We start from the raw sequence: 57,330 nt of genomic DNA on the forward strand, positions 1-57,330 counted from the left end.
GTGTTGTACAATTGAACCATATGTTGATACAATTTTGACAGTTGCACCATCTGGAAGCCTTGAAAGTACCAATTTTTTTGAAAGTTCTTTTGCAAAATCCTCTGTCAACGTGGCAGTCGTACTTTCATTTGTTAAAACAGGCGGAAAATATACTTTTATATAACCAAAAGTAGGAGTAGCTTCAATTTGAGTGGCTACTCGAGACAATCTTTGCAAAACATACTTTACATTTACATCTAATGTCGTATCTTCTGGAATATACGCAAGGGTAATATTTTTTAGCGATGTTGCATCAATACCAGTAAAAGTGGCAGCTACATCGTATACAGTAATAGAATTAGTGGTTACCGTTGAAAAATCTAAAAACTGTATAAACATAGAAAACGAAAAGAAAGGTAAAAGCAAAAAAAGAAATATCACACGTTTCATTTTAAATATCTATCTCCTTTACTTGAAGTGCGTGTCTAAAGATAAATTCTTTCCTACTCTCAGTGTCACTACCCATAAGCATTTCAAAAAGTTCATCTGCTTCCTCTGCATCCTCAATCTGCACTTTCAAGAGCTTTCTATTTTCTGGATCCATTGTAGTCTCCCAAAGTTGCTGCGGGTTCATTTCACCAAGACCTTTGTACCTTTGTATCTCAATTTTTTTATCTTTTATACTTTCTTTAAAATCTTCTAATTCTTCATCACTGTAAAAATAGTACGATTTTCTTCCCATATTAACTCTATAAAGAGGTGGTTGTGCTATGTAAATTTTACCCTCATCAATTAACTTTCTCATATACCTGTAAAAAAGGGTTAAAAGTAAAGTCCTTATATGTGCACCATCAACATCTGCATCGGTCATTATAATTATCTTTCCATACCTAAGCTTTGAAGTATCAAAATCATCTCCTATTCCCGTTCCAAGTGCTGTTATTATATCCCTAATCTGTTCATTTTTTAATAACTTAAGCCAACCACTTTTCTCAACGTTCAAAATTTTTCCCCTTAACGGCAAAATAGCTTGAAAATTTCTATCCCTTGCCTGTTTTGCGGATCCTCCAGCAGAATCACCCTCAACTATAAACAACTCGGACTCTTCCATTTTCTTTGTTATACAATCTGCCAACTTTCCAGGCAATGAAGAACTTCCAAAAACACTTTTTCTTTTTATCATTTCCCTTGCATGCTTTGCCGCTTCTCTAGCTTTTTTTGCTTCCAAAGCCTTTTGAATTATTATCTTTAAAGTACTTTCTGAATTATCAAAATATTCCAAAAGTTTTTCCCTAACAACCTTTGCAACTGCTTCTTGTACCTCTTCATTTCCAAGTTTTGATTTAGTCTGTCCTTCAAATTCTGGAGTTTTAGACATCAACACACTAACAATAGCAACAATACCTTCGCGCACATCTTCCCCTCTTAAAGTATCTTTTTTCAACTGACCCGTTTTCTTTCCCAATTCATTCACAACACGTGTAAATGCGGTTTTAAAACCCGTAACATGTGTACCACCATCAACCGTTCTTATGTTATTTACAAATGAATAAATCTTTTCAAAATCTGATGCAGTATATTGAAAACATACATCAACCTTTATACCATTGTATTCCCCAGAAACCAAAATAGGTTCGTGCAAACTCTTTGCACCTTTACTTAAATAATTTACAAATTCTTTTAAACCACCTGTAAAGTGGTATGTTTTTTCTATATTTTCCCTTTCATCTTTAAAGACTATTGTAACTTGTGGATTTAAAAACGCAAGTTCCCTTAACCTTATTAAAATCGTATCAGAATCAAATTCTACAGTGGAAAAAATTTCTGAATCTGGTTTGAACCTCACAATTGTTCCTCTTTTTTCGGTATTACCAATTATTTTTACTTCAGTTAGTGGTACCCCTCTTTGATACTTTTGATAGTATATTTTACCTTCTCTATGCACTTCTACTTCCAGCCACTCTGATAATGCATTTACAACGGAAGCACCAACACCGTGTAATCCACCACTTACCTTGTAGGAATCCTTCGAAAATTTTCCACCCGCATGTAATGTGGTCATTACCACTTCTAGCGCACTTTTACCCGTTTCAGGGTGGATATCTACAGGAATTCCCCTACCGTTATCTTCTATTTCAACGCTACCATCTTCAAAGATAGTTACATAAATTGTATCACAATATCCTTGTAAGGCTTCATCTATACTGTTATCCACTATTTCATATACCAAATGATGAAGGCCTGCCTTTCCTGTTGAACCTATATACATTCCAGGTCTTTGCCTTACAGGTTCAAGACCTTTTAACACTTTTATATTCTGCGCATTATAATCCATTTTAATTCCTCCTCTTTTTTATTATTACCTTTTTCACATAATCTTCTCCTAACTTTTTATTCATGTTTTCACGTATTTTTTCCCTAAAAAATTGCAATTCAATAGCATACATCTCATCACATTCTATATAAAGATTTCCTCTGTTAAAGTAAGTTACCTTACAATGCTCATTAAAAGGTACACCAATCACTTCTTTAAAATGATCCCTTGAAATAGACGAAATATACAATTTTCTAAAAAGAGGACTTTTTTTGGAAAGCTCTTTAAAAACTTCCGCTAATTTTTTCATTAATATACTCCTCAAAAGACTTGGAAAGTTCTTTGGAAAGAGATGTCTCAAACTTATATTTTCCTAAGTAATTTACAGGCACAATCCCACCACTTGTATGAGTTAAAAAAAGCTCATCTGCAAAAAAAAGCTCTTTTAACTCTATCTTTGTTTCTCTTACCAAATATCCCATCTCTTTTAACATTTCTATTACATATTTTCTTGTAATCCCCTCTAATACTCCGCTTTCGATAGAAGGCGTATAGACCATACCATCTTTTACAAGAAAAATGTTTGAAAAACTTCCCTCACAAACAAAACCCTGACCATTTAATAAAATAACATCATAGTTTTCGCCTTTGCGCTTTCTTGCAAGATGTAAATCTGCTCTCCCCAAAGATTTAAAATTTGGGGGAATCGATATAGGATCCGCATGCCTAATTTTTGAAATATCTACTTTTACATCCAAAATTTTCTTTTTTTCAAAATACTCACCAATAGAATATAAAGTAACTCCGTTGTTTACAATTCCATATATCTTAATTCTATCAAATTCTAATTTATTCTCCACTTCACATAAAAATTGCTTGTATGAAACCTTTTCCCCCAAATAACTTAAAGAGCCTAAAAACCTTTCGTAATGCTCTTTAACTGCAAATGGCTTTCCATTATACACCCTCAAAGTCTCATACACAACTATCCCATTTAAAACTTTATTGACTAGAAAGCTTTCGGTCATATATTCTGGAAATCACTCCTCCATCTGTAACCGTCATAACAGTTACCTCTTCAAAATTTCCAAAAGTTCCCTTCGATGTTTCATGTAATACATAGTACTCATCATACCCCGTAAATATTTTATTTTTACAGCTTTCTATCAAAACCTTTGCCTGTCTTCCTATTAACCTTTTTCTATATTCCTTTGCCACTTTCTTACTTACTTTTTCAAGTTCAATAACTCTCTCTTTCTTTATATTTCCAGGTACCTTGTTATCCATCTTGGACGCCAGTGTATGTGGCCTATCAGAATATCTAAACGCATGAACTTTGGAAAACATTGAAAAATTAACCACATTCAGTGTATCTTCAAAGTCTTTTTGTGTTTCACCGGGAAATCCCACCATTATATCCGTAGTTATTGAAAAACTCTTATCCTCTTTTCTTAATTTTTCAACAAGATTTAAATAATACTCTCTGGTATAGTTCCTTCTCATCCTCTCTAAGACGTTATTACTTCCACTTTGAAGAGGAATGTGTAAATGATTACAAATTTTTTCTTCATTCACAATGAATTTTATCAATTCATCGTCTATATCTTCTGGATTTATAGAGCTTAACCTTATTCTAAAATCTCCCTTTATTTTTACAACGTTCGTTAGAAGTTTTAAAAGTGTGGTATCTTTATCTTTTCCATACTTTCCAAGATTTAATCCCGTGATCACAATCTCTTTATATTCTTTATTTACCATTCTCAATATCTCACTTACCACAAGTTCTATGGGTTTACTCCTTATCTTCGTACCTCGTGCATATCTAATTGCACAATAACTACAAACATTTGTACATCCATCTTGCACTTTTATGAAAGCACGTGTCCTTTCAGAAAGCGAAGAAAACACATATTCTTCTTCAAGATCATCTGCCTTCCAATAGGTTTTATCAACAAAAACACCAACATTTCCTATTAAACTTTCTATGTTTTTCTTTTCCTTATTTCCCACGATCAAATCTACTTCTTCATTAGCCAATTCATCTGCCGCAATTTGAGGATAGCAACCTGCAACAACAATTCTTGAACCTGGAAATTTTTTCTTTATACGCCTTATTTGTTGTTTTATCTTCCTTGTAGCCTCATTTGTCACAACACAGCTATTTATAACAAACACATCAGATTCCACTTCTCCACTCACCACTACATAACCTTCATTTTCAAGTTTCTCGGTCATAAGTTCAGATTCATATTGATTTAACTTACAGCCATACGTAATTATACTAACTCTCATCTTAATCCTCCCTACTAACTGCGTCCAAAATCCTCATTCTAGTAATAATACCAACTAATTTGTCGGAATCATCCACCACAGGAAGGATTTTCAAACTATGCCTTATCATTAAATCAGCTGCATGTAAAAGTGGTGTATCTTCTTTTATTACAATAGCAGGTTTTGTCATAACTTCCGATACAGATTTATTGGAAATTTTCTTTAAACTCCTCACAAACTGGTTTAAATCCGGTATAAAAGACGCGGTCTGTAACAACGAAAAATAACTAGGTAATGATGCCCTTATTATATCGTTTTCACTTATAAACCCAACAACTTTGTAGTCTTCATTAACCACAGGTACGCCTGTTATTTCTTGTCTTGAAAGTATTTTTAAAACTCTTGATACCGACTCATCTTCTAAAACCGCAGTTATATCTCTTATGTAAAATTCCCTTACCTTCATTCTACTCCACCCTTTCAATCTTAAACATTGTTAATGCCTTTTCTATATCTTCAAATTTTGGTGGAACTTTCGCTTTATACCATGTCTTTGCAAGTGCAGCTGCATATCCAAATCTTGCAATTTCGATAAGATCTTCTGTCTCAAAACATTTATACACCATAGCAGCCATATAGGTATCCCCAGTTCCCAATAAATGAGCATGGTCTATTTCAACAAGTGGTTTTATAAACCAAACTCCATCAGATGTCACAATAATATCGTAATCTATCTTGTACGAAAGAACCGCCATCTTTACACCGTACCTTATTAATTCTTTTCCACCATCAATATAATCCTGTTCGCTTTCTAATTCTTTACCAAAGAGCACTTTATCTTTCCTGAAATCTGGCCTAATTATACAAGGAGAATCTATCTTTATCGATTCCCTTGAAATTTCATCCCTTGTTTCCCAAAAAACTCTTTTTCCGTGTTTTTTTGCTATCTTTGTCAAATCACCATAGAATTGTACTGGTACTCCCTGAGGGATACTCCCAGAAATAACAACTGCATCAGAGGAAGGTACTATCAAGGTATACCTTCTTAAAAAATGATTTATATCCTCAATAGGTACCCTCGGACCTGCGGAATTTAGCTCAGTAAGCGTGTGATTCTCCTCATCCACAATCACTATGTTTTCCCTTGTTTCATTTTCAATATGTACAAAATTCGTTGTTATTAAATTTGAAATGTTCCGTAGCTCAGATAAAACTATGTCTCCTACATAGCCTCCAATAAAACCTGTAACAATAGATTTTACGCCAAATGACGATAAATCAATCGCAACATTTATGGATTTTCCACCAGGTGACATTCTTGAAAATTCAGGTTCTAATCTATGGAGTTTATTTACTGTAAAATTGTTAATATAAAACTCCCTGTCTAATGCAGGATTCAAACAAACGGCAAGGACTGACAAAAAAATCACCTCACAATTGTATAATCTTTTGGCTTTCCCTCAAATTCAATTTTACCATTTTTCATTGAAATTAACAAATCCGATAAAGGAAGGAAACGCTTAAAAAAGCGCGTGGCAATTATTAACGATTTTTCGTTTGAAACTACGTTTTGCTTTAAAATTTTAGAAACAACCTGCAAGTGATCATCATCTAAGTGGTCTAATATGCAATCTAAAATAACTATCTGAGAATTTTTCAGGTATGAGACAAAAAGAAGAGTTAATATCTTCTCCAAAACATAAAACGATGACAGGCGTGTCTCAAAACCGTTGGGAAGTGATTTTAAGATACCAAAATCATCCAATATTGAAAGATAACTATCAAAAGAAAGCAACTCCTCATCTGTAGCCAGTTCCAAAAATTCACCAAAAGTTAAATAATCTAACGCCTCAAAGAAGTTCGTGTCAATGTATAAAACCTTACTCCTCAAATCCTTTACATCATACTCAAAAAGGTCCTTTCCACATATATTTACACTTCCCACATACCTTATATCATTATACACTTCTTCATTTAATCGTGCAAAAGAGCGCAAAAGGGCAGATTTAGAAGAACCACGGGGTCCATAAAGTACCATGATTTCGCCTGTATTTAAAGAGAAATTAATGTTTTCAAAAAGCGGGATATTATTTGAATAGGCGGAAAAATTAATTACTTCAAGATTTTTCTTTTCCATTTTTTCCACCACTACTCACCATATCTTTCAATCTTTTTTCCAACTCCTTTTTCGCTTCCTTATTACCTGAGGAGGTTAATTTTATAAGCTCGATCTGTGATAATATCTTAACGTTCTTTGCCATACTACACCACCTCCGCTACAACATCTCACCTCTATTTTACACCTTTTTTATTAATTTTACTTTTAAGTGTTTTTACATTTTTTCAAAGAAAGTTACGGTTGAGTGTGAATTTTTTCTCTACCAAAACAAAAACAATCACAAATACTACATCTTTAAAATAGAATATTTATCCAAGATTAATACTTTAATATTTATTTATACTTACAAATTTTAAAATAAATGGGCACACAATGTGCCCATTTTACTTACTTAATTTGAATCCTTTTTACCTTAACATCGCCCAAAGCCTCTGTTTCAATCCGTTTTGTTCCAACTATACTTTTACTTAACACAGATATCAAATAATTCCCCGCTATTATATTTTCATCACTTGATAAAATGTCTCTATTTTCTATCCACTCTTTATCAAGCATATCATCCAGCCAAACGTTAAATTTTGCTGCATTGAGTTTATATGTATAAAGTACAATTTGACCTTTTAGGTTTTTTTGAATTTCGGCAAAGTTTTCCGGTAAATCCTTTTTTATTTTGAGGTTAATAGTTACCTTTTTTCCATCAAAAGTGTAGGTATAATCAAACATATTTGTATCAAGTACCACACTATTTATCTTTGAAATCTTTTTTTCTACCCCAACTTGCCTATTAGCCAATACAATATCAAAGCCATTTATCTTTCCACTAACGTATACATCCTTTCCATATGGGTCTTTTATTTCAACTAATGTTTGAATATTTACTACCTTATCTGTGGAATTACTCACACCTCTATTAAAAATACCACAACTACTTAAAATAACTAGCAACGCTATACCCAAAGTATATATTATTTTCTTCATAAATTTTCCCTCCCTTAATTTCCAGAATACTCTATATTAGTAGAAGGCGGTGTATATCCATACATAACCAAGAATACGTTTAAATCCATTTCATCTATTACTCCATCTTTTTCAGAAAATCCAGGAATATATCCCCTATTTGGTGGCATAAAATCAACACGCGGCCCTATATCATATGTGGGATCATATACACCATTTTTTTGATAATTATACAAAGCATTTCTAAACATTAGATAATCATCTATATCCACAACTCCATCTAAATTAAAATCTCCAGGTAGCGTTAAATATTTATTTGCAATAAATTTATTCTTTGAAAGTAATCCTCTTTCAACAGGGTTGTTTTTTAGTTGTGTATAAAGTTCTATGTTAAATAAATCAAAATACCTTGCTTGATTATTAAAGTAAAGATAAGTATTAGTTGCAAAATCCAACCACAAACTTATAGTAGCAACCCTCGTATCTTGTGAAACTCCACTCCTTGAAATTTCTTCAAAAACAAGCTTTAAATAATCATCTCTTGTAACACTTAAATCCGTATTTTCCACAAACGATGGATTTACATCAATAGAAGTTATTGTGGAAAGAGACATGGAAATTTCAGGACTTGTGAGTGTTGCATACAATGTACTTGACAAAGCTCCTTTTGCAGCATCTATTAATATAAACGCCCTTGCTTTGCTTTCCGCGTACATTGGCACAACAAAGGTTACAGTACCTGTAAGTTCCGTGTAGTAAATTTCAATATAAGTAGGCGCACGCTTGGTATCATCAACTCCTAAGTTTAAAGTATCAATAGATTTATAGTCAAAAGATTTATATCCCCACAAACTATTTGAATCCCATTGATATACCTTCCACTTATACGCAAAAGCAGTAGAAGGTATAGTAATACTGGTAAATGGTGTGTATGCATCTATCGTCTTTACCGTTTCGCCCTTTCCAAAATTTACCATTTCAGATGCAACGCTATCCGGTAAGTTGTACTTTATTAGTATAGCATACGTAGAATCTGCTAAAATATCTGCTTCTTTATCATCATATCCAAATAAAATAGTTGCTTGATTACTTTCAAGATAAGGAACATCCAATCCTGGTATCCCAGAATCAAATTGTCTAAATGCAAACGTTGCATCCACAATTGGAGAACTAATAACATTATTTGTTACGTTGCTTATAAAAGAATCGTTAAAAAGCAAGGTTGTAGTAGTTTCTGTTGCAAATTTTATTAGTAATTTATCAAGACCAGCTCTTCCAGATGGTATTGGATCATTTACCGATTGATCTGTGTTATTCAAATTTGGATTAGTTGTGTATTGCACCGTTGTATGCGATGAAATATCACCACTATCAGATATTGAAACAACTGTCGCATCAAACAATATTCCATATTTACCATTTGTATCATTTAAATTCTCCTTAGAAAGCTCTATTCCAGAATACCAATCTTTTGCTTTTAAAGTGATACTAGTCCGGAATGTTGGTGCATCGGCATCAACAAAACCTGTTCTATACGAATTTTGACCTTCCATTGCCCAAAAACCATATGGTCCCTTTGCATCTACAGTATATGCATACACTTTATCATGGCTTGTTGTAAATGCTATGATATAAACTTCTTCATTTACAGAAGAAAGTGGAACCATTGCAGGAGAGCTTATAATTGAAAATGTTTCACTTACATCTTTTTCCCATTCTTTAGCAAAACTATAATCATCATAGCTCATTGAATAAACCACTATCTTACCAGAGCTTTCCGCATTAAGTAATGTAAAAATATAAATCTTATTTTCTGAAGATTTTTTAAACAAAAGAGGTGTAGTGGCAAATCTATATCCAGATCCAAAATCGTTGTAAATGGAATATGAGGCAACTTTAAACAAGTCATCAGAAACTCTTACTACATGAATTGTTCCAAGGTCATCAAAAACATAAACGTATCCTTTTGAGTCAACCAAAACACCAGCGGCCATACTGGAATTTCCCAATTTTATAAAATCTACATCTGAGTTTACCCCTTCAGGTGGAATCCTATACAATGTACCTCCACGACTTACAGCGTAAATAAAACCTTCACTATATGCCATTGGTGTTTCAAAATCTCCACCCAATTGAATCTTATTAACGTTTGCCGTTAAATTAAAAGAACTATCAAGCGCTATTTTGTAAAAATTACCACTTTTATCTAAAACAAACAATGCGTCTTTTTTTGGAGATAAAATAGGTGCTATTTCTACAGGTCCATCGGTTCCATAAAAATCATTTGTAGTGGTAAATGTATCAGTTCCCATATCGTAAACCAAGTGGTAGACTCCATGCCCTCCATCCAAACCTATTCCAACATATATGTGGATGTTACTTCCATCTGCAAATGCTACAGCTGCCCTTGATACATTACCGCTAATTTCTACTTTTTTACTTGTGGCATTTGTCCTTACATTAACATAGCTTTTTCCATTGTAATTTGAAGTAACATACACAATGTAATTATTATTGAGTATTATAGGATAACTTATATGTTTCCAACCAACTCCTCCATCTGGAGTTCCATAATTCCCCGTTATATTCCCCAATCTATTTATAACATAGTAATACGAATCTTTACTTAAAAAATGTATATCTCCCGTCTGCTTTACTGCAACACCACCACCTTGGACATATCCCGTAGGAGACAATTCGATATAATCATTTTCCCAAAGCGGTGATATATTAATAGCTAAAACAAAAACTGAAATAATAGAAAACAAAAAAACCCATTTTTTCATCTTACACACCTCCAAAATCAGTATCCTGTTATAACGGTAAATACATCTTCTCCTGTATATTCATTCCCTTCTTTATCCTTCACTCCTTTAACAAATAGGTAAAAATATCCATACCCAATAGACGTGTTAACTGTAAAAGTTGCCTGTTTTTCATCGTTTGAAATCTCACTTAAATTCATCTCCAAAACATCGTAAAAATCTGAATAGTGATCTTCTCTTATATACAACACAGGTGTAGAAGTCTTTGATATACCTCCTGGATCTTCAAAACACACGCTTATAGTGTTACTACCAATAGGTATCCTATTATTATCCGTCTTATCTAAAACCTTCCCATTAACGGTCATAGCTTTTAACTTAGGTGCGTTAGTGTCATTTACAGATACAAATATTTCATTTATACCTGCTCTTCCACTTTCATCTTCTGCATATACCGTTATATAGTGTCCACCTTCTTCTACTATCCACTCAACATACGTTTGATCTACCGTTTCAAAATATTTCTTACCGTCTATAAAGTATATAATTTTTCTAAAATTTATACTTTCAACCGGCACCACAGAAATTATCGTAGAATGTCCCGGGATAAGATTTGATTCATTGGAAATTGCTATCTCAAAATTTAAATAAGTATCCCCTATTAATATTCTTTTTCCTATCATAGATTTTTTACCTAACCAGTCAGTTGCCTTAACTATTAACGAGTGATCTCCTGTTTCTAATTTGTTTAACTGTACCGGGATATTTTTTAATTCTTTTTGATCCACACTATCTTGTAATTTTAACTCTCCATCCAAATAAACCTCATAACTTGAAAGCTTTACATCATCTGAGATATCGACATTTATTAAAATATTTGAATTTGTTGGGTAAGAGAATTTTGAATGTATTACAATTTGCGGTGCCTCATTATCAATAGGTAAAATATTTAAAGAAATTTTTGTGGAATCTTCAGCACCTATTAAATTATCGACTTTTATGAAAAACTCTTTATCACCGCTTTCATCGAACTTTCCCAAATTCAAAAATATCTCTCCAGGTTTTAGCATAGTTGAAATTTCTTTTTTTCCATATTTTGAAAGACCTTCTGTTTCTATATTCACCTCTGGATTTTTGGAATTTACGTCTAAATACAATATTACATCATCACCTACAAAAATCTTGCTTGGAATAACAGATATATTTTTTATCAATGGCTGTGATGGATCATAAACGTAAAGTTTTGGTTTATAATCCTCGTATTTTTTTCCATCCAAAAGAGATATAACACTTGCCTTTAGTGAATATTTTCCAGGCTTATCAAAGGAGACATTTATCGTTTCTGGAACTTTTCCAAAATTTTTTACTATCTTTCTATTGTACTCATCAACTATTTCCAAGGTTCCACTTTTTGCGCCGATCAAATCTCCACTCACGACTATCTGCGCTTCTTTTGAAGCCTCCACCACATCAGGTGCAATTATCTCTAATTTAAAACTATCATCATTTGTTGTACATGCCATAACAATAAAAAGTAAAACGGACAATAAAATTATTATTTTTTTCAAATTCCCACCTCCATACCTCTCACGTATTATTTTTCTATACATATTTTTTGTTACCCTAAAATTTAAATGAATGTTCTTCAACATTCCCCAAAAGTGCTATAGCAAGAATCATTCTAGTTACTAAAACTATTGCTATAAAAAAGCAACACAAGGAAAACCTGTGTTGCTTTTCATTTACAACAACTTACTAACAAATCATTTCAATGAAATTTCTAGACATTTCATAGGTAAATTAAACGTTTTAAAATATCACTTCTTTCATTAATCTGCATGCTTTTTTACGTTTTACTCCAATTCCGTTTCAAAATTCTGCAATAACAAGCACTGTATCTCTAAAAATTGAATTTGAAAATTTTTCTGGTATGTTTTTCAAATATCTATCAAGAAATACTAGATTCTTTACCTTAAAACCTGCCAAAGTTACGGTTTTCATCAAAGTAAAACCTGAAAACCAATATTTATGGTCAGTATTTACAATTTCCATATTGTTAAACCCTTGTATTATATTTTCCCATCTATAGGCATTCGGAGCAGATACAACAAGTTGAGTCGCTTTAAGTTTCTTAATAGCTTTTAGAAATTTTATTGGATTATGAAGATGTTCTATTACATCAAAAACAACTATACTATCCCAGTTTGTTTGTTTTATAATATCTGGTAATTCATAATAATTTTCAATATTAGCACAAATTATATTTTGAATTCCATACACATCTTTCAAATAACGCACTGCTTCACAATCAATATCAATCCCCCAAACTTCTCTAGCTACTTTGAGTATGAAATTATGAATCCACTGTTTAGATTTAATTTTCATACCAATTATATCCTTATGATCAGCAAATCCTATATGCAAAACTCTTTTATCTTTCAATCGAGATTCTATAAAATTTTTTAAATCTTTGTACTGAGGTGTAACATTGTAGTTTATTATTAGACCTTTGTCAAAATATTTTCCTTTAAGATATGGTTTAAGTTTTTCAAAATCTTCATATGCGGATAATTTATTATTAGATGTATCTAATCTTTCCTTTTTTGGGTTTTTGTTAAGTATTATTAATTTTTTTTCTCAAAACTCTCCTCGTCTGCTAAAATATCACTTAAAACTTTTTTACTGCATTTATTTGATCTTTAAATGTCCATTTTCTATTGGTAACATATTGCCTATAGTAAATAGAATTGTAGTTGTTTTCAGTAATTATTCTGCATGCTTCTTCTATATCATTAAATATCCAACGCTTCTCATAAAGCTCTTTTGCCCCAAAAAAATTGTGTATCACAGGTTTTATTCCTCTTGCCATTGCTTCCATAATATTATAGGGATGTCCTTCATGAATACTTGTAGAAAGTACATAGTTTTTATCTCTCCACCATTCTTCCATATCGTCTACCCACCCATAAAAGATTACATTATTCTTTAACCCCATTTCTTCAACCATATATTTTAAGTACAACTCGTATCTGCTATCTTGAAAATCTCCTGCAATATGAATTTTGTAATGTTTATCAATTTCTGTTAGCTTTTTAATCACCTGAAGTATCATAGCAGGATTTTTCTTATGACTTATATGTGCTACCCACGCTATGTTGTATCCTTTACTTCTTTCCATGAAAGGTATCTTTTCTAAATCGATTCCATTGTAAATTATTTTACTATCTATTTTTCCTGCAAGACTTGGAAATGTCATTTTCAAAATTTCTCGAATATGCGGAGCTACAAAAATTATTTTGTTCACGTTATTCCAATTTATTTTTAAAGGAAAATTGGTAAACACTTCGTAACTATGTAATCTCACGAGAACTTTTTTTCAACAATTCCTGGATAATTTGTTCCTATCACTGCTGCTTCGTTGGCCCACTCAAACCATACTATATCAGCCCAGTCTATACTTGCCTTTATTTCCTTATCGTTCCTCACTGCCCACCGTTGGATCCAATATTCATCTGATAAACCTTTGATCATATCATCTATGAAGTTATCAAGCCCCATTAAACATATTATCGCAAGTCTTTTTTGCTTCTCTGCTTTCTCTATCCGACTCTTTAATTTTTTCAGTTTCGCATTCAAAGCTTCTAAATTTTCTGCTGGAGCGTATGATAATGCTTCGTTTATATGCTCAGCTGCTTTGTCGAAAAAACCCTCAAACATGTAAGTTTCAGCCAGTATATCATGCACCATCCATTCCTTAGGTGAAACGTCGAGAAGTTTCAACGCATACTCTTTAGCCTTAGGGTATTTTTCAATTTGTAGAAACATTTCTGCAAGGTTAAAAAGCGCATCCAAATTTTGTGGGTCAAGCGATAATGCTTTTTTAAAGTTTAATATCGCTTTGTTTTTTCTGCTTGTACTGTAATAAGCAAGACCAAGTGCGTTATATTAATAAGGCGTTTTCGCTTTTCCATCAAGAAGTTCTATAATTTTTTTGTATTCTCCGTTTGCTAAAAATTTCTTAATATTCACTCTACCCCTCCCAACGTTATTGCACATTCAACATAACAACATACATTTTTTCTTTAAATCGAACCATATGACTATCTCTAATCTCTACAACACTCGCCGCTCTCTCCAGCCTCATTTCATTTTTTGTAATATGTTTGATTTATTAACAGCTGCTCATCTGGTACATCTTTTAAAACCTTTGCAGGAACACCTGCCACTATCTTTTTTGCAGGAACATTTTTTGTAACTACAGAACCAGCTGCTACAAGTGCATCTTCTTCGACAATCACACCTGGGAGTATTGTTGCATTAGCCCCTATTCTTGCTCCCTTTCTTATAATCGGCCCTTTAAAAAATTTCTTTCTTTTTTCCGTTCTACCAAGAAAATTATCATTTGTAAAAGTAACCTCCGGAGCTATAAAACAGTAATCTTCTACTACTGATAAAGCAGTAATATACGCCTCTGTTTCTATTTTTACATATTTTCCTATACGAGTTTTATTTTCAACGGTTACTCCTCGACCTATTATAGTCTTTTTACCTATTCTCACCTCTTCTCGTATACTAGCCAAATCCCCAACAAAAACAAAATCCTCAAGAATAGCTCCTTTATAAATAACACAGTTTGCACCCATCGTCACAAAGTTACCAATTTTTAACGGTTTTAGCTCCTTATCCTCAGTAGTGGCTGAAGTAGATGCTTTAAATGGCTTTTTTCCAAGAACTGTGTTATCTGATATCACAGATCCACTTCCAATAATAGTTCCAGAATGAATTACCACATTATGTCCTATAATAACATTATCACCTATCACAGCATCTTTTTCTATAACCACATTGTGGCCAAATGTCACATTTTTTCCAATAATTGCATCTTTGGATATGCACATCTTTTATTCCTCCTTTCTATTTATATTGTTTCATTATAACAAACCAAAATCCTATAAACTCGGATAAGTTGGCAAGATTAGAGAGGTTGGAGAGTGTTGGGACTTTTTTGTCATTCTGAGCGCGTATGCGCGAAGAATCTTATATTTTTACTAACTTTCTAACTTATCCAACACTATCCAATCTATCTAATCTCGCTAACACTCGCTATCTAAGATTCTTAACTTTGTTCAGAATGACAGAAAGAAAAAGATAAGATCCCTCGACTACGCTCGGGATGACATCTTGAGGAGTGAAGCAACGAAGGGGATGTCATCCTGAGGAACGAAGTGACGAAGGATCTTATACACTCGAAAAACCATCCAAGATTCTTTGCACGTATTGCTCAGAATGACAAAAAAACACTAACTTCGCTAATCTTGCCAACCTTTCCAACTCTCTTTTTTATTTCTCTATTTTTAAAAAAGATTAATCAAATCATTTAAACTAAACAATAGGATATTTCCACTAACCTTTGAAAAATTAACAACTTCATCTGTAAAACCATTTTTTGAAAAAAATACGTAAAATTTGTTTTTAAAATCAAACAAGACACTTTTGTCTATCATCTTTTTTACAATAGTCATATCAACCAAACCATTTTTCCATTTGCATTCTCCAAAAAGGATATTTTCTTTATCATAAGCAACTATATCTATTTCCTCTTTTTGCTTTTTTATAGGATTATTTCCCCACCATTTTCCTATTCTTTCAAAAACAAATGGTAATTTTCCATTTTTATTCATCTTTTTTAGATATTCAAAGGCTATATCCTCAAATACAACCCCCAAGTAATCATTTATAAACGGTTTAATCTTTTTTTCTAACACGGTATCCAACAATCCTTGCTCAATTAATTCCCTATTTTCAAAGACAAATCTGTACCAAAATCTGAAAAAATTGTCTTTAATTTTAAAAATGCTGCTTCTTCCAGTTTTGCCTATTGGTTCTGGTTTGATTTTTTCAACTATTTTCAAATTAATTAGCGTATCTATATATTTCGAAACCTTGGCATTATTAACTTTTATTTTTGTAGCAATTTCATTTAATTTTGTTCTTCCAGTCGCAAGTGCTTCTAAAATAGAATTGTACAACATTGGCTCTCTTAACTCTTCACGCAATAAAAATCTTGGCTCTTCGTATAAATAGGACAACTTATTTAAAATTTTTTGTTTTACATTTTCAAAAACATCCAAATTTTCATCAAAAGTTATTAGATATTGAGGTGTTCCACCTAAAATCCCATACACACTAACTTGACGTTTCAAATCATACTTTAGAAAGAACTTTTTACTATCAAAAAAATCAAATGTTGTGATTTCAAATTGTGCGGTTCTCCTACCATACAATGGACTTTCATATCCTAAAACCTCTTTTTCCATAAAACTAACATACGAACCACAGATAATCAAAAATAATTTAGTATTTTTTAAATGATGATCTATCAATTTTTGTAAAATCGATGGTATACTTTTGTTGGAATTCACAAGATATTGAAACTCATCTATTACCACAACCAGCCTTTTTTCCTTTGACCTTTCACCTAAAAAATTAAATGCCTCTTCCCATGTTCTAAAACTACTTAAACCATTTAAATGAAAATATGAAAAAACTTCTTTTGAAAACTTCTCTAAAGATATACTGTCTACAGATTCATCAGCTACATAAAAAATACAAGGTTTTTCCTTGCAAAACTCTAAAAGTAAAGTAGTTTTTCCAACTCGTCTTCGACCATATACAACAACAAATTGAAATTTATCATCTTTGTATAATTCATTCAAACTTTTCAGTTCTCTTTCTCTGCCTATGAACACATTGTCACCCCATCTATATACTTATAAGTTACTAACTTATAAGTAAGTAACTTGTGAGTTAGTAATATTACACCATAAAATAACATCAAAAATACAAATAAAAATTAAAACTCCTACTTTGTCATTCTGAGCATATGCGAAAGGTATGCCATCCTGAGGAACAAAGCGTCGAATGGGATGTCATCCTGAACGCATGTGAAGGATCTTATACATTCGAAAAATCATTCAAGATTCTTCGTCACTTCGTTCCTCAGAATGACAAAAAGCTCCAACTCTCTCCAACCTCTCCAACCTTGCTAATCTCGCTAATTCTTATAGGAATTGTCATTTGTTTTTTTGTCACAACTGTCACAATTTGTAGACAGTTGTCACATAAGTCACAATTTGTGCTATAATATCTTTGAACGGTAAATAAGTTTTTCAATGGCGGTGAGATAGTGAATGAAAATGAAATAAGAGAAATCCTTCAAGCGCTTTATGATACTCCCTTATCTTCAAAAAATCTGCTTGTTAATAGGGATGAAGAAATAAACTCCCTTAATGCCATATGTTTTTATCAACCAAAAGGGGTGTATGGTCTCTGCGGTGAGACTGGTGTGGGAAAAACAACAATACTGAACTTTATCGAACCTGGTGTGGGAAAAAGAGTTTACGTAAGGCTTACAGAAAAAGAAAGTAAAGAAATAATAATTGGTGATATGCTGTACAAACTTGCCAAAGAGATAGAAAAGCATGAAGAAAAAGGCAAGCTTTTAACTACTGCAAAAAAATCAATAGAGTTTATTATTGAGGAAAGAAGCGAGACCAGGTCTATAGGAGCAAGTGGGGGAATTTTTGTTAGTGGAAACTTCTCAAAAACTACTACTCACACAAGAAAATTTAATATCTATCATGCTTATGAGTTGTTAGATGATATTCTCAACTTATTAATTGAGAAATATAACAGAATAATATTACTTATAGACGAACTTGACAAAGAAAAAAAAGAAGAAGTACTAATAATTTTAGATTCATTAAAAAACATATTCGATAAACAGGGATTGATAGTAATACTATCTCTCCCATTTGCTATATATAGAGAATATGCAAAAGACAGATTAAGATGGAACGAATCTGGTAATCTGGAAAATATTTTAAAAGACACTTATTTTTTAGAACCTCTTAGCAATGAACAAATACAAGAAGTAATCTTAAAAAGGCTAAGAAAATATCCTGACTTTTTAGATAGCGATGCTTTATACGAAATAGCAAGATATAGTGATGGAAACCCAAGGGATGCTTTATGGATCTCTCAGCAAATAGTTTTAAACAACCTTCACAAGAAAAGAATAACAGGCAATATCGCTGTAAAAACCATTAAAAAAATCACAAAAAAATATTTTGAAAATTCATTACAACTTACAGACCTTCAAGAGGCAGTGCTAAACACCATAACCCAATATGGCAACAGAAATATAATTGTGAAAAAGCTGGAGGAAAAGGGTATAAAAAGACAAACAGCGTATACCTATATAAATCGTCTAAAAGAAAATGGATTAATCATTGAAAGGAATGGACAACTAAAAGTTTCCGGTAAAATATTTTATATAATATCCAAGTAGTATTCAAATAATCTGTCACAACTGTCACAATTTGTAGACAATTGTCACATAAGTCACAGATAAAATTCTTCACCCGCTTGCTACTCAAAAAGACAAAAAGCCTCTTAGATTCCTCACCCTTGCAGGTTCGGAATGACAAAAAAGGTGTTCACACCTTCAAGAATTAATAGTCCATCGGAAGTAATACTAAAACACTTTACAAAATAAAAATGTTCTCTCAATCAATATTAGCTAGACTATTACACCATTCCCATGTAATATTTTTATAGATTAAAGGAAAAACCTAAATTTTTTCTAATTCTTCTAAACAATAATGAACCTTATTTATCCTTTTTTTGTACATTTTTATTTTCCCTCTTTTATATATACATTTTTATCTTTACTTTTACATTTTTTCTCTTATATCAAGTAAAACAGTAACGGAGTCAAAAAAAATATCATCCGAAAGAAGCAGGCAGGCGAAAACTCTTAGATTCTTCAGCGGTTTGCACCTCAGAATGATAAAAGAACTACAACACCCTCCATCATACTCTTTCCCATTCAAAGTATGCTATATTCCTTTCTTCCTTGTCAAATTCTACTCCTATTATGTATATCTCTTTGCACTTTCCTTTATACTTTTCATGATATCTTTTTTCTTTTAGCTGCTCTAGTGCCCCATTTTTCTCTTTCCCTTCTATTACTTTAAATTCAAATATATAACATTTTTCTTCAAACCTTACAGTTAAATCTATCCTTCCTTTATTTGTTACATCTTCTGCTTTTACCTCTATCCCAAGCGCTGCAAAGTATGCATAGAACACGCTTGCATAAAATCCTTCGTATTTCTCTATATCATTTTTCCTGTACCAATCATTCGGTATCGATGCAAAAAATGCATGAAATATTTCTTTCATCTTTTCTATTTCTGACTTTATTAATGCTTCTGAAAGTTCTATCTCACTTTCTGCCTTTTTTTCCGGTTTTTTTGTTATGTAGTTTAGTATGTGATCCATAAACGATGTCCTTACTTCTATATTTGGATATGTAAGATAATATGTCCTTTTCCCAAATATATCTTTGTATCCTTTTATTGTTAAATATCCCGCTTGAAACAAAAGCGTTGTTATGTTCATGGTTTCTACATCAAAGCTTTCTATTATCTCTTCACCCGCCCTAAGATTCTCTATTTCCGGTAGATAGTATCTTTCTTTCATTAATAGCTTTATCAAAAATGTTGGCGTTCCCGTTTCAAACCAATATGGCCTGTATATCTTTTTATCCAAAAATAATAATACATCAAATGGATTGTATACCTTTTCCCCTAAAAAATTGTACCCATTGTACCACTTTTTCATCTCTTCTTTGTCTACCCCTTCTAATAACTCTTTAAATCCTTCTTCTAATTCTTTTTGCGTTATACCACATATGCTCGCATATTTTGGATCAAGTGTTATATCGTTTAAATTGTTTAACCCAGAAAATATCGATACTTTCGAAAATTTGGTTACTCCTGTTATAAATACAAATTTTATATATTCATCTGCATCTTTTATCACCGAATAAAAGTTTTTAAGGCTTTCTCTCATCTCTTTTGCTATCTCTTTCTCTTCTATGTTGTCTAATATCGGCTTGTCATATTCGTCTATCAATATCACTACTTTTTCTTTCTCTTTTTTGTATACCTTTTCTATTAGTTCTATAAATCTATTCTTTATACTTTTCTCCTCTAGTTTTATATCGTATCCTTCTGCGTGTTTCCTTAATATCATATCCTGTGTTTCTCTTAGTTCTTCCTCTGTTTTATGTACCCCTGCTCCAAAGGATATATAGATAACAGGATATTTTTTACTCCAATCCCAATTGTTCTCAAGGTATAACCCTTTAAATAGTTCCTTTTTTCCAAAAAATGCTTGCCTTAATGTGTCTAAAAATAAGCTCTTTCCAAACCTTCTTGGTCGTGAGAGAAAAAAATATCCCGATGTCTCTTCACTCAACATCTTTATAAATCTCGTCTTATCTACATAATAAAACTCTTTATCTTCTCTTAGTTTTGCAAAACTTTGTATCCCTATCGGTAATCTCTTCATATCTTCCACCACCTATTTGGTCTTTACGTATATATTCTAACACTTAATAGCAGTATAGATAAAATAGGATATTTGATAATAGATAGAGATGTAGTAAATATATTCTTTCAACTAATCTCAAAAAAATATTATCATCTTTTTTTTTTAACTTCTTTAATTTCTTTCTTCGATTATAAAGCTTCATATTACCTCATCTATAATTATATGGCAACTACCATAATGTTATATATAATAACGGTCAACAAACATATTAATTTTTGTAAACCTTATAGCACTATATTTTCTAATATAACTTCAAATATCTTCAAAGAATAAGTTTGATTTTAGAGTCATCAAACTTAAATAATACTTCTCAGGTTTATAAACAAAACTACTAACCATTGCCAGAGGAATCTTTCTCCGTCATTTTGAGGATGTAGGCTCCTTTGTTACTATGTTACTCAGAATGACAAAAAGAGGAAGTGTCATTCAAGATTCTTCAGCGCTTTACACCTTTCAAATGACAAAAAAATTTCAACACTTGCCAATCTCACTAATCTTTCTAAGCTTCTTTTTTCTTATAATCCTTATACAAAAGTATAACAAGAACAATTAAAAAAGCTATCATTACTGCAGGTACAACCCATAAAGTATCCAAAGCTAATTTAAGACTAACAAGTAAAATTGATACTGACATAAAAACTGACATCACCATAAAAATTTTAGTGCCATAATACCAGCCATATGGAAAAAAGTGTGCGCTCGTTATCATGGCAAGAAAAATTATCATTTCTTCGGGCCTTTTTATCATAGCCCATATCACTATTGGATAATATATAAGCTGTGCTATGTTTAAATAAAATCCCAAAATAGAAAGAGGATTATCGTCTATCTTCCATTGTGCCTTAAAGATTTTTGAAAAAAACATTGCAAGCGGAAATAACAAAGCCGTAGACCATAAAATCAATGAATTTTTTGTTTCTAATGAAAATGGGGATAACAATATAACAAGCATAACTCCCCAAACCACAGAAGCAGATAGTAAAAACGCTATTCCATTTTTACACTTTACAGATAACTCTTCCTTCCAAACCTTTAAACCCATCATCAATCCCCCCACCACTATTTGTTATATATTTCACACACAAAACAAAACATCACACACATTTTAACATACCGTTATAAGAACGTCAATTAAAGTTAGAATTCCCTAAAAAAAGAAGAAACAAGTATTATAAAAAGCGTATTCAATGGGATGTCATCTAAGATCCTTTGAGTATATGCACTCAAAATGATTAAAAAGTTCAATACTTACCAATCTTTCCAACTTTTTTTCATTATTTTCTGAACATATTCATTAACTATTATCATCTGGAATATTCCAATAAATCTAAATATAACTTTTCATTCTTGATATAATTTAGGTATTAAATAATGTTGTTTGTTTAAATACAGAAGAAATTATTCAAATCTTAAAAACTATACACAAAAAACAAATAGCGGTAAGCTTTCAGATTATTGGGATAACTTTAAACCACTTTCCATAGCTTTTTATGACAATTCATATGTATACATAATAGGTTTTGACAATCCTCCTAAAAACTTTATAGAAGAACAAGGGATTTTCATAGGAAAATGGATAGAATGAAAACTTTGTAGGAAATACTGCTATCAATTTCAACGGAAAATATATGGGAATATGGAATATCTCAACAATGGATAAGCTCGAAACATTTCCATTTTTTTATTCGAAAATAGTACACGAACTCTTCCATGGTTTTCAATTTCTAAATAAAGATAAAAGATTTGCAAATGAATTTCTTGCCTTTCAATATCCATTCACCTTGGAAAACATTGCCCTGAAAATCTTAGAAAGAAAATACCTTTTAAAAAGTGTTTTTGAAACAAATAAACAATTAAAAACAGAATATGTGAAAAAATTCATATCCTTTAGAGAAAAAAGACGACACTTAATAAATAATTTCCTAGATTACGAGCTTTGATTAGAAAGTACAGAGGGAACTGCAACGTATGTAGAATATAGAGCATTATTAGATGAAAGCAAGTTTCCAAAAAGCTTCTTAATTTCATTGTTTGGTGAAGATTTAATAAAAATTAAAGATTTAAAAAACTTTAGAGCCAGTTGTTACTCAACAGGCATGTATATCTCACTCCTCCTTGATCAAATAACTCCCAATTGGAAAACAAACTATACAACTTTCAAAAAATAATATCTTTATAACTTTTTGCTTGATATTGTAAAATATCAACCATCTGACTTAAAAGATTTACTTGCATATGAACAAACTAAAAAACTAGCGCAAATACTAATACAAAAACGTTAAAATGACATAGTCCAAGCATTCGAAACGTTTGAAAAAAACAACGGCTACAAAATAGTGTTAGAAGGAGAATTTAATCTATCGGGATTTGATCCCATGAACATTCTCAAAAAAAATAATTTGCTGCTACACAAAACATTCTTGAAAATTAAATTTAAAGAGAAAGAGTTGTTTATAAAAGGTCCTGCTGTATCTGAAATGGATAATAATGTATGGAAATACAAAAAAATTATTTTCTTTTCAAGTCAAAAACCAAAAATTGTAAGAGGAAATACGATTGAAATTGACGATGTAATTAAAATAGAAGGCACACTGTATGAAAACAAAGCAGGATTTTTCATAAAAAATAGTGTATAGATAATGACAAGGTTTTGAGTAATCTACGTAAAAAGAGAGCACGTAATGCAAAGGGAGCTTACACACTCGAAAAAACATTCAAGATTCTTTGTGCATATACACTCAGAATGACAAAAATCCAATACTTGTCTTGTTAAATACCCTCTACTTTTCCCATATGGATGTTTTATTTGAAAAAGTGAACTTATCTATATTATTTTGCCTTATTTAAACTTTCTACATTATTTTCATAATATTTGTGCAGATTAACAACTAACTTCCTACTTCTATAAAAATATATAACAGTATCTACTTTACTACCCTACACTAAACTTTCCATAGCTATTTCTAACATTTCTTTTGCAGAATACTTCCCCGTGTCATATAATTCTCCATAAATTCTTAAATACTTATCCGATTTAAATTGGATTAAATCATAAGTAAGCTCTTTTGCAAGTACCATAGTATTGTAAAATTGTGCCAAACATTCATATGCCATATAAAACTGTTGAAATTGCTTTACCTCAGCTTGGGTTTGCAATCTATCATTGGAAATAAATTTTTTTATCATAGGAAGGCCCAAATCTATCAATATATGAGTACCAACCTCATGACTTATAAAATCAAGCAACCAATCTAACCTGGAACCAGAATAAAAAACATTTCTATCATACCCTAAGGAATTAGCATTTGGACCATTTTCTATGGAAAATACAAAAACTATCTGATATTCCCCAAACTTAAAATCAAGCCCAGTTACCTCTTCCCAAGACCTGATAAGATCCAACTTTTCTAACTCTTGATTTACAACTTTTGCTTTTTCCTCAAGTTTTCTACTCACATCTGGCCACACCATCGATTCATAAGACGAGAAATTTTCCTTATAAATTTTTCCCACTTTTTCAATAAGCTCTGCTTTATCTTCTATATTCTTAAACCACTCATCATTTATTTCTGGAAACCAAAACCTTCTCTTTTTAACATAATCAGCATACTCTCTTAAAAAATCCCCTTTTGTTCTTCTCTTTAAAGCCTTTAGCAATAAATAAAAATACTTTTGCAGCTTTTCTTCTGAGTCAAGATTGAGGTATGCTGGGAAAAAAATTAATGGATCTACAAGCTCTGAGGCAGTTCCATTTTGAAAACTAAGAATCTCTCTATTCATTTTAAGAAACTCAAGGTCCTCTTTTCTCAAAAAACAAGAATAGTCTTTAGTATAATCATTTTGAAAATTTACACCAGAAGCCGCAAGAACATGAAATATATAATTTACCCCCTTTTCAACTGTTGCAACCACTTTCTTCAAAAAATCACTCCCTCCCAAATAACCCGCCATAATCTTCACAGCTTGTATACAGTCGTTACACTAGTCACAGAAGGTAATATTCTAGATGCTAAATTTATTTTACCGGCCCCCTTTCAATAGATGTGGATATTATTGCTTCAAACTCTTCTTTTGTTATATGTTGTGGTGTGTAATCTCCTCCTATATTCTTAAGATTTCTGTAAAAAGACCTCATGTGATTCCTTGAACCTTTCATTAAATTTTTGTATACAGCTTTTATATCTTCGTTGTCTGTCTTTTGAATACAAGATTGAAGGTCAGCTATATCAAGGTCCTCTATTATCATACCAACCACCAAAGCGTCCTTGTAGGATTTTGAACCAATCTCAATAAGTTCATTATAAAGCTTCTGGAGTTCTTGATTTACAAATTTTCCTTTTACATCTTCTTTCACGGGATCATCTATATTGTATTTGTCAAGTAATATCTTTACAGTATCCATATGTGTTTGCTCAGATTTTGATATATTCAAAAATATCTGTACTTTCCAAAGTTCATAAAGCTTGAAATACACATCTCTTGCAAGTTTTTCTTCCTCTCTCATAATCAAAAGCCCACTTATTTCATCTGATGAAAGTGCTTGTTTCGGCATAGAAATAAGCTGATCTTTTATAGAAACAAAATCAAAACCAGCACCCATCCCATTATTTAAAGGCGCGTTAGGTCCAGCTGCTATAAATAACACCAAAACAATTCCCAAAAATATTACCACACTAAGTTTTTTTAACATACTATCACCTCCTAGATAAATAATACACAAATAACCTTAAAACAATCTTAAAATACCCTATTTTATATCAATTTCCAAAATCTCTCCCACTACATACGGATTTTTTTTTGTTCATCAATTGGACGTTTATCTGTTGCCATTACATACGAAATTTTTCTTCCAAAATTTAATTTATGCGAAACTTCTTTTACAATATACCCCAAAAGAGTTGTTCCACCTGTTAAGTTAACTACAATACTTCCAAAGCCTTTCAGAAATTCTTTTGCTTTATCAATTGCACTTTTAAGTTCATCAATCCCCTCAAATAGATCATTTATTAAAATCTTTTCACATTCTCCTCTAAAATTTGCTTCCTCTTTAATTTCATCTAAAAGCTTTTCACATTCCCTTGAGGTTATTACTACAAGTTTTTCTGCACTGTATTTTTTAACACAGTAAAAAGCGCTCCTTGCGTTGTACCAAGAGGTGATAGTATAGCTGTCTTTGAAACATTTCTTCTTAGACATTCTTTCATAAAGTTGTTATTTTTAAATTCATCTAACGGCGTATCTATCAACTCTTTAACTCTTTCACACAAGGTACTTTTAGAAAATCCAAAATGGGAAACATAATTACGTGCTTTTCTAATACTTTCATCTATACAACCTTGAAATTCTCTTGTTTGTGTATCAAAAAATTTATCACTTAAATTTTTTTCATAAAGAACAATATTTATGTAAAATTCCCTTGCAAGTCTTAAGGCCATACCTATATCTTCTGTTTCATAGTAAAACTTTATAAGTTCTTTTTCAGATTCTAGCTCATCTTTATTTAAAATTACTTTTCCTTTATTTGCATCAAGTTTTTCATACCTTTTGCGGTGAAAGTTCAGGGATAAACTCTTCTATCTCATATAAAAATTCCCTATTATTCAAACACTCCACAAGATTGTTTATATTCTTTTTTAACTCTTCAACTGAACCAAGCCTTAAATAAAAACTAAGTCTTTCTAAATTTTTTCTTAAATCATTTAATTTTTTAATATCTTTTTTAAACTTACCATTTTTTGATTTTTCTTCTTTAATTTTTACTTTAATCAAACTTGCTAAACTCTTTGTATAAGCATACTCTTTAAACAACTTTGCCGCATACAACCAATCTATGAACTCTAAAACTTCTCTTTTATTTAAAGCCCTTGTTTCATCTTTATCTTTATAATATTTCCCATACCAAATTTCTGTAATTTTTGAATTTTTCGCCTCTTTTAAATACATAGCCGCTACAAGTAAAACCATTGGAAACCATCTAAATGCATGGGTAATATCTATTTCAACTTCATCATTTTCATCTATAACCCTTAAAATCTCTTTCAAAAAATCTTTTATTGATATTTCTTCTGATATATCAATTACATCATAATGTACGTTCTTTCTCTTCAATTCAGGCTTTGCATGTTTTATCCAATTTTCATTACTTTTTGCATCTTTAGTTAAAAAGAAGATGATTTCCAAATTTTTCGAATCTTTTTTTTAATACTCAAAAAGTGCTAATGGAAAAATTCTCTGTCTTACTTGAACTTTCACCATATCTTCCCGTACCCAAAAATGTTAAAAGTTTTTTCATAAAATCCCCCATGTTTTTTTATAAAGGTTATAAAAGATGGTATAATCTTTTATTATTCATACTCTCCTTGCATCTCTTTAAAAATTTTGCTTTTTTCATCATCTCCTGAAATATAATCCATTTTTAATGGTGTAAATGGGAAATTTTTACAATATGGTGGTTTTCTGTTATATTTTAATATCGAAATCAACTTATTTTTTACAAAATTTAATACAAACATCCTCTCATTTCCTCTTCCATCAAACTTTTTTAGCGCGCATAGTAATATATACCATATAGTTTGTTTTAAGTCTTCATATGACTCACATTTATAACCATACCTTTTAAAATACCTCCCTGCTATCATATCAACCTCTTTTTTATACTTTTCATATACATTCATTAAAAACCCTCCCACAAAAAATTAAGAATATATAAGAATATATACATAAGTATACCACACATACCAAAAAAACAGGAGGGGACATTCCCCTCCTGCAAAACTTTATTTAATTAAAACATCACATTTGTAAGATAATCTATTGCAGGAGATAAAATCAAGTGCAGCATTTCCCTTGGTATATCAATGTTTAAATCATCGAATATGTTATCAACAAGTTCAATAACTTCTTTCTTTTTGTTTTCTCCATCTCCTGGTCTTTCTACAAGAATCATAAAAAGTTTAACCACATCCCACAACATATTAATCACCTACTTACTGAATTAAATCAAGAACAACGTTTGTGTTTGTTTCAATAACACGTGCTTCATCAAATACGTACCCTGCTGGAACAAGCCCGTTGTCTATTAAACTTTGTGCGTCTGTCTCAAGTTCTGCCGAATCAATATTTTCTATTGGTTCAGGAATGTTAATTCTTAAACTTTTTCCCTCTGTTTGATTTCTAAAAACCAAAGCCAACCTTTTCATCCCTATCACCCCTTAATATTTTTTCATTCAAATATCATTATCACTCAACTATCTCATAAGTTACAACCATGGCGCTATCTACGGAATAATTTGTGTATTTGTCAATAATCTGGACAATAGCATTTGCCTTAACAACATCCACAGTATCCCCAACATTTAATGTTTGTCTTTTAAAAACTGGTTCTCCATTTGCATCTGTGCCTGTAAGATACTTAATAGAAAGCTTTTTCATATCAATACCCCCCAAAATTTTTCTGCACGCTGCCGGCCGCGTACATATAAATATATCTACACAAGATAGTCTTCTTAACAGTATTGTATACAAACGTATAGATATTGTTACATAAAAAACTTTTTAAAATAGTCTAATACGTACTGGAATACTCCTTAAGCACAACTAGGCAGGGTTAACAGAAAAGTTACATAAAAACAATAAAGTGTTTGTAATTATAAATTCTTAAAGACTAAAAGGAGGTGTGTCTTGAACATAAGCAAAGAACCTTATTTTGGCCTCTTTTGTCATTTTGGACAAAACAGAAAATCTTAATAATATTATAATATTATATGCTTTTTTGTCGCTACTTAGATATGATTTTATTAATACAAAAGGAGAGTTAAAATTTGAAACTAATTTGAAATCTATCTTCTTATCATTATCTAAAAAAATAATTTTTTCTTTACTCGCAACAAAATCATTCCAACATCTTTTTTATTTATTAAAACAAACACTCCCAATGTTACCACTTGAATTATGGTAATAATAAGAATATTTTCTTGTATATAATTCAAAAATAGAGACAATATCACAAGTAAAAGGCTTAAAATAAACTTTTTCCAGCTAATCTTTATCTTAAAATACTTCTTTGTTTCAAATATTCTCATTATCCACATAGTTAAAAATGCCATCATCGTTGAAATTGCCGCCGCTTGCACCCCTATCATTGGTATAAACACTACATTTATTCCTATGTTTACTATCGCACCTATTACCGACGTTTTAAACGCTCCTATCGTCTTCTTTGATGCTATATACCCCACCCCAAAAAAACTTGAAAATGATGAAAATATCGCTCCTAAAAATAAAAACGGTATGTATCTCCACGCTTCATAAAAACTCGCTCCTGCCATCATCCTCACCATCGGTTTTAATACTATCGAAAATACTATTACTACTAATAATAAAAACGTTGACAGTATTCTAAATATTTTAGAATAAAATTCATCTTTATTTCCATTTTCGTATTGTTCTACCGCAGATATTTGCCATGCCTGATAAAATATCCCATTTAATATCGTTATTAGTGACATAAATTTATACGATACCGAATAAATCCCATTTGCCGCAAATCCCAGGTAAAATATTATTAAATATCTATCCGATACATTCATTATCCACCAGGAAAGTCCATTTGGTATTAAAGGAATTGAATATTCTAACATATTTCTTATCTTTTGTAATGACACATTTTTTAATGATATGTCTTTGTATATCTTTCCAACTATTAAAAGAAATAACACATCTACTAAACTTGAAAGTATATATCCTAGAAAATATCCTTTTATTCCATACCTTAAAACCACTACAAACACTATCCCAAGCGTTGCAAATGAAATTGTGTGTATTATATCACCTAATGCAAATATAAAAAGCTTTTGTTTTGCCCTAATATATGTCTTAAAAATTGAAAGAACAGAATTTATCGCAAGTGCAAATACCATATAAATTGTTAATTCGGATATACTTTCTATTTTAGATATTATTGGAACAAATACTAAAAATACTAAAATCCCCCAAAAAGAAACCATTAACGCCGAAGAAAGTACCCCCGATTTTTCTTCTTCACCTGTTTTTTCCATTGTAAAACGAAACACTGCATCAACAATCCCTAATGTAAGAAACGGCAGTAATAGACTTATCGTTGTAGTAAAAAAATCTATTTTTCCATAATCAGCTTTGGTAAGAACCCTTGTAAAAATTGGTAATAAAAAAAAGGAAATTGCTCTTGAACCAAATGTTCCAAGTGATATTATAACTGTATTTTTCGCAAGTACTTTATACTCTTTTTCCAGAATTCGTCACCAACCTCAAAAATATTCTATTATTCAAAAATTCTGTTAATATCATTTTTTTCTCACGGAATTTTTTATATTTTTCAATAAAAGCCCTCTTAATTTATATATAAGTTTTTTTATCAGGGGATATTTTGAGAAATTTCTGTACATATACTTTAAAAACTTAATTTGTTTATTTACTCTTTTTCTATTAAAATATTTTAAAGGATAACCTAATGGTTGCGATTTTTTTAGTTCTTCAATACCCAAATTAGATACACTAATCAGTTTATTTTCTTTTATTATTTGCAACCCCTTTTTTGTGTTTGCTGTAAAAATTGCTATTTTTTCCTCAGTATCAATTCCCCAATTATCTCCAATAGAGATATCTGAAAATTCTAATCCAAATAATTTTTTACAATTTAGACAACCATCAGGAATAAAAAAGTAATCTTTGCTAACAAGATAATCCAAACAATCAATTGTAATCTTTCTTCCATCTTCTAGAGTTATAATAATATTCCCGGGTCTTTTTAAACCGTATCTTGATTTATAACTTTTAACATTTTTTTCAAGTACATAAAGTAGATTATTTTCTTTCAAATATTCTTTCATTCCATTTTTCATTCTTCCAATTGTACAAGTCAAACTAATTGTTGCATAAACATTATTTATATTAAATTTTTGACAAAATTTTTCAAACGCTATATTATGACAAGGAAGTCCTACAAACAAAACTGATTTATATTTTTTTATTTTTTCTATGTTTAAAAGCTGTTTTGACGTATGATAAAATGAACCTGAATGCTGCAAAACCTTATTTTTTGAAGTCAAAAAATCGCCATAAATATTCAAATGCCTATCAAAAAACGCTACTACAACTGCATCTATTTTCTTTCTGTCAAATAAATCAATAATTATTGACGAAACAATTCCTCCAGAAGACGAATTTCTAACAATTTCATCATTTTTTGATTTCCCAACAAATACATCTTCTATTCCTTCAATATTTTCTTTTTTGCTCATTAAATCCGTTGGACAAACATCAACACAAAGCCCACAAGAAGAACATTTTTTACTATCAACAAAAGGTAATATACCTTTATTTGAAACCTCATGTATATTTATACATTTCTTAGGACATATTCCTTCACAAAGTCCACAACCTATACAATTAAACTTTACTTTTTCAAAAACATTATTTTTCATGTTTTTCCCTCTTCAATTTTAATTCTATTTTTTTCAATGCTTCCACTAAATATTGTTTTGAATTTTCTATTACTTTACTAATTTCTTTATTTTCTAAATTAGAATAAGCTTTTTGAGTTTTTTTCAAAATTTCTTCCACAATTTCAAAATTATTCAAAGTATTTTTTATCTGAACATTTTCCAATTGATATAGACTCAATAAATTCTCCATTCTTGAATTTACTTTAGAATGTGCAAACGATATAAATGGTTTATGAAAAATCAACGAAAAAGCCGTACCATGGAAAGAATTTGTTAATATATATTTAGCTTTCAAGAACAATTTAACAAAATCTATAGGACCAACATCATGTAATTTTTTTATTCCAAAGTTTTTACCAAAAAATCTTATGAAAGGTATTTCAATACTTAAAACAGGAATATTATATTTTTCAGATAAATATCTTGCTGTTTTTAATAAATTAGGGTTATATTCTAACATATATACTAGAACATATCCCTTTCTTGGAATTTTATAGTTACTATTTTCAGATATTTTTTTCCATTCATTTGAACTTATAAGAAAAACTGGATCTATACATAAATTATACTTTTTTCCCTTACAGATTTTATTTACATAATCTATCGAAGTTTTTTCTCTCAGTGAAACAAAATCAAACTTTTCTAAAGATTTGCAAAATAAATCGACAAGTTCTCTTTTTATTTCATTTTTGCCTAAACTTGCAGCATAACTTATTTTGTTACAATTAATGTTGTATAAAAGATAATCCCCAATATACTCTTTTGTTATATCATAGTTCCAAACTTGGTCACTACCTACAATAACTAAATCAAATTTATTTATTATCTTAGATAACTCATTTCTATTTTTTGCTTTTTCTGTTAAAAGCATGTTTTCATTAATAAATTTCTCAAACTTTTTATATTGTTCGAATTTTATAAATTTCTCCATTAATTTTTTAATTGCCGTCTTAAAACGAATTTGTGTATAAAAAATCCTTTTATTATACATATTAGCAAAATAATCTGGAACATAGTTTATAATATAAACCTCATTGTCTTCACTTAAATATTTATATTCCGCATACATCTGTAACACAGCTCCATAATTGATGGCCCAATTAAATGTTAATATACCTATTTTCATAATTTTTCCTCCAATAAATTTTTATAGCAAAGTATAATTTCATTTACATGATGTTTTAAAGTATATTTAAAACCAATTCTTTTAATTTCTTTATTCATTTCTTGCAACAAATATGGATTTTCTAAAATAGCTATTATAATTTTTTTCAAATGTTCATTTTCACTATCTTCTTTATAAATAAACCCTGTTTTACCATCCTCTAACAAATCACTAAATCCAACATTTTCAGAAGCTATAACTGGAATCCCGTAAGAAAAAGCCTCTAACCCAATTAAACCAAAAGTTTCTTTCCATTTACTTGGAATTATTAAAACACTTGAATTTGAAAATATCTCAATTAAATCTTTATAACTATATTTACCATAAAACTTGAAAAAATTATTATCAAAATTATCTAAATTTATCCCAGAATAATTACCATAAATATTTATTTGCCAATTTGTATGATTTTTCCTTATTTCATTTAAAATATTTACCAAATCATAAAAACCTTTTTCCTTATTCAAATATCCCATAAAAAGCAAATTAACTTTTCCGTTAATTAAGGGTTTGTAATTTATAACATTCCTATTGTCTTTTATTTTTGAATGTGTTACAGGTAAAATTTTATATGTTAATTTATTTAAATTGATATATTTAGAAAACTCATTCTTGGTTACACTACTATTAAAAATTATAAAGTCAAAATTTTCTAAAATTTTAATATAATACTTTCTGAATTTCACAAATCCCATTGCTTTATTTTTATCAATCACTAAATTTTGATAATATTTTTTTTCGTTTCGATGTTTCAAATGCTTAAACGGTTGATACACTTTTTTGAGTACTTTATAGCCTAACGGAAATGACATCAATAAATTTCTTGCTTTTATGGATTTATATGAAGCTTTATAATTACACAAAACACACGATTTTCCCTCATTAAAATCATTACATAAAGTACCATCATATTTAAACAACTTATACTTAGGGCAAAGCCCAAAATAATCATGAGCACTAAATATTGTTTTTATTCCCAGATTTTTTGCTTCATATAATAGTTCTTTTGGAAATCCCATTAAAGAATGAACATGTAGTATTTCAATTTTATTCTTTTTTAAAAAGTTTTTATAATTATTTTCTTTTTTTTCCTTGATAAATTCATTTGGATTACCTATCCCTAAAAAACTCACAGGATGTGAATTTATTATTTGATATACTGGCAGTTTTTCCTGAACTTTAAAAAATTTTATTTTACTCTTCCTTTTTCCATTATAAATTCCTGGCATTAGCATTATAACGTTATGCCCCATTTTTAATTGTTCTTTCGCTAAATCTGTAGCATAAACCGTAAGGCCTCCTCCATGCAACGGAGGAAAACCTAAAAAATAATGTGCAATATTTATTTCTTACACCTCCTTAGTTTTATTACTTTTTTCATAATGTTTCTCATAAAACTTCAAATACTCACCTGAAATAATTCTTTTTATCCAATCTATATTATTTAAATACCACTCTATTGTCATTTCAATTCCATCATCAAACATTATCTGTGGTTCCCAGCCAAGTTCCTTTTTTATTTTATTTGGATCTATTCCATATCTTCTGTCATGCCCTGGCCTATCTTTTACGTGTTTTATAAGGCTTTCATTTATTTTTTCATCTTTTGTCTTTTCTCTTAATATTTCTATTATCTTTTTTACTATGTATATGTTTTCTTTCTCATTATGACCACCTATGTTGTATATCTCTCCGCTTTTTCCTTTTTCATATACCATATCTATTGCCCTACAATGATCTTTTACATATAGCCAATCTCTTATTTGCTTGCCATCTCCATATATTGGCAATTCTTTGTGATTTAGCGCGTTCCATATCATTAAAGGTATTAATTTTTCTGGAAATTGGTATGGTCCATAGTTGTTTGAACATCTTGTTATGTTTATTGGCATTTTATATGTGTCATGGTATGCTTTTACTATAAGGTCTGCAGATGCTTTGCTTGCTGAATATGGGCTGTGTGGATCAAGTGGTGTTTTTTCTGTAAAATACCCCGTTGGTCCTAAGGATCCATATACTTCGTCTGTGGATATTTGTAAGAATTTTTTCCCACTTTTCCAACTTTTCCCATCATACCAATATTTTTTTGCTACATCAAGTAGTGTTTGCGTCCCAAGTACATTTGTTTTTAAGAATATTTGTGGCTCGTATATTGACCTATCCACATGTGATTCTGCTGCAAAGTTTATTACCCCATCTATATCATATTCTTCAAATATATATTCTACAAGTTCTCTGTTACATATGTCACCTTTTATAAATTTAAATCTTTTCTTTTGCTCTTTTGTAAGATTTTCAAGGTTTTCAAGGTTTCCTGCATATGTTAGCTTATCCAAGCCTATTATTTTTCTATCTTTGTATTTGCCAAGATAGTAATATACAAAATTGCTCCCTATGAAGCCTGCACAGCCTGTAACAAGCAGTGTCATAAAAAAACCTCCTTTTGGCTAACGGCATATAGTTTATAGATGAATTTTTTGGCTATGTGTTACTTACCATCATTCATTCACCAAACAATTCTTTCAAAAATCTATCCACAGCATTTTTCCAATGTGGCATTTCAATGTCTAACGTCTCTTTTAAACCAAAATTATCAAGTTTTGAAAACTTAGGCCTTTCTGCAGGAAGATTGAAATCTTCCTGTTTTGCTTCTTTTAATATTCCTTTCCATCCAATCTTTTCAATGATGTATTTTGCATATTCATATCTTGAACATATCCCTTCGTTTGAAACATGGTACAATCCTTTTGCGTGTTCTTTAACAACTTCCAATGTTACCTTTGCAAGGTCAACGGTATATGTTGGAGCAGATATTTCATCTGTAACCAACCGTAATTCATCTTTTTTCCTTGACCATTCAATTACTTTTTTAGCAAAATTAATATTTCCAGTTCCAAATACCCAGCTTGTTCTAATAAGTGCATAACCATCAAAAAATTGCGAAAGTAATTTTTCTCCAAGATATTTACTTTCTCCATATTTTGATAACGGATTTGGTGAATCATAAATGGTATATGGAGAACCTTTTTGTCCATCAAACACATAATCTGTCGAATAATGCACAAGAAAAGCCTTAACTTCACTTGCTGCTATTGCCAGATTTCGCACAGCAAGTCCATTTATGTTGTATGCCAACTTCCATTCTTTTTCTGCTTTATCAACCGCATTATATGCTGCACAATTTATTATAACATCTGGTTTTGTTTGTTTTACAAGTTCTCGTACATCTTTTAAATTAGTTATATCAAGTTTTTTATATCCTTTAGCAAAATCAGTTGCAATATATTCTATTTTCTCTTTTTCAAATAATTTTTGTAAATCCTGTCCAAGCTGCCCAGCAGCACCTGTTATAAGGATTTTCATTTTATCACCCAATTTTTTTACCATTCAAGTTTTTTTACTATTTCTTTTAATTGTGGTAATTTTTTATCTTTTTCCGATAATATTTGCTCTTTTATACCATATTCTTCAAATGGCCATTTAATATTTATATCAGGATCATTCCATATTACTCCTGCATCATATTCAGGATAGTAATATTCAGTTGTTTTGTAAAGAAAATCAGCCTCATCACTTAAAACAAGAAAACCATGTGCAAAACCTTCTGGAATATAAAACATTTTCTTGTTTTCTTCAGATAATATTACACCATACCATTTTCCAAATGTTGGTGAATTTTTTCTAAGGTCTACTGCTACATCAAATACAATCCCTCTTACAACACGAACAAGTTTTCCTTGTGGATATTTTACTTGGAAATGTAATCCTCTTAATACACCTTTCTTTGACCTTGAATGATTATCTTGAACAAAGTCTATATCAAGCCCTATTTCAGAAAATTCTTTTTTATTCCAGCTTTCCATAAAAAATCCACGAGTATCTCCAAATACCGTTGGTTCAATAATATATAATCCTTCTATTGGAGTCGATGTCTTTTTGAACTTTGACATTGTTTTATCCTCCTTCTATAGCTATTAGCTACACGTTACAAATTCCGCTATTTGCCACTTTCATTTGCAATTTCTATTAAGTACCTTCCATATTCTGTTTTTTCCATAGATTTTGCAAGATTAAGTAATTGTTCTTTTGTTATATAACCAAGTCTGTATGCTATTTCTTCTATTGCGGCAATATAGAAGCCTTGCCTTCTTTGTATTGCTGCAATAAAGTTACTTGCTTCTAAAAGTCCTTCTGGTGTTCCCGTATCAAGCCATGCAAAGCCTCTACCAAAAAGTTTTACTTTCAACTTTCCCATTTTTAGGTATTCTTTATTTAAATCTGTTATTTCAAGTTCTCCTCTTGCAGAAGGCTTTAGATTTTTTGCAAGTTCCACTACCTGTTCGTCGTAAAAATATAATCCAGGAACAGCATAATTTGATTTTGGATGTTTTGGCTTTTCTTCTAATGATATTACATTACCTTTTTCATCAAATTCTACTACACCATATGCTCGTGGGTCTTTTACATAATATCCAAATATAACTGCTCCTTCTTTAAGAGATGCAGCATCTCTTAGTATTTTTGAAAATCCTTGTCCATAGAATATGTTATCTCCAAGGATAAGGCAAACTTTGTCACCAGCGATAAAATCTTCTCCTACAATGAATGCATCTGCAAGTCCACGTGGTTTTTCTTGTACTTTATATGAAAATTTTAAGCCTAATTGTGAACCATCTCTCAAAAGCTTTTTATACAAATCAATATATTCTGGATTAGAGATAATGAGTATTTCTCTTATACCTGCAAGCATTAAAACAGATAAGGGATAATAAATCATTGGTTTGTCATATATAGGAACAAGTTGTTTTGAAATAACCTTCGTCATTGGATATAGCCTTGTTCCTGAACCTCCTGCAAGAATGATGGCTTTCATTTCTTTCACTCCTCAGAACTTTACTCGATATTTTTTAAAAAAACAAACGATAATTCTATTTAATTTCCAAACATTTACAACCAAACTGGCAATAATCTTATTATATCTTTTGTACCTAGTAAGTAAATATATTTTAGATTGTTTGGCAATTTCCAAGGTTCTCATACATTTTTTTATATCAAATGAATTATGTTTGTGAACTACCGAAACATTAAACAAATAAGCAATTTTATAACCAGATTTTTTTAATTTTTCGGCAATAATATTTTCCTCTTCGTATAAAAACGTTTGTTCATCAAAAAAACCTATTTTTTTAAAAACTTCTAAATTTAAAAACATACAGCACCCATATATTCTAAATACGTCTATAAAACCACTACTTCTATCTATAAATTTTTTCTTCTTCAACTTAAAAAACAAAATATCAAAAATATTTCCTGTTAGTAATCTCCAAAAACTATTCTCATCATGAAAATATATGCGAACCAAATTACCAGAACTATCAAAGACTTTAGGCCCTATCATAGCATATTCTTTGTGATTTTCCATAAACTGAACAAATTTATTTACAAAAAACTGTTCAGAAATTTCAACATCAGGATTTAGTACAAGAGCATATTTTGCTCCAATACGATATGCTAAATCTAACCCAACATTATTTCCCTTTGCATATCCAATATTTTCTTCATTAAAAATTAAATCGAAACCATACATTGATTTCAATTTTTCCAACTTACTTCTTTCGCTCACTTCAACAGAATTATCTACAATTATAATTTTTATATTTTTATAATTTTGCTTTTCTAAATTTTTTAAAAGTCTCTCTACAAGATTACTTTGGTAATAATTAAGAATTACTACACTAACTAAAGGGAATGGGGCATTCATGTTTTTCCTCCTGATTCTTCAAAACTATAATCAATTTATCAAACCAAATATTGAATGATATAGAAATTCCAAAATCAAAATCTAATAGTATACTTTGATTTAATGCAATACACTAAATTTAATCCAACATTACTTTTTTGTATATTTAAACATAACCATAAGTCCCTATATAATTTCTTAAAATGGCAATCTTATCTTCCTTAGTATTTTTTAATAAAATAAAAAATACTACAACGACTAAATGCCACAAATATTTCCAATGCAAATAATCTATGAAAAGAAAATTTATGAACCATTCTATTAGAATCTGCACAAGAAAATTTCTATAAAATGATTTTCTGCTTTTAACTATAATAAAAAAATAAAACTGATTACTCCAATTCTTAATATACTAAAAAACTTTTTTGCGATTTAATTCAATTTCATATGTATCATTTTTGACACTAAAATTCATCGTTATTAAAACCATTAAAATCCAAAATAAAGTATTCCTTAAACCATTATGAGCTAATCCATAAACCAATTGAAAAAACATCAAATAAAAATTCCCAAATTTAGATTTTTTATAAACTATAAAGATTATAATTCCAAATAATATAAATCCAATAACTCCATAAGACATTAAAATATTACCAAATGTGGAGTGTATTTCAATACCATAACCAAAGCGTTTATAATCTCCTTCACCAGCCCCAAATGCAAGGTATTCTGGAAACCTTAAGATCCTATCATAACCTCTTGCAACTAATGAATCATCACTTTGTCGTATAATAAATCTATTCACAATGTTCCTAAAAAAAACACTAGATTCAGCCATTTCACTTATTTGTTGAACTAACAAAAAGGTAACAAAAAATAAAAAGAATAAAATCAATATTTTCTTAAAAAAACTTTTCTGATTATAAATCTCAAAAAATAATAAAAAGGTTAAAATACCAACCAAAGATATAATCCCAGCCTTAGACATAGAAACAACAACCAAAATAGTTGAAAATATAATTCCAATAAGATTCCAGAACTTTTTTACTTCAATTCTATCTCCTAATAAAATTAGGATTGATAAAAATAGTAAATTGTTATAGGCTAATTGATTTGGATTGTTGAAAAACAATGAAACTCTTCCTACATTAGAACTAGGTAACCGGAAAATCAACAAAATTACTTGTAATGACAGAGAAAAAATTACAGAAAAATATATTATCTTATGCGTTAACCTAAATTCAATATTAATAATATTCTGGAAAAAAAGCAAAACAAAAAAATTATACAAATAATATATCGATTTTACCGTTATTTGTAAGCTACCATACAACAAAACTCCCCACACCATATTAACTAAAACAATCCACATTACAAACAAAAAGGTAAAGATAGTTAAATTTCTAGCTGAAGGATAAATATAAATCCTAAAGCCTTTTGATATAAAAAACAATAATATAGCTAAAGCTATAACAATATCCGAAATTTGAGGTAAACCACTTCTCCATAGATAAAAAGGCTTAAGTATAAAATAACTACCACTTAATAACAAAACTATATCAAAGATTGTTTTCTTTATTCTCATATGTCAACAACTCCAAAATATATTCTTACTTTTTCATAATGTAAAACCTATACCACTTAACAAACTCCTTTATTCCTTCTTCCAAAGCTGTTTTTGGTTCAAATCCAAAATCTCTTACTAAATCATCTATATCCGCATACGTTTCGGGAACATCCCCTGGCTGAAGTGGCAAGAACTCCTTTTTTGCTTTCTTTCCAATATATTTTTCTAATATTTCAATAAATTCCAATAATTCTACAGGATTATTATTTCCTATATTATATATTCTATAAGGAGCGACGCTTGTTCCTGGATCTAAATATCTTTTATTCCAATTTGAACTCTGTTCAGGCGGATTATTTAGTAATCTTACTACCCCTTCAATTATATCATCAATATATGTAAAATCCCTTTTCATTTTTCCATAATTAAACACTTTTATAGGTTCCCCTTTAAGTATAGCTTCTGTAAATATAAACAATGCCATATCGGGTCTACCCCAAGGACCATATACTGTAAAAAATCTTAGGCCTGTAGTTGGTAAACCATACAAATAACTATAAGTGTGAGCCATAAGTTCATTTGATTTTTTTGTAGCTGCATATAAACTAACAGGATGGTCAACATTATCATGAACAGAAAATGGCATTTTTGCATTTAACCCATAAACTGAACTAGAAGATGCATAAACTAAATGCTCTATTCCATAATGCCTACACATTTCAAGAATATTCAAAAAACCTACAACATTAGATTGAATGTATGCGTCTGGATTCACCAAACTATATCTCACACCCGCTTGAGCCGCTAAATTAATCACAATGTTAATTTTATTTTCTTTAAAAATCTTCTCTAAACCTTTTTTATTTTGTAAATCTTCTTTATAAAACTTAAAATTAGGAGCCTTTTTCAGGATTTCTAATCTGTCAAATTTCAATTGTACATTGTAGTAATTGTTAATATTATCTAGGCCTATTACTTTACAACCTTCATCTAATAACCTTTTTGATAAATGAAATCCTATAAATCCAGCTGCTCCCGTTACAAAATATGTTTTAGTTTTATCTATTTTCTTATACTTTAATACCATTATATACCTCCTCTTTTTCCAATGCATCTATTTTAAATTTTGTCAAAATAATATTTTTCTTATAGATGCTTCTATATCTATAAAATCTGTTTTTTTTGTTTCTAAAGTTAATTTTGAAATATCGGCTTTTGCCTTTTCAATATCACCAACTATTTTATTTATATAATTTACTTTGGCAGTTTTATTTAATTGAGCTTCAACAATTTTAACAAAATCTTTCATTGAAATGTCCTTTCCTGTACCAATATTAAATATATCAAATTTTTCTTTTTTTATATTCAATAATCTAAATACAACTTCTGTAAAATCATCTATACATATAATGTCCCTCGTATTTTCCCCATAATTGTACAAATCAATCGCCTCATCGTTTTTAATTTTATTGATTATTTTATTAACTCCTAAATCAGGTCTTCCATACTTACCAATGACAGTAAATATTCTCATGGAAATTAGCGGTATACCATATTTCATATTGTATACACGAGCTAAATTTTCAAGAGATAGACAACTTACTCCATACGGAGATATTGGAACACACTTCATGTTTTCATTAAACTCTGTTCCTTGATCTCCATACACAGAACTGCTTGAAGCAAATAAAACATTTTCTATACTTCTTCCTTTAATTAACTCAAGAAGATTTATAAAACCTTTTAGGTTATTCTCAAAATAGTAATATGGATTTTCAAATGAGTATTTTACTCCCGCTTTAGAAGCAAAGTGTATGACATAATCAAATTCTACTTTACTAAGGAAATTCCTTAAAGAATCGAGATCAAGTAAATCTAATCTTCTAAAAACTAGTTTTTCAGAGCGATATTCTTTGTTAAATTCAAAACTTTTTTCTCCTAGATCTAAATTGCGCAGCCTGTTTAACTTTAACTCCCTGTCTCCAAAATCAATCAAATTATCTATTCCTATCACTTCATAAAAACCTGAATTTATTAATTGCTTGGCAGTATGATATCCTAAAAAACCTGCTATTCCCGTTATTAAAACCTTTTTCATAACAATCACCTACTCTATTATTTTTTTTATTATTTTTAAATATTCTTTTACGACAATATTTCTATTAAAATCTCTTTCTATTTTTTTTCGGCTATTTTCTCCCATCTTTTTTCTCTCATTTTCCGGTAAATGTATAAAAAGCTCAACTTTATTTATTAGACTATCAACATTTTTAGGTTCAAATAAAAACCCATTATATCCGTCCACAACTATTTCTCTGCATCCAGGAATATCAGAGGCTATCAACGGCTTACCCATAGCTCCGGCTTCTAACAAAACGTTAGACATCCCTTCGTGATATGATGGATTGATTATACAATCTACTTCTTTTATTTGATTTCTCACATCATCAGATATTCCCAAATATTTTATTTTAGGATTTTTATTACTCAAAATAATGTCTCTATATTCTTCCTCTTCAAATGGACCTAAAATCTGAAATTCGACATTTGAATATTTTTTTGCTATAACATCGGCAGCTTTTAAATATTCTTCTATCCCCTTCTCTCTCATTATTCTCCCTATAAATAAAAATCTAACTATCTCATCTTGTTTTTCATTCTCTATAGGTTTAAATTTTTCAATATTCACTCCTGAACCAGGTATTATTTTTGCTTTATTTGGTAAAACTATCTTATTCGAAACAAATAAAGAATAATTGAATTGATTCTGAAAAAATACAAAAGTTGCTCTTTTACATGCATATTTATATAATTTTAAAACCACATTTTTTAATATTGGTTTAAAAAAGGAAGAACCTAAGCCTGTTATATTAATTATAACAGGCTTATCAAATTTACTTGCTACATACGTACCATATATATTAGGTTTAATTGTGTATGTTAAAACAATATCTGGATTTAATTCCCTCATTATTTTCCTATATTCCTTTATTACTCGCAATTCTTCTAAAGGATTTATGTTTCTTCTATTGAAAAATATTTGAATATGTTTCGCACCTAAATTAACTAACTTTTTAACCATTCGATCTTTATTATCTTCAATAGTTGTAAAGTAAACATCATATCTATTTTTAAGAAGCTCAATTATTAATTCTTTTCTAAGATTGTAAACCCATAAAGAATTATTTGCTAAAATTAAAATTTTTTTCATATCTTTCACCTTTCCAAATTATCCCAAAATCATTCAATGGATCATTCGTTAATTTATTATATTCTTTATTTTAGGAGCTCTACATAAAAAAATCGGAAGTTCTCCTAAAATTTAATTTTTCAACTGCTTTTTCTTTTAAATACCTTTAAATATTTATACTATATTTGATAGCATTTTTATATTTGCTTTATAGTAAAACGTTTTAAAAAATGTACTTCTAGCGTTTTGACTATAACCATAAAGACCTACTCTTATTTTCTCAAGTTTTTCATAAACTTCTTCAAAGTTATTAATTTGGAAAACAAATTCACCGTTAAATCCTGATTCCACATATTCCGGAAAACTTCCTATGTAAGATGCTATAACTGGTGTTCCAAACATAAAAGCTTTAGGTAAAACTCCACTCTGTGTTGAACGCCTATACAAATTCCACACACAAAAGCTTCTTTCAAAAGCTTTGTTAATTTCCTGATTTCTTAAAGGCCTTCCATGCGAAATTTTCAATGATCCATCCGCGATCATTAACTGCAATATTTTATCTTTATAAATCCATTTACTCAAATCTGTCCTAGTCGCAATTTCAAATTTTAAATTAGCTTTTGACTTATACAAAAATTTTATAAACTCTAAATACTTATCAAAAGCATGACCTTTAACAGCATGCCCAATATAAGAAAAATATTTTTTCTTACTTATATCTATTATTTCTTTATTAAACTCATCATCAAAAAGCAATGGTATTTTTACTACGCTTCCATTAAATTTTTTATCATGCTTTTCGTACAATTCTAACGCATAATTAGACGGAACTATTACAATATCAGATAAACGTAACATTCTTACTGAAAAAAAGTGAGCCAGAGTAGATTTTATTGCTCGCATCTTTCCTTCATTCTTTAAACGATTATAGAAACCCTCCCAAGGTTCATGATAAACATATGCTATTTTCGAGCCCTTAATTTTTAACTTACGCGAAACTACATGATTTACAACCGATACATTGTGAAATAAAACTAAGTCAAATCTTTCAGAAATTCTGTTTTTTTTAGAATACCAAATTTTGTTAGTAACACTATCATTTATAACAATTTTTTTATAATTTTCGTCTAATAGCAAATATACATCATTTCCTAATTCTGAAAATCCTTTTGAATAAGCAAGAATATGAGAATAATGCGCTGGCGAAAATTTCAAAGAAGCTATACAAACTTTCAAATCTATAACCCCTTTCTACTTAAAATTCAAATTTGTAAATTGATTTCCAAAGAAAATTACTAATTTTATTATTTCCACTCAAATAATGATAAGCTAAAGAATCGTGATAATCTATCAAATGGATCGCAAAATCATTAAAAATATGTTTTCTATACTCATGTGCTCTAATATGATTCCATAAAATTAAGTTGTAATGGTTCTTAGAAATTATTTCAGATAATTCTTGAGCAATTCTCTCTGAATAATATAGATAACTTTGTAAAGGTTCATTTTCAAAAACAACTTTTGATATTTCGGAAATTTTTTGAAAATCAGTTAAATAAAGCGGAAATATGTTATCATATAACTTTCTTACTTTTTTAATTAGTTGATTATCTAAGCTATCACTATACATAAAAGAAAGATCTACTTGAAACCTTTCACCTTGCTCCCCTCTTCCAAAATACTGCTTCTATTGTTTGAAGTATTATCTTTAAATCAAGGAATATGTTTCTATTTTTCACATACCATAAGTCATAACTAAGCTTTCTTTTCACTTCATTTAAATCGGATGCATATTTATACATTATCTGCGCCCACCCTGTAAGGCCTGGTTTTACATTGTGCCTTTGAGAATAAAATTCTATTTCTTTTTCAAATTGCCTGACAAATGGTATTTGCTCTGGCCTTGGTCCTACAATGCTCATATCTCCTTTTAGGATGTTTATAAACTGCAAAGATTCATCTATCCGAACAGGCCTTATTAACCTTCCAATTTTTAATATCCTATCTTCCTCCTGGTCTGCAAATTTTGCTTTATCTTCTTTATGCTTTTTCATGCTTCTAAACTTTACAAGCGTAAAATGCTTATTATCCTTCCCTACCCTTAATTGTTTAAATATAACCGGCCTTCCATCTTCTATAAGTATGGCAATTGCCGTTATAAGCATAAATGGGGAAAATATAATTAACCCGAGTATTGATCCAAATATATCGAGTATTCTTTTTGCAGGTGATTCTTTTGTATTTTGAAAAGCTATTTCATAATAATCTTTGAACTTTATTGCAACTTCTATTGGAATTCTTTTTAGTATTTTTTCAACAAGATTTGGAAGATATTCTATTTCGTATTTTTCCTTTAGCTCGTTTAACTGATTTTTTACGTATTTTTCTAGTTCTTGGTCAGCAACTAATACAGCATCATATTGTGCAATTTTACTTTTAAACACTGCCGGAGATGGATTTAAAAACTCAGAAAAAACAACTTTTCCTTGTGTTTTTCTTTCAATTTCGTTTAGTATATCTTTTAATTCTTCCTTTTCCCCTATTACAAGGTATCTTTTCCGAGAAGTATTTTTTATTAATATTAGATATTCTATTTTATGCAATATCGGAATAGTTAAAAGTAAGATTATAAGGTTATAGATGAAAAACCAACGGTTTAATATTTTATCCATCAATGGATAAAATATTAATATTCCAATAAATCCTATTACTATCCCTGCAAAAACCCTTATCAATTGTTCGTTGTAATCTTTTAGATAATCATAATCATAAACCCTAAAGGCATATATTCCCATCCATATTATAACAGAAAGGAAAACAGAAGAAAACACAGAAGAAGTTATAAAATAGTTAAAAGCAACTATCAAAAAAAAGTCAACTAAACCTATTATTCTCAAAAAATTCACCTAAATTCCTCCAAATTATTCAATATATGCAGTCTAATTATATCACAACAAAAACGCGTTTTCCATATAAAAAAATGGATGTTTATATAAATTTTAAAACAATTTTTAAAAATAAGTTTCTAAAATTAACACACATTTCTATTTAATATACGATTTTTATCATAAAAAATGGACATTTTATTTTGCAAACAAATTTGTTATAGCTTGACAGCATTTGCTAAAAGACTTTATAAGTTTAACACTTATACTTTCTGCGAGGTTTTTGAGCAACTCAAAGGCCTTTTTTGTTGTTTTAACAATTGCCATCCTTAAATAATTTTCTATTCTTTCATATTACTAACACTAAAGTATCCATATCCCACAGAAGTTTTTGCACCCACCCCCTGGTTTTCCAAGGCCTCTTTAAATAATTTTAAAAGACCATTTCCCATAATCTTATAATTTTCCATATTTTTTTTAGAACCTATTACAAATTTAAATTTAGTATTTTCTACTGTATAGAAAAATATAGGCTTAGGATTTAAATTATCACACGGTGCACTTTTTCCCTCGTAATATTCTTTGTAATGAACATTTATAACATCACGTTTTATATTTATCCTATCAATTGGAAATGCATCGAAAAATAGTACTTCACCCTTATTCTCTTTATCTCCAAAAATTTTACAAAATTCTTTATCTTTCAACGCTTCATCTTCTGATGAAAAAAAGTTTAAAATAACATAATTTCTCAACATACCTTTTAGCGCCTGACCAGGTATGTATGGCAATCCATATATATGGTGCAAAGTCATAGACGCTTCATACACAGATGGCCCTCCAAGACCTACAACCATTCTTCCTTGAACCTCTCCTTCAAAAAATTTTAAATATAAGGAAATTTTTTCTATCTTGCCATAGTAATCTTTTTTTATTTTTTCTATAAGCTTGCCAAATACAGAAAAATTAAAATTATTTATTTTCTTATCAAATTTTTTTGAAAATTTTTTAAATTTGCCAAACTTATTCATCAACAAATTAAAGTTATCAATCTTTTCATTATTTAATTTAAAAATTTTTAAAGTATCCATAGGTAAAACAAATTCTCCTTCCTCTTTGTTATTATTCTTCATTATTTCCATCACCTCTATTTTCGTCTTCCTCATCCTCTATAAGTCCTTCTGCAAACCTTCTAAGCCAATTAAAAAAAGCCAAAACTTCATTGGAAAGGGCCATGTATTCAGAAGACTCCAACATTGTAACGGTCTTAACTAATCCATCAAAATTTTCTATTTTACTTGCGTCTTTTAATATCCTTTTTTCATCTCTTTTTAGCCAATTTAAAATATTTTCTCCAATTATTTCATATGCCTTACTTTTCGCCTTTTTAGAAAGTATAAAGGCAAATGTTAGTCCCAAACCATTTGTTTTTATAAGCATGGGAATCTTTTTTACATAGGATTTATACTCTCCTTTTTTATTGCCAAGAACATTTATGGCATTTTCAACACATTTAAATGCAAATTGGGCCCTTCCATGCTCAAGTGTTTTTAAACTTTTTTTCTCATTACTCATTGTTTATCACCTTCAGTTTTCCATACTTTTAATTCAGAGATTCCCTTTCCAATAGTTGCATTTCCACCTATTTGTATTATCTTTGGTAGGTTTTTTTCAAAAAAATTCATCACAAATTTTTCTTCTGAAAACTTTTCATTTTTCATTAATTCTTTTAAAATTTTTTCCTTTTTATCCTTTTTCAAAAAAATCGGACTTGCCATGCAAAGAAAATACATTACAGTTTCAGAAGGCAAATATTCTTCTGTAAATAGCGCACTACCCTCTACTGTACCCGTTTCAGGGTTAATCTTTATCCTTGTTATAACCTCTGTTGAAAGATTTACAAAATCCCCAAAAACATCATCTGGAAGGATAACAAGTTTGTCTTTTATTTCTTCTATATTGAGTAATTTTGAAAGCCATTCTGCAAATTCTTTTGTATCTTCACTAAATTCAACTTCAAAGGCGTATTCTTCAAGAATTACTTTTTCTGAAATACATAGCTTTTCACGATTTGAAACTGTTAATTCTTTTAATTTCTTTTCTTCATCGAAAAAGTATTCTTTAATACCGCCTAATGTTTTTGATATTTCCAAATCCTTTTTAAACCTTTCCAAAACCTTTGGAGATGTAATATATGCATATACTCCCTTTACCGATTTTACGGGAAATAGTAAAATTCTTGCATCTGTAAATGCAATAGAGCTTGCATGTACATCTCCACTTTCTGGACCAAAAACCAAGGATATAATATCATCTACTCCATATTTTTCTAATTTATTTTCTTTTTCCAAATCCTCAAAGGATTCTCTAATACATCCCTTTATAGATGATGATTCAATTTTAGGGAATTTTGTATGTCTTTCACGCTGGATAGGCAAATCAACTATTCCCAAATCTTGTCCACTTCCCGCATGAAGTGGTGTAACAACTTTTAAAAACACAGGTTTTGCAATTTTGTACATCTTTATTCCTCCTTTTTGATTCTTCTTAATTTTGACAAATTTTTATAACTTTCTTTGAATTCATTCGTAAATTTCTCACTATTTAAATACTTTTCGTATTTATCGTGATCTTCAAACACTTTATATATGTATATTTCATCCCCATCTTTAAAATAAAAAATGCGATTCTGGTTATTTCCGTCATCATACACCAAATGTCCTGACTTATCTTGTGTCTTTGAATTATAATTTTCAAAAAACTTACTTTTTAATATGCGCATTATTTCTTTTTTGTTTTTTATATCTTTATAAATTTCATCTGTAGCATAAAAATATACAAATTGACCCTTATACCTATTAAACAATATCCTACCTATTGGACTTAAAAAGGCAATATCATCAACTATTTCCACTAAACCACTTTTTTCCAATTTTTCGCAGGCTCTATAATTTTCAACCTTTAATTTTTGATAACTTTCTATACCATTTTCAAGTTTTATTATTAATTCTTCATATTTTTCAAAAAGATTATAGTCAATCTTCAAAGGAATTTGAGGAATTCTTATTAATTTATTAGACTCTTCGTGAATATAGTATATTTCACACTCGTTAACAACGGCCATAATGGTTAAATATGGTATTATTCCCTTATATCCCCCCGTTATATTAAAAATTAAATTCTCATAATAACCTCCTGCGATATTTTCAATCTTTCCTATTAAATTATTAAGTCCTTCTACAAAATTTTCATTTACATTAAGTGATTTAACCAAGTGAATTTTAATTTCAATATCACTATTTTCAACATACTCTTCAAATATAGTTTTTATAATTTCTGCAGATAAATATGATAAAATCGTATCTGTTGTTAACAAATAAACTTTTTTATTTTCATCTTTATACTTTTTTGATATTTCTAAGATACTTTCAATTTCTGCAGAAGCTTTTTCAAAATTTTCGTCGTCTTTCAAATACTCTAAAACTCCATCTTTTATCTTTCTTATTTTTCTCTCATAATATTCCCAATCAGAATAGCTCTTATCTCTTAATTCATCATAATAATTATATAATCCTTCTTCTTCCTCTAATACATTGGTAATAATAGATGTCCCCACCATTGAAATTACCTTTTTCATATCGTTCCCCCTTTCTAGCTTAAATCTTAGCTAAATACGATATTCCAAACCCCTGTTTTTGATAAATTTCTGAAATTGCCTTTTTATGAAATTTCCTGATTAAATCTTTAACATCACCTTTTAACAACTCAAAATAATACACACTTCCTGCAGGAACAGCTTTATACAATGGTTTGGCCCTTCTTTTTTTCATATCAAAGCCGCCCACTATTAAAGGTCTTCCAACAACTGCAGCTAATAATTTTAAATGAATATTTTCACTCTTATATTCAAAGTTTTCTTCACTTATAAAAGAAGGAATCCATCCTTTTTTAAATATTGCAGGAGTAGTTAAAACAACCTTAAAAAATCTATCAATTTTTACATCAAATCTTTCCAAATTGTTTTCAACTACTTTATATTCAGCTGCTTTTGATTCACCACCAAGCTTTAAAAGCCCTTTTTTTGGGATAGATAACCCTTCAAATTCAACCACAATACTTACATCATTCAACCTTTTCATATCTATCCTATACAGTGCACTCTCAGCACTAACATGGGTTTCTTTTGAGCGGGCAATACCTATCTTTGGTTCATCCATTATACCAAGTTCACTATAATAAATTTCTTTTTTTCCATTTATATAATCTTTAAAGTACTCATCAGATAAATATAGATTTTTTTTATTTTCTACCTTACCTTTTGCAACCAAAATTTTTGACAAATTTGGATAATTTGAAAAAAACATATTATTTACATCTTGCAAATCTAAAACTATCGCTTTTTTATCATTTGAATCTTTTGAAACAACACAATCCAAAGGCATTGGAAAAAGTAAATAATGCTTATTTTTTAAAATTATGTTTGTTATTTTCAAATTTTTGGTTGGGTCATCTTCTTTATTTGCGTACTCAAAGGTATCCATATTATTTGCAAAATATAGTGTTCTTAAGGCACCGTATATTACAGAAGGATACGGAGGAAAAATTCCCTCTCCCCATGTATCCTCACCTTTAAAAAAAGTCTTTGAATTTCTAAAAAAAAGTGTATCTAAAGGTGTTATTTCAATTATCATTTAATTCACCTACCTCTTTTGAAAGAAAATTTATAATGTTTAGAGTAGATATAAAGTTTTGTAAAGAATAAGATTCTACAAACAAATCTAATAATTTATCACTTAACTCTTCAATTTCATTTGATTTTAAAGATACTCCATTGGGATTTGAAGCTCTCTTTAACAATCTTTTACATTCTGATTTGATGAATTTCTCGTTTACATCGTATTTAAACCTCCTGAGTTCATCAGCTAATGCTTTTGTAAAAGTGCTTGAAAATTTTTTATCAATTATACTTTTGACAATATTTTTTATGATATCAACTGTGCTTTTATCATTTAAATACCATTTGTACTTAATTTTGTGTATTTCACCAGAACGTTTTAATACTGCTATGGCAAAGGCATCTTTTTTATCTTTTTTATCTTCTTTTGCTTCCTTTTCCATTTTTCTTGCCCACTTTATTACCTCAGAAAGTGGCATTTTATAATGTGCAATAGCAACTCCCATAGAAGCAGAAGATTTATTTCTGTTTTTTACATTTTTAATTTCTTCAAATTTTGGAAAAAAATCCCTTAGATTTTTCATAACAAAAAGAAGATGATCAATGTTTACAAAAGAAAGCACATCATCTCCTCCAGCATAAACTAACTCGCCTTTTCCTTCAATTATTTCTTTTGTCTTGTCTGTATATTCTCCCAGCTTTTTTGAAAGTTCCAAATGAAAATCTCTAAGATGTGATTTATCAGACAAAAACTCTCCTGATAACCACTTCCCCATTGAATCTCCATCAAGCATAACAATAGCATAATACTTTGATGGAACACCGTATTTCTTATAAAGGTTATTTAGGTATTTTTTGGCTTTTTCTAAATTTTCGTCGTCTTTATAATGATCATATTTTATTAAATGCTCTTTTCTTAAATTCTCATCAAAAAAAAGTTCTTCGTCAAAATTTTTGAAAAAATCTTTGTATTCTTTTATTTCAACTTGTGTTAATTTTTCTACCCAACTCAAAGAAGCTATTTTGGCAGTTGAAGAAAATGAAGAGCTTTTGGTTTTATAAAACCTCTTAATAAAACATATACCACATAAACTTTCTCCTTGATTTAATCTAAATTCATTTATTTCCTGTGCCTGAAAACTTATATTTCTTGGCTTTTTATCACTTTTTCTGTAAAATAAAGCTTCTCTTTGACCACACACAGAACATTTTCTATAACTTTCAACGCAATCTAAAGAGTTTTGTCTAAATCTTTTAATATTCTTTATTGATCCTAAATAACCCTCTATCTTTCCATACAATTCAGAATAATCACTTTCCTCATACGGTAAAATAACCCAATATATCTCAAGAAAATTTTCTATCTGCTCAAAAAAAATCTCAGAAATATCAAAATTTGCATATTTTTTCACTATATCAAAAGAAAGTTTTTTTAATTGATCCTTTACCTTATTCTCTATATCCATTCCTATCCCCTTTGGATCATCACTTTCGATAATAGCTATAAACCTATTGGGTTTTGATTTTATTTCCTTGTGTGGGAATATTATTTTACAAGTTTTAACTTTTTCTTCTAAAGCATATATTGCATATTCTATTAAATCTGAAAGAATTTTACTTCCTGCCCACAAATCATGGGTTTTCCTAGCTTGTGCTATAAAAGATTGAACAGGTCCTATCGTAAAAAGAAAAAGATATTTTTTCATCCTAACACCTCTCTTATAAATTCTTCGCTTCTATCTATACCTTCAACATCTTCAGACAATTCTAGCTGAGTAACAACAGGTATAAACTTATTATCTTTTTCCACAACACTAACGTACACAGGGGATGCAAGTCTTTTTCCGTTTTTTGCATACCCTGTAAAATCTGAATTGTGATTATGAGAAGCTGTACTGATCTTTCTCAAAAGCTCATCATAATTATCATACTCTTTTCCAAATTCGATAAATCTTATATATGGATATTTATCTTTATCTTTTTTCTTATAAAAATTTGTTTTTATTCCTGCGCCTTTATCGTTTTTTTCTACCTCAAACTGTCCATTTTGATTTATCTTTTTCATCAAATTTACTATTTTTTCTAAATCAATATACTCATTGTAATTAAAATCTTCACCATCAAGTTTGACTATTTTAAAACTTCCAAATCCTCGTCTTGTTCTTCTACCAACTCCCCCCAAAATTGATATTAAAATAAACAAGTCTTTTATAGTTGTTACTAATTCTTCGTCTTTCTTCCAAAATTTCATTTCAACATTAAAACTAGTTTCATAAGGAATGAATGCTTTACGTTTAAACGTTTTTTTATGAGGTAGAACATATTCATATTTTGTTTTTCCATTAACACCTACAATCTTTATAGAAAATTTACTTTTCCCATCATCTTTTCCTACTCCACCAAATATATTTGCCTCTTTTTTTCTTAGAGTATCAATAGATAAATGCCCATTTAGAGTTCTCCACCAAAAGCGCATTATTCCTTTAAAAGATGGCGGGCGAACTTCTGGGTCTTTAGTTGCACCATAACAAATCATAGGTGTTATAACTATACATTTAAAACTTAGATTTTTATACATAAAACAATTACCCCTTTCAAAATTTGTCTATTTTAATAAAACAATGTCAACACAATTGATAATTTGTTGTTTTTATGTATAATAATTGCTTAATAATTATAACAATTATTTAAAACAATCGCAACAATTTGCTAAAAACAACATGGACTTAAAAAGTAGTTTTCCTAGAATTACTGGAGTTTATTGAAATTCAATTTCAATTTTCTCTATCTTTCTTGTTGTTATTTCAAGTAAACAAGGCGGGGCGTTGGGATGGCAATATTATTTTCGACACCGTCGACAACTTCGTCAGGGCTTGACAGTGTTCGACAAAGGACAAAGGGCTTTACAAATTGAGAAATTTGTATTTTCCCGAAAATTTTAGTTTTATTCCTTTTGTAATTATTATTTTTCGTTCTATGAATGTGTTTAATATGGAATATGCGGTTGTTCGTTTTATATTGTTTTGCTGTAAAATTGTTAAGAATTCGTCCCTGCTTCCCGTGAGGTCTTTGAGTAATTCAAAAGCTTTCTTTTGGAGTGGTGTAAGTTTTAATTCGGTTAGGTATTCGTTTGTAATTTTCTTTATTGTAAGTATTGTATCTTCTTTTTTGAGAATATCTTTTTCTATGTTCTCAAAAATGACTTTGGAAAGCATCCATAAAGCGTCTCTGGGATTTCCATCGGCAAATTCGATTATTGGATCAAGGGATTCTGATGGGATGATATCTATAAATTTGTGAATTCTTCTTAAAAGGAGTTCTTTTATGTCGCTATCTGTCAATTCTTCAAGGAGTATTATGTCCTTGAAGATATTTTCCAAATTTCCAGATTCGTTCCATCTTAGTCGATCAAATTTGTATTCTCTGTATATAGAATAAGGTAATGTCATTATTGTGATTATGTTTTCAAATAGAAGCTCATTTTTTAGGGCATCAACTATTTGAAGGGTATCACTTTTACTTTCTTTATCTAACTCGTCTATAATAAGTGCAAATTTTCCTTTTACAGAGACTATTTTCCTAAGTAGCTCTCCAAGTTTTTCTTTTGCAGCAAAAAAGTTAAACCTTGGCGTTTTGCTTTTTTGAAGATTGGTATTAGCAGATCCGTATAAGCTTATGCCAAGAGAAAATACTTTTACCGTAGAAACTTCCTCAATCACCCATTCTTTTGTTTCTTTTGCAAACTTTGAAAGTTTTTTGTCTTTTTCCAAGCCTTTGGATAAATTATAGAGAAGATCATACAGTATACTTTCTACAGATTCTCTAAAGGTTAGTGTAATGCGTTGTGAAAAAACGTTTTCACATTTTATGAAATTGAGTACCGTTGTTTTTCCTATGCCAGTTTCTCCAGATATTCCAAAGATGCCAAAGGGATGATATTTTATAATATTATTCAAGTATTTAATTTCTTTGCTTCTGTCAACCAATAAACTTTTTTCTTTTAATTCAAGTGGTTTGTCTACTATGTATTTTATAACTTCTGAAAGGCCCACAACAACACCCCCCCGTTGGTGCTTTAAACAAATTATATCATATTCGACACAGTCGACAAGTTCGTCAGGGCTTGACAGCATTCGACAGGTTGGAGAAATTGGAAAATGTTGGAGTTTTTTGTCATTCTGAGCGATATGCGCGAAGAATCTTGGATGATTTTCCGAATGTATAAAATCCTTCCTCACTTCGTTCCTCAGGATGACATCCTCCCAAATTTCGCTAGGGTGATAAGAAAAAATTTTGAAACACTCCCAGAGTATTTTATTATATTTCTGTATCTATTTTGTGCTTTTGGATTAATCTCTTACTATTTTTGAAACAGGCCCACACTTTAAAACAAAAAGAATTTTATAAATAATAATATTTGATAAACAAAAATGTGACATATTAATTGCTTTTTTCTATTGTTATGATATTGCATAAATTGTATAATATAACTTGAAGTTTAATTAAAATCTGCAAATATCTCTTATTATCAAATATTTATATTAAAAGGGGGGAGAAACTATGAAAAAACTTATAGTATTATTTTTTGTATTTGTATTTTTATTATTAGTTACTCATGGATTCTCACAACAAAATGTGATTAAAAAAAGGTTCAACTATTATTTACGGCTCAGAAGATCAAAAACTTACCCCAGGCAATGGAGGCGGAGGAATAGGAAGTTCGTTTATTTGGATAGGTGTTTATTTAGTGCAAAGATTTGTTGAACACACATACAGTGAAGTTGAGTCAAAGGTATTTAATTACGTTAAAGAATTTTTAGCTTATAGCTGGAATAAAGCTTTTGAAAAGGCTAAAATGTTTTTTAAAAGATACTATGAATTTTTAAGACAAAGCTATCCAGATGCGAAAATAGATGCTGATTACAGTTTGAAAGAAAAATAATTTATATCATCTAAGGGGGGTAATATGATCAAAGCAAATACGTTTCTTAGTCTTAAGATATTAATTCTTATTCTTGTTTTTGTAGCTATTTTTGGATTTTTTTCATCTAAAGTCTTTGAGCTTTATTTTTCTATTCTTGGTATAATACTTATTTTAAATTTTTCACTAAACACAAACAAACTACTCAGTAATAGTATATTATTTCTCTCAATGCTTATATGGTTACCCATTGGTTTAAAGGTAAATTTTGATTTATTTGGCTTGGCAGCGCCATTTTTGTTCTCCAGCTTAACCTTGACATTAAGAGAAAAAAAGGAAAAAATCATATGGGGAATTTTTGCTATAGTTTTATTTTTTGAAATGGTTGCGTTAGATATACAAGTTTCAACAGCTTTCCTTTATATATTCATAGGCATAATTGTTCCTATGGTAAGAGAAAATTGTAAATAAAGACTTCTAAAAAAGAAATGAGATTCTTTTTTTGTCATTCTGAGGAGCAGAATCTAAGATCCTTCGTCACTGCGTTCCTCAGGATGAGAAAGGGACAAGATTCCTCGCGTACACTCGGAATGACAAGAAAACTCCAACCTCTCCAACCTTGCCAACCTCTCCATCATACTCTTTCCCATTCAAAGTATGCTATATTCCTTTCTTCCTTGTCAAATTCTACTCCTATAGGGACAAGATTCCTCGCGTACACTCGGAATGACAAGAAAACTCCAACCTCTCCAACCTTGCCAACCTCTCCATCATACTCTTTCCCATTCAAAGTATGCTATATTCCTTTCTTCCTTGTCAAATTCTACTCCTATTATGTATATCTCTTTGCACTTTCCTTTATACTTTTCATGATATCTTTTTTCTTTTAGCTGTTTTAATGCCTCTTTTTTTTCTTTCCCTTCTATTACTTTAAATTCAAATATATAACATTTTTCTTCAAACCTTACAGTTAAATCTATCCTTTCTTTATTTGTTACATCCTCTGCTTTTACCTCTATCCCAAGCGCTGCAAAGTATGCATAGAACACGCTTGCATAAAATCCTTCGTATTTCTCTATATCATTTTTCCTGTACCAATCATTCGGTATCGATGCAAAAAATGCATGAAATATTTCTTTCATCTTTTCTATTTCTGACTTTATTAATGCTTCTGAAAGTTCTATCTCACTTTCTGCCTTTTTTTCCGGTTTTTTTGTTATGTAGTTTAGTATGTGATCCATAAATGATGTCCTTACTTCTATATTTGGATATGTAAGATAATATGTCCTTTTCCCAAATATATCTTTGTATCCTTTTATTGTTAAATATCCCGCTTGAAACAAAAGCGTTGTTATGTTCATGGTTTCTACATCAAAGCTTTCTATTATCTCTTCACCCGCCCTAAGATTCTCTATTTCCGGTAGATAGTATCTTTCTTTCATTAATAGCTTTATCAAAAATGTTGGCGTTCCCGTTTCAAACCAATATGGCCTGTATATCTTTTTATCCAAAAATAATAATACATCAAATGGATTGTATACCTTTTCTCCTAAAAAATTGTACCCATTGTACCACTTTTTCATCTCTTCTTTGTCTATTCCTTTCAACAACTCTTTGAATTCTTCTTCTAATTCTTTTTGCGTTATCCCACATATGCTCGCATATTTTGGATCAAGTGTTATATCGTTTAAATTGTTCAAACCAGAAAATACCGATGCTTTCGAAAATTTGGTTACTCCTGTTATAAATACAAATTTTATATATTCATCTGCATCTTTTATCACCGAATAAAAGTTTTTAAGGCTTTCTCTCATCTCTTTTGCTATCTCTTTCTCTTCTA

58 protein-coding genes and 1 pseudogene (1 of these 59 cut by a window edge) are annotated in these 57,330 nt (G+C 29.9%); 6 read left to right on the forward strand and 53 right to left on the reverse strand.

Features of this window, described 5'->3' with window-relative positions:
- The 17 genes and pseudogenes from flgA to XO08_RS03945 all read right to left on the reverse strand — a co-directional run.
- On the reverse strand, nucleotides 1-429 hold the start of the coding sequence (flgA, locus tag XO08_RS03870; RefSeq protein WP_077287310.1) for a flagellar basal body P-ring formation chaperone FlgA. 504 nt of this gene lie to the left of the window's left edge; 429 of the gene's 933 nt are visible here — the first part of the coding sequence; its start codon is at nucleotides 427-429; its stop codon lies off the left edge, out of view.
- A gap of 1 nt (nucleotide 430) precedes the next feature.
- Nucleotides 431-2,314: a DNA topoisomerase (ATP-hydrolyzing) subunit B gene (gene gyrB, locus XO08_RS03875; RefSeq protein ID WP_075665725.1), complete on the reverse strand. Its 1,884-nt coding sequence runs from the start codon at nucleotides 2,312-2,314 to the stop codon at nucleotides 431-433.
- 1 nt (nucleotide 2,315) lies between these two features.
- The gene (locus tag XO08_RS03880; RefSeq protein WP_077287312.1) at nucleotides 2,316-2,603 is read right to left on the reverse strand and encodes a DUF721 domain-containing protein; all 288 of its coding nucleotides are present in this window, start codon (nucleotides 2,601-2,603) and stop codon (nucleotides 2,316-2,318) included.
- Nucleotides 2,578-3,321 carry an aminotransferase class IV gene (locus XO08_RS03885; protein ID WP_075665727.1) on the reverse strand — a complete coding sequence of 248 codons (744 nt, stop codon included), beginning with the start codon at nucleotides 3,319-3,321 and terminating at the stop codon, nucleotides 2,578-2,580. Before XO08_RS03885 ends, XO08_RS03880 begins: the two co-directional genes overlap by 26 nt.
- On the reverse strand, nucleotides 3,296-4,585 hold the full coding sequence (gene mtaB / locus XO08_RS03890) for a tRNA (N(6)-L-threonylcarbamoyladenosine(37)-C(2))-methylthiotransferase MtaB (RefSeq protein ID WP_075665728.1): 1,290 nt from the start codon (nucleotides 4,583-4,585) through the stop codon (nucleotides 3,296-3,298). Before mtaB ends, XO08_RS03885 begins: the two co-directional genes overlap by 26 nt.
- Before the next feature lies 1 nt (nucleotide 4,586).
- Entirely contained in the window at nucleotides 4,587-5,030 is a 444-nt protein-coding gene (locus XO08_RS03895; protein ID WP_075665729.1) for an HPP family protein, read from the reverse strand.
- Nucleotide 5,031: 1 nt separating this feature from the next.
- Complete coding sequence (locus XO08_RS03900; RefSeq protein ID WP_075665730.1) at nucleotides 5,032-5,985, reverse strand: 1-phosphofructokinase family hexose kinase; 954 nt, start codon at nucleotides 5,983-5,985, stop codon at nucleotides 5,032-5,034.
- A gap of 5 nt (nucleotides 5,986-5,990) precedes the next feature.
- Nucleotides 5,991-6,701, reverse strand: a complete 711-nt coding sequence (locus tag XO08_RS03905) for an ATP-binding cassette domain-containing protein (protein WP_233120228.1) — start codon at nucleotides 6,699-6,701, stop codon at nucleotides 5,991-5,993.
- Nucleotides 6,682-6,825 (reverse strand): hypothetical protein, encoded by a 144-nt coding sequence (locus tag XO08_RS09340; protein ID WP_172799329.1) that lies wholly within the window; start codon nucleotides 6,823-6,825, stop codon nucleotides 6,682-6,684. Before XO08_RS09340 ends, XO08_RS03905 begins: the two co-directional genes overlap by 20 nt.
- Nucleotides 6,826-7,070: 245 nt before the next feature.
- Complete coding sequence (locus XO08_RS03910) at nucleotides 7,071-7,661, reverse strand: hypothetical protein (protein ID WP_075665732.1); 591 nt, start codon at nucleotides 7,659-7,661, stop codon at nucleotides 7,071-7,073.
- Nucleotides 7,662-7,675: 14 nt separating this feature from the next.
- Entirely contained in the window at nucleotides 7,676-10,426 is a 2,751-nt protein-coding gene (locus tag XO08_RS03915) for a hypothetical protein (RefSeq protein WP_075665733.1), read from the reverse strand.
- Nucleotides 10,427-10,443: 17 nt separating this feature from the next.
- Nucleotides 10,444-11,973, reverse strand: coding sequence for a hypothetical protein (locus XO08_RS03920; RefSeq protein ID WP_075665734.1), 1,530 nt, complete (start codon nucleotides 11,971-11,973; stop codon nucleotides 10,444-10,446).
- A gap of 301 nt (nucleotides 11,974-12,274) precedes the next feature.
- On the reverse strand, nucleotides 12,275-13,030 hold the full coding sequence (locus XO08_RS03925; protein WP_077287316.1) for a bifunctional 2-polyprenyl-6-hydroxyphenol methylase/3-demethylubiquinol 3-O-methyltransferase UbiG: 756 nt from the start codon (nucleotides 13,028-13,030) through the stop codon (nucleotides 12,275-12,277).
- A 43-nt stretch (nucleotides 13,031-13,073) separates the two neighbouring features.
- Nucleotides 13,074-13,661, reverse strand: coding sequence for a glycosyltransferase (locus XO08_RS03930; protein WP_143609921.1), 588 nt, complete (start codon nucleotides 13,659-13,661; stop codon nucleotides 13,074-13,076).
- 104 nt (nucleotides 13,662-13,765) lie between these two features.
- Nucleotides 13,766-14,338 (reverse strand): annotated as a pseudogene (locus XO08_RS03935) (tetratricopeptide repeat protein); the annotation flags it as partial.
- Nucleotides 14,339-14,550: 212 nt separating this feature from the next.
- Nucleotides 14,551-15,303, reverse strand: a complete 753-nt coding sequence (locus XO08_RS03940) for an acyltransferase (RefSeq protein ID WP_075665738.1) — start codon at nucleotides 15,301-15,303, stop codon at nucleotides 14,551-14,553.
- 456 nt (nucleotides 15,304-15,759) lie between these two features.
- The gene (locus XO08_RS03945; RefSeq protein ID WP_075665739.1) at nucleotides 15,760-17,154 is read right to left on the reverse strand and encodes an ATP-binding protein; all 1,395 of its coding nucleotides are present in this window, start codon (nucleotides 17,152-17,154) and stop codon (nucleotides 15,760-15,762) included.
- 437 nt (nucleotides 17,155-17,591) lie between these two features.
- Between XO08_RS03945 and XO08_RS03950 the strand changes: the two genes are divergently transcribed.
- On the forward strand, nucleotides 17,592-18,755 hold the full coding sequence (locus tag XO08_RS03950) for a P-loop NTPase fold protein (protein ID WP_077287319.1): 1,164 nt from the start codon (nucleotides 17,592-17,594) through the stop codon (nucleotides 18,753-18,755).
- A 524-nt stretch (nucleotides 18,756-19,279) separates the two neighbouring features.
- Here the strand turns inward: XO08_RS03950 and XO08_RS03955 are convergent.
- Together XO08_RS03955 and XO08_RS03960 are read right to left on the reverse strand one after the other, a co-directional pair.
- On the reverse strand, nucleotides 19,280-20,824 hold the full coding sequence (locus XO08_RS03955; protein WP_077287321.1) for an ATP-binding protein: 1,545 nt from the start codon (nucleotides 20,822-20,824) through the stop codon (nucleotides 19,280-19,282).
- 541 nt (nucleotides 20,825-21,365) lie between these two features.
- Complete coding sequence (locus XO08_RS03960; protein WP_232218223.1) at nucleotides 21,366-21,911, reverse strand: hypothetical protein; 546 nt, start codon at nucleotides 21,909-21,911, stop codon at nucleotides 21,366-21,368.
- 333 nt (nucleotides 21,912-22,244) lie between these two features.
- On the opposite strand from XO08_RS03960, the gene XO08_RS03965 reads away from it, so the two are divergent.
- From XO08_RS03965 to XO08_RS03975, 3 genes are all read left to right on the forward strand, one after another.
- Nucleotides 22,245-22,451: a hypothetical protein gene (locus XO08_RS03965; RefSeq protein ID WP_077287323.1), complete on the forward strand. Its 207-nt coding sequence runs from the start codon at nucleotides 22,245-22,247 to the stop codon at nucleotides 22,449-22,451.
- 67 nt (nucleotides 22,452-22,518) lie between these two features.
- Complete coding sequence (locus XO08_RS03970; protein WP_143609923.1) at nucleotides 22,519-22,806, forward strand: hypothetical protein; 288 nt, start codon at nucleotides 22,519-22,521, stop codon at nucleotides 22,804-22,806.
- 435 nt (nucleotides 22,807-23,241) lie between these two features.
- Nucleotides 23,242-23,502, forward strand: coding sequence for a hypothetical protein (locus XO08_RS03975; protein ID WP_075665744.1), 261 nt, complete (start codon nucleotides 23,242-23,244; stop codon nucleotides 23,500-23,502).
- A 301-nt stretch (nucleotides 23,503-23,803) separates the two neighbouring features.
- Here XO08_RS03975 and XO08_RS03980 read toward each other — a convergent pair whose 3' ends face one another.
- The 33 genes from XO08_RS03980 to XO08_RS04135 all read right to left on the reverse strand — a co-directional run bounded on the left by XO08_RS03980 (nucleotide 23,804) and on the right by XO08_RS04135 (nucleotide 54,621).
- Entirely contained in the window at nucleotides 23,804-24,787 is a 984-nt protein-coding gene (locus tag XO08_RS03980) for a hypothetical protein (protein ID WP_075665745.1), read from the reverse strand.
- A gap of 94 nt (nucleotides 24,788-24,881) precedes the next feature.
- Nucleotides 24,882-25,556 carry a DUF2202 domain-containing protein gene (locus XO08_RS03985; RefSeq protein ID WP_077287325.1) on the reverse strand — a complete coding sequence of 225 codons (675 nt, stop codon included), beginning with the start codon at nucleotides 25,554-25,556 and terminating at the stop codon, nucleotides 24,882-24,884.
- 89 nt (nucleotides 25,557-25,645) lie between these two features.
- The gene (locus tag XO08_RS03990) at nucleotides 25,646-26,062 is read right to left on the reverse strand and encodes a hypothetical protein (RefSeq protein WP_077287327.1); all 417 of its coding nucleotides are present in this window, start codon (nucleotides 26,060-26,062) and stop codon (nucleotides 25,646-25,648) included.
- Nucleotides 25,957-26,427 carry a TM1812 family CRISPR-associated protein gene (locus XO08_RS09300; RefSeq protein ID WP_332881316.1) on the reverse strand — a complete coding sequence of 157 codons (471 nt, stop codon included), beginning with the start codon at nucleotides 26,425-26,427 and terminating at the stop codon, nucleotides 25,957-25,959. The genes XO08_RS03990 and XO08_RS09300 overlap by 106 nt, the downstream gene beginning before the upstream one ends.
- On the reverse strand, nucleotides 26,402-27,046 hold the full coding sequence (locus tag XO08_RS03995) for a TM1812 family CRISPR-associated protein (RefSeq protein WP_077287329.1): 645 nt from the start codon (nucleotides 27,044-27,046) through the stop codon (nucleotides 26,402-26,404). Before XO08_RS03995 ends, XO08_RS09300 begins: the two co-directional genes overlap by 26 nt.
- A 164-nt stretch (nucleotides 27,047-27,210) precedes the next feature.
- Nucleotides 27,211-27,540: a sigma factor gene (locus tag XO08_RS04000; RefSeq protein WP_075665748.1), complete on the reverse strand. Its 330-nt coding sequence runs from the start codon at nucleotides 27,538-27,540 to the stop codon at nucleotides 27,211-27,213.
- A gap of 110 nt (nucleotides 27,541-27,650) precedes the next feature.
- A complete protein-coding gene (locus XO08_RS04005) occupies nucleotides 27,651-27,839 on the reverse strand; it encodes a hypothetical protein (RefSeq protein WP_075665749.1) in 189 nt (62 codons plus the stop codon).
- 13 nt (nucleotides 27,840-27,852) lie between these two features.
- Nucleotides 27,853-28,065, reverse strand: a complete 213-nt coding sequence (locus tag XO08_RS04010) for a DUF2922 domain-containing protein (RefSeq protein ID WP_075665756.1) — start codon at nucleotides 28,063-28,065, stop codon at nucleotides 27,853-27,855.
- A 40-nt stretch (nucleotides 28,066-28,105) separates the two neighbouring features.
- Nucleotides 28,106-28,297, reverse strand: a complete 192-nt coding sequence (locus tag XO08_RS04015) for a DUF1659 domain-containing protein (RefSeq protein WP_077198148.1) — start codon at nucleotides 28,295-28,297, stop codon at nucleotides 28,106-28,108.
- 425 nt (nucleotides 28,298-28,722) lie between these two features.
- A complete protein-coding gene (locus XO08_RS04020) occupies nucleotides 28,723-30,138 on the reverse strand; it encodes a lipopolysaccharide biosynthesis protein (protein ID WP_369819309.1) in 1,416 nt (471 codons plus the stop codon).
- A 48-nt stretch (nucleotides 30,139-30,186) separates the two neighbouring features.
- On the reverse strand, nucleotides 30,187-31,326 hold the full coding sequence (locus XO08_RS04025) for a Coenzyme F420 hydrogenase/dehydrogenase, beta subunit C-terminal domain (protein WP_077287334.1): 1,140 nt from the start codon (nucleotides 31,324-31,326) through the stop codon (nucleotides 30,187-30,189).
- On the reverse strand, nucleotides 31,316-32,473 hold the full coding sequence (locus XO08_RS04030) for a polysaccharide pyruvyl transferase family protein (protein ID WP_077287336.1): 1,158 nt from the start codon (nucleotides 32,471-32,473) through the stop codon (nucleotides 31,316-31,318). Before XO08_RS04030 ends, XO08_RS04025 begins: the two co-directional genes overlap by 11 nt.
- Nucleotides 32,470-33,822, reverse strand: a complete 1,353-nt coding sequence (locus tag XO08_RS04035; RefSeq protein ID WP_077287338.1) for a glycosyltransferase — start codon at nucleotides 33,820-33,822, stop codon at nucleotides 32,470-32,472. The genes XO08_RS04030 and XO08_RS04035 overlap by 4 nt, the downstream gene beginning before the upstream one ends.
- A gap of 39 nt (nucleotides 33,823-33,861) precedes the next feature.
- Entirely contained in the window at nucleotides 33,862-34,941 is a 1,080-nt protein-coding gene (rfbB, locus tag XO08_RS04040; RefSeq protein WP_077287340.1) for a dTDP-glucose 4,6-dehydratase, read from the reverse strand.
- Between the two features lie 73 nt (nucleotides 34,942-35,014).
- A complete protein-coding gene (gene rfbD, locus XO08_RS04045) occupies nucleotides 35,015-35,875 on the reverse strand; it encodes a dTDP-4-dehydrorhamnose reductase (protein ID WP_077287342.1) in 861 nt (286 codons plus the stop codon).
- A 17-nt stretch (nucleotides 35,876-35,892) separates the two neighbouring features.
- Nucleotides 35,893-36,462, reverse strand: a complete 570-nt coding sequence (gene rfbC, locus XO08_RS04050) for a dTDP-4-dehydrorhamnose 3,5-epimerase (RefSeq protein ID WP_077287344.1) — start codon at nucleotides 36,460-36,462, stop codon at nucleotides 35,893-35,895.
- A gap of 47 nt (nucleotides 36,463-36,509) precedes the next feature.
- The gene (gene rfbA, locus XO08_RS04055) at nucleotides 36,510-37,385 is read right to left on the reverse strand and encodes a glucose-1-phosphate thymidylyltransferase RfbA (protein WP_077287346.1); all 876 of its coding nucleotides are present in this window, start codon (nucleotides 37,383-37,385) and stop codon (nucleotides 36,510-36,512) included.
- A 12-nt stretch (nucleotides 37,386-37,397) separates the two neighbouring features.
- The gene (locus tag XO08_RS04060) at nucleotides 37,398-38,273 is read right to left on the reverse strand and encodes a glycosyltransferase family 2 protein (protein WP_077287348.1); all 876 of its coding nucleotides are present in this window, start codon (nucleotides 38,271-38,273) and stop codon (nucleotides 37,398-37,400) included.
- 391 nt (nucleotides 38,274-38,664) lie between these two features.
- Complete coding sequence (locus XO08_RS04065) at nucleotides 38,665-39,837, reverse strand: hypothetical protein (protein WP_077287350.1); 1,173 nt, start codon at nucleotides 39,835-39,837, stop codon at nucleotides 38,665-38,667.
- 25 nt (nucleotides 39,838-39,862) lie between these two features.
- Nucleotides 39,863-40,906: an NAD-dependent epimerase gene (locus XO08_RS04070; RefSeq protein ID WP_077287352.1), complete on the reverse strand. Its 1,044-nt coding sequence runs from the start codon at nucleotides 40,904-40,906 to the stop codon at nucleotides 39,863-39,865.
- Between the two features lie 42 nt (nucleotides 40,907-40,948).
- Nucleotides 40,949-41,917 carry an NAD-dependent epimerase/dehydratase family protein gene (locus XO08_RS04075; protein WP_077287354.1) on the reverse strand — a complete coding sequence of 323 codons (969 nt, stop codon included), beginning with the start codon at nucleotides 41,915-41,917 and terminating at the stop codon, nucleotides 40,949-40,951.
- Nucleotides 41,918-41,926: 9 nt separating this feature from the next.
- On the reverse strand, nucleotides 41,927-43,030 hold the full coding sequence (locus XO08_RS04080; RefSeq protein WP_077287356.1) for a glycosyltransferase family 4 protein: 1,104 nt from the start codon (nucleotides 43,028-43,030) through the stop codon (nucleotides 41,927-41,929).
- A gap of 153 nt (nucleotides 43,031-43,183) precedes the next feature.
- Nucleotides 43,184-44,245 carry a glycosyltransferase gene (locus tag XO08_RS04085; protein WP_077287358.1) on the reverse strand — a complete coding sequence of 354 codons (1,062 nt, stop codon included), beginning with the start codon at nucleotides 44,243-44,245 and terminating at the stop codon, nucleotides 43,184-43,186.
- Between the two features lie 19 nt (nucleotides 44,246-44,264).
- Nucleotides 44,265-44,639, reverse strand: coding sequence for a hypothetical protein (locus XO08_RS04090; RefSeq protein WP_077287361.1), 375 nt, complete (start codon nucleotides 44,637-44,639; stop codon nucleotides 44,265-44,267).
- 25 nt (nucleotides 44,640-44,664) lie between these two features.
- Nucleotides 44,665-45,915: an exopolysaccharide biosynthesis polyprenyl glycosylphosphotransferase gene (locus tag XO08_RS04095; RefSeq protein ID WP_077287362.1), complete on the reverse strand. Its 1,251-nt coding sequence runs from the start codon at nucleotides 45,913-45,915 to the stop codon at nucleotides 44,665-44,667.
- A 320-nt stretch (nucleotides 45,916-46,235) separates the two neighbouring features.
- Nucleotides 46,236-47,060 carry a type III-B CRISPR module RAMP protein Cmr6 gene (gene cmr6 / locus XO08_RS04100; protein ID WP_077287363.1) on the reverse strand — a complete coding sequence of 275 codons (825 nt, stop codon included), beginning with the start codon at nucleotides 47,058-47,060 and terminating at the stop codon, nucleotides 46,236-46,238.
- Nucleotides 47,017-47,469 carry a type III-B CRISPR module-associated protein Cmr5 gene (gene cmr5, locus XO08_RS04105; RefSeq protein ID WP_075665769.1) on the reverse strand — a complete coding sequence of 151 codons (453 nt, stop codon included), beginning with the start codon at nucleotides 47,467-47,469 and terminating at the stop codon, nucleotides 47,017-47,019. The genes cmr6 and cmr5 overlap by 44 nt, the downstream gene beginning before the upstream one ends.
- The gene (gene cmr4, locus XO08_RS04110; RefSeq protein ID WP_075665770.1) at nucleotides 47,466-48,416 is read right to left on the reverse strand and encodes a type III-B CRISPR module RAMP protein Cmr4; all 951 of its coding nucleotides are present in this window, start codon (nucleotides 48,414-48,416) and stop codon (nucleotides 47,466-47,468) included. The genes cmr5 and cmr4 overlap by 4 nt, the downstream gene beginning before the upstream one ends.
- 2 nt (nucleotides 48,417-48,418) lie before the next feature.
- On the reverse strand, nucleotides 48,419-49,531 hold the full coding sequence (locus XO08_RS04115) for a putative CRISPR-associated protein (RefSeq protein WP_075665771.1): 1,113 nt from the start codon (nucleotides 49,529-49,531) through the stop codon (nucleotides 48,419-48,421).
- A 19-nt stretch (nucleotides 49,532-49,550) separates the two neighbouring features.
- Nucleotides 49,551-50,585 (reverse strand): type III-B CRISPR module-associated protein Cmr3, encoded by a 1,035-nt coding sequence (gene cmr3 / locus XO08_RS04120; RefSeq protein WP_075665772.1) that lies wholly within the window; start codon nucleotides 50,583-50,585, stop codon nucleotides 49,551-49,553.
- Nucleotides 50,575-52,275: a type III-B CRISPR-associated protein Cas10/Cmr2 gene (gene cas10, locus XO08_RS04125; protein ID WP_075665773.1), complete on the reverse strand. Its 1,701-nt coding sequence runs from the start codon at nucleotides 52,273-52,275 to the stop codon at nucleotides 50,575-50,577. The genes cmr3 and cas10 overlap by 11 nt, the downstream gene beginning before the upstream one ends.
- Entirely contained in the window at nucleotides 52,272-53,147 is an 876-nt protein-coding gene (gene cmr1, locus XO08_RS04130; RefSeq protein WP_075665774.1) for a type III-B CRISPR module RAMP protein Cmr1, read from the reverse strand. Before cmr1 ends, cas10 begins: the two co-directional genes overlap by 4 nt.
- A gap of 325 nt (nucleotides 53,148-53,472) precedes the next feature.
- Complete coding sequence (locus XO08_RS04135) at nucleotides 53,473-54,621, reverse strand: ATPase (RefSeq protein WP_075665775.1); 1,149 nt, start codon at nucleotides 54,619-54,621, stop codon at nucleotides 53,473-53,475.
- Between the two features lie 695 nt (nucleotides 54,622-55,316).
- Here XO08_RS04135 and XO08_RS04140 point away from each other — a divergent pair.
- Complete coding sequence (locus tag XO08_RS04140) at nucleotides 55,317-55,511, forward strand: hypothetical protein (protein WP_075665776.1); 195 nt, start codon at nucleotides 55,317-55,319, stop codon at nucleotides 55,509-55,511.
- Between the two features lie 24 nt (nucleotides 55,512-55,535).
- Nucleotides 55,536-55,961 carry a hypothetical protein gene (locus XO08_RS04145; RefSeq protein WP_075665777.1) on the forward strand — a complete coding sequence of 142 codons (426 nt, stop codon included), beginning with the start codon at nucleotides 55,536-55,538 and terminating at the stop codon, nucleotides 55,959-55,961.
- Nucleotides 55,962-56,260: 299 nt separating this feature from the next.
- Here XO08_RS04145 and XO08_RS04150 read toward each other — a convergent pair.
- Nucleotides 56,261-57,330, reverse strand: a 1,070-nt coding sequence (locus tag XO08_RS04150) for an AAA family ATPase (protein WP_077287364.1), incomplete at its 5' end; no start/stop codon positions are given.

It is taken from the genome of Thermosipho sp. 1074 (genome assembly GCF_001999655.1).
GTDB lineage: Bacteria > Thermotogota > Thermotogae > Thermotogales > Fervidobacteriaceae > Thermosipho > Thermosipho affectus.

What these genes read in the sequence shown, in the direction of transcription:
- rfbB (WP_077287340.1), bottom strand. Translation starts at nt 34,941, where the DNA reads ATGACACTGCTTGTTACAGGCTGTGCAGGCTTCATAGGGAGCAATTTT.
- cmr3 (WP_075665772.1), bottom strand. Translation starts at nt 50,585, where the DNA reads ATGATAATTGAAATAACACCTTTAGATACACTTTTTTTTAGAAATTCA.
- cmr1 (WP_075665774.1), bottom strand. Translation starts at nt 53,147, where the DNA reads ATGTATAAAAATCTAAGTTTTAAATGTATAGTTATAACACCTATGATT.
- XO08_RS03970 (WP_143609923.1), top strand. Translation starts at nt 22,519, where the DNA reads ATGGATAAGCTCGAAACATTTCCATTTTTTTATTCGAAAATAGTACAC.
- XO08_RS03955 (WP_077287321.1), bottom strand. Translation starts at nt 20,824, where the DNA reads ATGAAGAGATTACCGATAGGGATACAAAGTTTTGCAAAACTAAGAGAA.
- XO08_RS04090 (WP_077287361.1), bottom strand. Translation starts at nt 44,639, where the DNA reads ATGTATAGTGATAGCTTAGATAATCAACTAATTAAAAAAGTAAGAAAG.
- XO08_RS03910 (WP_075665732.1), bottom strand. Translation starts at nt 7,661, where the DNA reads ATGAAGAAAATAATATATACTTTGGGTATAGCGTTGCTAGTTATTTTA.
- XO08_RS04080 (WP_077287356.1), bottom strand. Translation starts at nt 43,030, where the DNA reads ATGAAAAAAATTTTAATTTTAGCAAATAATTCTTTATGGGTTTACAAT.
- cmr6 (WP_077287363.1), bottom strand. Translation starts at nt 47,060, where the DNA reads ATGAGGAAGACGAAAATAGAGGTGATGGAAATAATGAAGAATAATAAC.
- XO08_RS03975 (WP_075665744.1), top strand. Translation starts at nt 23,242, where the DNA reads ATGAACATTCTCAAAAAAAATAATTTGCTGCTACACAAAACATTCTTG.
- XO08_RS03915 (WP_075665733.1), bottom strand. Translation starts at nt 10,426, where the DNA reads ATGAAAAAATGGGTTTTTTTGTTTTCTATTATTTCAGTTTTTGTTTTA.
- XO08_RS04015 (WP_077198148.1), bottom strand. Translation starts at nt 28,297, where the DNA reads ATGAAAAAGCTTTCTATTAAGTATCTTACAGGCACAGATGCAAATGGA.
- XO08_RS04030 (WP_077287336.1), bottom strand. Translation starts at nt 32,473, where the DNA reads ATGAAAATAGGTATATTAACATTTAATTGGGCCATCAATTATGGAGCT.
- gyrB (WP_075665725.1), bottom strand. Translation starts at nt 2,314, where the DNA reads ATGGATTATAATGCGCAGAATATAAAAGTGTTAAAAGGTCTTGAACCT.
- rfbA (WP_077287346.1), bottom strand. Translation starts at nt 37,385, where the DNA reads ATGAAAGCCATCATTCTTGCAGGAGGTTCAGGAACAAGGCTATATCCA.
- XO08_RS04010 (WP_075665756.1), bottom strand. Translation starts at nt 28,065, where the DNA reads ATGAAAAGGTTGGCTTTGGTTTTTAGAAATCAAACAGAGGGAAAAAGT.
- cmr5 (WP_075665769.1), bottom strand. Translation starts at nt 47,469, where the DNA reads ATGAGTAATGAGAAAAAAAGTTTAAAAACACTTGAGCATGGAAGGGCC.
- rfbC (WP_077287344.1), bottom strand. Translation starts at nt 36,462, where the DNA reads ATGTCAAAGTTCAAAAAGACATCGACTCCAATAGAAGGATTATATATT.
- XO08_RS03960 (WP_232218223.1), bottom strand. Translation starts at nt 21,911, where the DNA reads ATGATGGGTTTAAAGGTTTGGAAGGAAGAGTTATCTGTAAAGTGTAAA.
- XO08_RS04025 (WP_077287334.1), bottom strand. Translation starts at nt 31,326, where the DNA reads ATGAAAAATAATGTTTTTGAAAAAGTAAAGTTTAATTGTATAGGTTGT.
- cmr4 (WP_075665770.1), bottom strand. Translation starts at nt 48,416, where the DNA reads ATGTACAAAATTGCAAAACCTGTGTTTTTAAAAGTTGTTACACCACTT.
- XO08_RS03940 (WP_075665738.1), bottom strand. Translation starts at nt 15,303, where the DNA reads ATGTGCATATCCAAAGATGCAATTATTGGAAAAAATGTGACATTTGGC.
- XO08_RS04060 (WP_077287348.1), bottom strand. Translation starts at nt 38,273, where the DNA reads ATGAATGCCCCATTCCCTTTAGTTAGTGTAGTAATTCTTAATTATTAC.
- XO08_RS04115 (WP_075665771.1), bottom strand. Translation starts at nt 49,531, where the DNA reads ATGAAAAAGGTAATTTCAATGGTGGGGACATCTATTATTACCAATGTA.
- XO08_RS04005 (WP_075665749.1), bottom strand. Translation starts at nt 27,839, where the DNA reads ATGTTGTGGGATGTGGTTAAACTTTTTATGATTCTTGTAGAAAGACCA.
- XO08_RS04075 (WP_077287354.1), bottom strand. Translation starts at nt 41,917, where the DNA reads ATGAAAAAGGTTTTAATAACGGGAATAGCAGGTTTTTTAGGATATCAT.
- cas10 (WP_075665773.1), bottom strand. Translation starts at nt 52,275, where the DNA reads ATGAAAAAATATCTTTTTCTTTTTACGATAGGACCTGTTCAATCTTTT.
- XO08_RS03885 (WP_075665727.1), bottom strand. Translation starts at nt 3,321, where the DNA reads ATGACCGAAAGCTTTCTAGTCAATAAAGTTTTAAATGGGATAGTTGTG.
- XO08_RS03930 (WP_143609921.1), bottom strand. Translation starts at nt 13,661, where the DNA reads ATGACATTTCCAAGTCTTGCAGGAAAAATAGATAGTAAAATAATTTAC.
- XO08_RS03880 (WP_077287312.1), bottom strand. Translation starts at nt 2,603, where the DNA reads ATGAAAAAATTAGCGGAAGTTTTTAAAGAGCTTTCCAAAAAAAGTCCT.
- XO08_RS03905 (WP_233120228.1), bottom strand. Translation starts at nt 6,701, where the DNA reads ATGGAAAAGAAAAATCTTGAAGTAATTAATTTTTCCGCCTATTCAAAT.
- XO08_RS04065 (WP_077287350.1), bottom strand. Translation starts at nt 39,837, where the DNA reads ATGAGAATAAAGAAAACAATCTTTGATATAGTTTTGTTATTAAGTGGT.
- rfbD (WP_077287342.1), bottom strand. Translation starts at nt 35,875, where the DNA reads ATGAAAATCCTTATAACAGGTGCTGCTGGGCAGCTTGGACAGGATTTA.
- XO08_RS03990 (WP_077287327.1), bottom strand. Translation starts at nt 26,062, where the DNA reads ATGTCTAAGAAGAAATGTTTCAAAGACAGCTATACTATCACCTCTTGG.
- mtaB (WP_075665728.1), bottom strand. Translation starts at nt 4,585, where the DNA reads ATGAGAGTTAGTATAATTACGTATGGCTGTAAGTTAAATCAATATGAA.
- XO08_RS03895 (WP_075665729.1), bottom strand. Translation starts at nt 5,030, where the DNA reads ATGAAGGTAAGGGAATTTTACATAAGAGATATAACTGCGGTTTTAGAA.
- XO08_RS04000 (WP_075665748.1), bottom strand. Translation starts at nt 27,540, where the DNA reads ATGAATGTATATGAAAAGTATAAAAAAGAGGTTGATATGATAGCAGGG.
- XO08_RS04145 (WP_075665777.1), top strand. Translation starts at nt 55,536, where the DNA reads ATGATCAAAGCAAATACGTTTCTTAGTCTTAAGATATTAATTCTTATT.
- XO08_RS09340 (WP_172799329.1), bottom strand. Translation starts at nt 6,825, where the DNA reads ATGGCAAAGAACGTTAAGATATTATCACAGATCGAGCTTATAAAATTA.
- XO08_RS04070 (WP_077287352.1), bottom strand. Translation starts at nt 40,906, where the DNA reads ATGGTATTAAAGTATAAGAAAATAGATAAAACTAAAACATATTTTGTA.
- XO08_RS03985 (WP_077287325.1), bottom strand. Translation starts at nt 25,556, where the DNA reads ATGTTAAAAAAACTTAGTGTGGTAATATTTTTGGGAATTGTTTTGGTG.